This window comes from Streptomyces sp. NPDC023723 (assembly GCF_040639815.1).
Lineage (GTDB): Bacteria > Actinomycetota > Actinomycetes > Streptomycetales > Streptomycetaceae > Streptomyces.
In genome coordinates, this window is sequence record NZ_JBFAAP010000025.1 from 1 (window position 1) to 56748 (window position 56748).

Genomic DNA, 56748 nt, shown 5'->3' on the forward strand with positions numbered 1-56748 from the left:
TTTTGGCACGCTGTTGAGTTCTCAAGGAACGGACGCTTCCTTTGTACTCACCCGAGAGACTCTCTCAGGCTTTCCTCCGGGCGCTTCCCTTCGGTGTTTCCAACACTATCAGGATTTTCCAGCCCCTCTGACCACCCGCCTGCGGGCATGCAGAAGCAGATCTGGAGTTACGATCTGATGAGTTGAGACCTGCCGCTCGGACAGGACTATCGACTCTACATCGGCCCGCGGAACGGGTGCAAATCGATGGGGACTGTGGTCTAGACCTCTTACCGGTAGCATCATGCGGAACCGGTACTTCCTATGACATAGCCTGCTGCACAACATTCGCACCCTTGGGAGGCTCCCCATGACCACCGTGACGTCGCCGATGGCAGGACGCGCCATCGGACTGGCCGCCGTGCCGGATCCGGTCTTCTCCGGGGCCATGGTCGGCCCGGGCACCGCGATCGACCCCGTACGAGAGCCGTCGGAGGCGGTCGCGCCCGTGGACGGGGTGATCGTGTCCCTGCACCCGCACGCCTTCGTCGTGGTCGACGAGAGCGGGCACGGCGTGCTGACCCACCTCGGTATCGACACCGTGCAGCTCAACGGGGAGGGTTTTGAACTGCTGGTGAACAAGGGAGACACCGTCACCCGCGGGCAGGCGGTCGTGCGCTGGAGCCCGGCCGCCGTCGAAGCGGCCGGCAAGTCCCCGGTGTGCCCGGTCGTGGCGCTGGAGGCCACGGCCGAGTCCCTCTCCCAGCTTCGCGAGGACGGCGACGTCGGGGTCGGGGAGGACCTCTTCCACTGGCAGTGATCCTCCTCGTGGAGACATGGGTGCCGTCGGACGACGGCCGGCCGGACACACACCGCGGCGGCGGGGCTCGCCGCGCTATCGGAGACGGGTGAGATGGAGACAACGCTGCGAGGCGTCGGGGTCAGCCACGGGGTGGCGATCGGCGAGGTCCGGCACATGGGCACGGCGGTGCTGGAGCCGCCGGCCAAGCAGATCCCGGCCGAGGACGCCGAGCGGGAGCAGGGGCGTGCCCGCAAGGCCGTGGAGGCGGTGGCGGCGGATCTGATGGCCCGCGGCAATCTGGCCGGCGGCGAGGCCCAGGCCGTCCTCGAGGCGCAGGCCATGATGGCCCAGGACCCCGAGCTGATGGCGGACGTGGAGCGGCGGATCGCCGTCGGGAGCACGGCCGAGCGCGCGGTGTACGACGCCTTCGCGGCGTACCGGGCGCTGCTGGCCGGTGCCGGGGAGTATCTCGCCGGGCGCGTGGCCGACCTCGATGACGTGCGGAACCGTATCGTCGCCCGGCTGCTCGGGGTGCCGATGCCGGGTGTGCCGGACAGCGAGGAGCCGTACGTGCTCATCGCGCGGGATCTGGCGCCCGCCGACACGGCGCTGCTCGACCCCGCTCTGGTGCTCGGGTTCGTCACCGAGGAAGGCGGGCCGACCAGCCACAGCGCGATTCTGGCGCGGGCGCTCGGGGTGCCGGCCGTGGTGGCGCTGCCGGGCGCCGGTGAGCTGGCCGAGGGCACGGTGGTCGCCGTGGACGGCAGCAGCGGCGAGGTCTTCGTCGAGCCGAGCGCGCAGGAGCGGTCGCGGCTGGCGGCGCAGGCGGCCGAGCGCAAGGCCGCGCTGGCCGCCGCGACCGGCCCCGGGGCCACCTCCGACGGGCACAAGGTGCCGCTGCTGGCCAACATCGGCGGGCCGGCGGACGTGGCCGCCGCGGTCGAGGCGGGAGCGGAGGGTGTCGGTCTGTTCCGCACCGAGTTCCTGTTCCTGGACGACAGTGAGCGCGCGCCGGGCGAGGAACAGCAGGTCTCGGCGTACCGGCAGGTGCTGGAGGCGTTTCCCGAGGGCCGGGTCGTCGTGCGGGTGCTGGACGCGGGCGCGGACAAGCCGCTGGCCTTCCTCACGCCGGGCGACGAGCCGAACCCGGCGCTGGGTGTGCGGGGGCTGCGGACGCTGCTGGACCATCCGGAGGTGCTGCGTACGCAGCTGACGGCGCTGGCGAAGGCGGCCGAGGGGCTGCCCGTGCACCTGGAGGTCATGGCGCCGATGGTGGCGGACCGGGCCGACGCCCGGGCGTTCGCCGACGCCTGCCGGGCGGCCGGGCTGCGGGCGAAGTTCGGCGCGATGGTGGAGATCCCGTCCGCCGCGCTGCGGGCCCGGTCGGTGTTGCAGGAGGTCGAGTTCCTGTCGCTGGGCACCAACGACCTCGCGCAGTACACCTTCGCCGCCGACCGGCAGGTCGGTGCGGTCTCCCGGCTCCAGGACCCCTGGCAGCCCGCGCTGCTCGATCTGGTGGCGCTGTCCGCCGAGGCGGCGAAGGCCGAGAGCAAGAGCTGTGGTGTCTGCGGTGAGGCGGCGTCCGATCCGCTGCTGGCGTGTGTGCTGACCGGGCTGGGCGTCACCTCTCTCTCCATGGGGGCGGCCTCGATTCCGTATGTGCGGGCGATGCTGGCGAAGTTCACGCTCGCCCAGTGCGAGCGGGCCGCTGCCGCGGCCCGGGCCACGGACAGTGCCGAGGAGGCACGGGCGGCGGCGCAGGCGGTGCTGTCCGGCGAGTAGGACCGGCACCGGCCGGCTGTCCGGATGCTTCGCGGGGCGCTCCACCGGTGGTGGGGCGCCCCGCTCGCGTTCAGTGGCGGTGTCCCGGGGCCGGGTCGTCGTCCCCGAGGTCCGGTGGCTCGCAGTAGTCGACGTTGGACTCCGGGGAGATCAGGTCGCCGGATTCGGCGTCGGTGCAGTAGGCGTCGAAGACCTCTGCCGCGGTGAGCGGGGCGAGGCCGTAGCCGCGCAGGCGCCAGCCGTAGACGCGGTCCGGGACGGCGGGGGCGCTGGTGCGGATGACCAGGCCGCCGGGGCGGTGGGTGGCCAGGCCCAGGGCGAGGACGCCGGTGAACTCCAGGAGTTCGGCCTCGTCGAGGTGCGGGGTGCCGTTCTCGTCGTCGTCCGCGTGCAGGACGGACAGGAGGGTCTCCGGTGCCGTCGCGACGCTGCAGACGAGGTGGCGCCGGCCCGCGGGGGCGGTGTCGAGGACGCGGGTGACGAGGGCACTCGCGCGGTCGTAGGCGGCTCGGCCCAGGTCCTGACCGCAGGAGGCGCAGGAGCCGAGGCGGGCCAGGAGCGTGGCCGCGTATTCCCAGGTGGCCTGGCGGACGGCTTCGTCGATCAGGGTGGGGACGACGTCGGCCAGGGGCTGGCCGTCGTAGGGCACGGTGGGGCCGGTGGCGGCGAGCGCGGCGGTGAAGCGGGTGCGGCTGGAGGGGGCGTCGGGGTCGAGGCCCGCCTCCTGGCAGTACGCGGCGTACTCCTCCGGGTCGAAGAGGGCGATCGTGGTGTGGGCGCCCTGTGCGGCGCGGGTCCGCAGGACGGCCTCCACGTGCCGTAGGTAGGCGGGATGGTCGTCGAAGGTGAAGGTGCGGTAGCGCCGCATGACGCGGAAGTCGTGCTCGTCGGTGAGCAGGCCGATGGTGCCGGCGATCTCGCGGCGCAGGACGCGGCGGGCGGTGTGGCCGGCGGTCCGGTCGGTGTACGTCATGTCTCCCCCAGATGCGCGGTCGGTCAGTGCGCTGTCGATCACGAGCGATCGATCAATGCTCACTCACCGTAACCGCGACCACTGACAGTGGGGTCATGAGCGCTTGCGGGCGAGCTCCTCGTAGAAGGCCAGGAGGACGAGGTCGTCGACGGAGCCGGGGTTGACCGCCTTCTCCAGGGGGGTGCCTTGCAGGAGGCGTTTGACCGGGACCTCGATGCGCTTGCCGGTGAGGGTGTGCGGGATGCCGGGGACCTCGATGACCTCGTCGGGGACGTGGCGGGGTGAGAGGTCGGCGCGGATGGCCTGCTTGATGCGGGTCAGCAGCGCTTCGTCGAGGGCGGTGTCCGGGGCCAGATGGACGAAGAGCGGCATCCAGTAGCCGCCGTCGGGCTGTTCGACGCCGATGACCAGGGATTCCCTGATCTCGGGGAGGCGTTCGACGACTTCGTAGATGTCGGCCGAGCCCATCCGGACGCCCTGCCGGTTGAGGGTGGAGTCGGAGCGGCCGTGGATGATCACGGAGCCCCGGGAGGTGACGGTGATCCAGTCGCCGTGCCGCCAGACGCCGGGGTAGGTGTCGAAGTAGCTGTCGTGGTAGCGGCTGCCGTCCGGGTCGTTCCAGAAGCGGATCGGCATCGACGGCATGGGGGCGGTGACGACGAGTTCGCCGACCTCGTCGGTCAGCGGGTGGCCGGCGGGGTCCCAGGCCTGGAGGTCGGTGCCGAGGGCGGGGGCCTGGAGCTCGCCGATGTACACGGGCAGGGTGGGGACGGCTCCGGCGAAGCAGGAGCAGACGTCGGTGCCGCCGCTGACGGAGGCGACCCAGAGATCCGCGCCGGCCTCGGCGAACTCGTCGTGCAGCCAGCGGAAGCCGTCGGGCGGGAGCGGCGAGCCGGTGGTGGCGACACACTGGATCCGGGAGAGGTCGTGGTCGCGGGCCGGGTGCACGCCGGCCTTGCGGCAGGCCATGACGTAGGCGGCGGAGGTGCCGAAGAGGGTGGTGCCGGTGCGTTCGGCCACGCCCCACTGGGCGCCGGCGTCCGGGTATCCGGGGCTGCCGTCGTAGAGGACGATCGTGGTGCCGGTGAGCAGGCCGGAGACGAGGAAGTTCCACATCATCCAGCCGGTGGACGTGTACCAGAAGAAGCGGTCCCGGGGGCCGAGGTCGCAGTGCAGGCCGAGCTGTTTGAGGTGCTCGACGAGGATGCCGCCCTGGGACTGGACGATGGCCTTGGGCAGGCCGGTGGTGCCGGAGGAGTACAGGACCCACAGGGGGTGGTCGAAGGGGACCTGTTCGAACACCGGGTCGGTGTCGGCGGAGGTGACCGCCGTCCAGTCGAGGGCGCCTTCGGGGGTGTCCGTGCCGAGCAGCGGGATGTGCACCACCGCGCGGAGGGCGGGCAGTTCGCGGCGGAGTTCGGCGACGACCTCGCGGCGGTCGTGTTCCTTGCCGCCGTAGCGGTAGCCGTCGACGGTGAACAGGACGACGGGTTCGACCTGCTGGAAGCGGTCCAGGACGCTGCGGGCGCCGAAGTCGGGGGCGCAGGAGGTCCAGACGGCGCCGACGGCGGCGGTGGCCAGGAGGGCGACGACGGCCTGCGGGATGTTGGGGAGGTAGCCGCTGACGCGGTCGCCGGGGCGGACGCCGAGGGCGCGTAGTTCGGCGGCCAGGGAGCCGACCTGGCGGCGCAGTTCGGCCCAGCTGACGGGGCGGGTCTCGTGGGTCTCGTCGACGTGCAGGAGGGCGGGTTCGTCCGCGCGGGTGGCCGCCGCGCGCAGGGCGTGCTCGGCGTAGTTCAGCGTGGCGCCGGGGAACCACTGGGCGCCGGGCATGGCGCGGTCGCCCAGTACGCGCGCGTACGGCGTCGAGAACCGTACGTCGAACCAGTCGGTGACGGCTTTCCAGAACGTCTCCAGCTGGTCGACGGACCAGCGGTGCAGGGCCGGGTAGCCGCCGGCGGCCGGGGCGCCGTGGTGGTCGGCCGCCCAGCTCTGGAAGGCGGTGATCCGGGCCCGCGCGACGCGCTGCGGGTCGGGCTGCCAGAGGGGCTGCGGCTGCGCGTTCTCGGTCGTCATGGGTCGGCTCCTGAGCGGTGCGGCGGCTGACAGGGACGATGCCATGTGATCGACTTCCGCACCAGGGCGCGCCCCGCCACCTGGTGGCTCGTGAAGATCTGGGACCGGCGCGGGTGAACGGAAGTTGAACGGTGCCTGTGGGCAGTGCGGTCAGTGGCAGGGTGAGCAGCATGGACGGTCGTGACCTGGTGCGTTCGGTGAAGGCGGTCGGTTCGGTGGGGACGGGTCAGGGGTTGCGGACCGTGCGGGCGGCGTGGCGCAGGCGGCGGTCCGACGCCGTGGGGCTGGAGCCGCGGGGGGCGGAGCGGGCGCGGGTGCCCGGGCTGCTGCGCGAGGTGGAGCCGGGGCCCGGGGGCGGTGTCATCCGGTTCGACCGCTCGGAGCTGCGGATTCTGGTGGCGGTGAACGGGGCGGTGTTCTGGGGCTGGGACGGGGCCGGTCCGGAGCCGTCGTACGCGTTGGCCGGGCGGTGTCCGGAGCCGGATCCGCGGGCGGCGCTGGAGCCCGACAAGGACGGTGGCTGGCGGGTGGTGGCCGAGCGGGCCACGATCGCCGTGTCGCGGCACGGCGCGGTCGAGGTGCGGACGCCGGGCGGGGTCACGCTGCGGCGGGATCTGCCGCCCCGCTGGTGGGAGCCGGCCGGGGGTGGCCGGGCGCGGTGGATGCAGCGGGCGGAGGTGAGCGCCGACGCGCGGTTCTTCGGTCTCGGGGGGCGGGCTTCGGGGCCGCGGCTGCGGGACGGGCGGTACCGGCTGTGGAACACCGATCCGGGGCGTTCCTTCGGTCCGGGGGACGATCCGCTGCATCTGACGATGCCGGTGCAGATGGTGGTGGCCGACGCGGGGACGCACCTGGTGTTCTACGACAGTTCGTGGGACGGCACGGTGGTGCTGCGGGAGGGCGCGGAGGGTGCCGGGTCGGGGCACGACCGGCCGGGGACGAGTGTGCTGCGGATGGACGGCGGGCCGCTGCGCTGCTGGGTGTCGGTGGGGACGCCGGCGCGGGCGCTGCTGGCCTGGGCGGCGCTGACCGGGGCGCCCGCGCTGCCGCCCGGGTGGGCGCTCGGTCACCAGCACGCGCGGCGGGGGTTCGGGGACGAGCGGGAGGTGCGGCGGATCGTCGCCGGGTACCGGGAGCGCGGTCTGCCGCTGGACGCGGTGCACCTGGACATCGATCACCATGACGGTCACCGGGTGTTCAGTGTCGACGAGGAGCGGTTCGCGAAGTTGCCGCAGCTCGCCGAGGAGTTGCGGCGGGACGGGATCCGGCTGGTGTCGGTCGTCGGCCCGGCGGTGGCGGCGGAGCCCGGTGACCCGGTGTACGACGGCGGGGTGGCCGAGGACGCGTTCGTGCGGGATGCCGGGGGCCGGGTGGTGCGGGGGGTCGCGTGGCCGGGGGACGCGGTCTTCCCGGATTTCACGCACGCGCGTGTGCGGGCGTGGTGGGGCGGGCTGTACGAGGAGCGGCTGGAGCAGGGGTTCGCGGGGTTCTGGCACGACCGGAACGAGCCGACGTCGTTCGCCGCGTTCGGTGAGGCGACGCTGCCGCGTTCGGCCCGGCACTGGCTGGAGGGGCGGGGCGGTGACCATCGGGAGGCGCACAACGTGTACGCGCTGTGCATGGCCCGGGCCGGTTACGAGGGGCTGCGCGAGCTGGCGCCCGGGCAGCGGCCGTTCGTCTTCTCGCGCTCGGGGTGGGCCGGCGTGCAGCGCTACGGCGGCGCCTGGTCCGGGGAGGTGGCCACGGGCTGGCCGGGGCTGCGGGCGTCGCTGGCGCTGGTGCTGGGGCTGGGGCTGTGCGGGGTGCCGTACTCGGGGCCGGACGTGGGCGGCGTCGACGGGAGTGCGTCGCCGGAGCTGTATCTGCGGTGGTTGCAGCTGGGCGCGTACCTGCCGCTGTTGCGGACGCACGCGGGGGCGCGGGCGGGGCGCGGCGAGCCCTGGGAGTTCGGGGACGAGGTGCTGGAGCACGCGCGCGTGGCGCTCGTCGAACGGCGGCGGCTGTTGCCGTACTTCATGACGCTGGCGCATCTGGCGCGGCGTACCGGGGCGCCTTACGCGCGGCCGCTGTGGTGGTCGGCGCCGGAGGACCGGGCGCTGCGGGACTGCGAGGACGCGTTTCTGCTCGGGGACTGTCTGCTGGTGGCGCCGGTGCTCGACCCGGGGGCGGACCGGCGCGCGGTGCGGCTGCCGCGGGGCCGGTGGTACGACACGGTGACGGAGCGGGCGTACGAGGGGCCCGGGCAGGTGCTGGTCGACGCGTCCCTGGCGCGGATTCCGGTGTTCGCCCGCGCGGGTGCGGTTTTCCCGGTGCGCGGTGCCGACGGCGGGCTGGAGCTGGAAGTGTGGGCACCGGCCCGGGGGCGGACCGGGGGCGGGCTGGTGGTGCCGGACGCGGGTGACGGCTGGGCGGAACCGGAGCTCGAGCGGTACACCGCGCGGTGGCAGGGCCGGCGGGTGGTCGTGGAGCGGGAGGGCGAGGGCGGCTCCGGGGAGGCGCCGTATCCGGTGCGGGTGCGCGGCCTCGGGTGAGGCGGCGGCGAGGGCGGGCGGCGGCTGCCGGGCCGGAGCGGGGTCGGGCCCGGTCCGGGTGAGCCGCCGGTGCCCCCGGGCGCAGCGGTCCCGGAGATCAGATGTAGCGGCCCTCGAACCAGGCTCGCGCGGCGATCGTGTGCAGCGGGAAGGCGAGGTCCTCGGGGCGGCGCAGCAGGTGCCGGCCGGCTGTTTCGGCGTTGGGGGCAAAGGGCGGCAGGCCCTCCGCCGGGCGCTCGGGGAGCAGGCCGAACAGCAGCAGGTGGCCGTCGGGCGCGCTCAGGGCGTCCATCAGGCGGACGTCGCGGCTCGCGGCGTCGATGGCCGTCTCCTCCCTGAGTTCGCGGACGACGGCCTGCCGCCAGTCCTCGCCGTCGTCGACGTAGCCGCCGGGCAGCGCCGTGCCCCCGCGCGCGGGGGCCACGGTCCGGGTGATGACGACCAGGCCGGTGCCCTTGGTGTCGTAGACGGGCTGGAGGGCGACCGCGACCGGCAGGGGGTTGCGGTAGGCCGTGGTGCCGCAGGCCGGGCAGGTGCGGGGCCAGCCGGAGACGCCCGCTCCGTAGGGCGTGCCGCAGCTGGAGCAGTGGGAGCCCGGTGCGGGATGGGGAACGGAGGTCGGAGTGTCGGACACGCGGCGGACTGTAGCCGATGGCGGAGCGGTGCTCTCCGGTGGGCGGCCCGGTCAGGAGCGGCCGGTCAGCGATTTCGCGGACACCGGGAAGTCGAAGTAGGTGTCCGGGTAGGTCTCCGGCTTGAAGGTGTAGTGCCACCACTCCTCGGCGAGGTTGACGAAACCGAGGTCCTCCAGGGTGCTCTTGAGCAGCAGCCGGTTGGCGCGCTGTGTGCCCTGGACGCGGGGGTCGGCGGTGTGGGAGAGGGTGTCGAAGCAGTCGTAACCGGTGCCCATGTCGACGGAGTTGTCGGGGAAGCGTTCTGCCTGGGGCGCGGTGCAGGGCACCAGGGGCTGTCCCGGCTGGTAAGGCCGGGTCGGTGGCGCGGGAAGTTCGACGAGGGTGAGGTCGACCGTGGAGCCGCGGCTGTGGCCGGACTTCTCCGCGATGTAACCGTCCGCGAACAGCCGGGTCTTGTCGACGTCCGGATAGAACTCCGCCTTCATCGCCTGGTCGTCGAGGTCCTGGGCCCAGCGGACGAAGTGGTCGACGGCGCGTTGCGGCCGGTAGCAGTCGTAGACCTTGAGGGAGTAGCCCTGGCGCAGCAGGCTGGTCTGGGCTTCGGCGAGGGCCTGGGCCGCGGGGCGGGTGAGGATGCACAGGGGCTGCTGGTAGCCGTCGACGGGCTCGCCGACGAAGTTGTGCGGGGTGGCGTAGCGGATCTCCTCCAGGATCGTCGGGGCGAAGCTGCGCAGGGCGACGAAGTCGGCGGGCGCCTTCGGGTCGGTCCCGGCGTGCGCGGTGGCGGGGACGGTGGTCACGGCGAGCAGGGCGGCGAAGGTGGTGACGAGGCGGCGGGCCCAGATGGTCGGTCGTGTCATGTCTCTTACATATCGGGAGGGCGTTCGTTCCCGAAAGCGGTTGTATGCGGTCGGAGTGTCGGCCGGGATGCCGTTCGGGGTGTTCGACCGGTGGCGTCGCCGACCTTGACGGCCTCTGAGCGCCGATGAACACTTCCGGCACCGCACATGGGCCTGGGAGCCGCCATGAGCAACGGAGACATCTTCGTCGGCGAGGTCATCGGCACCGCGATCCTGATCCTCTTCGGCGCCGGTGTGTGCGCCGCCGTCACCCTGAGACACAGCAAGGCGCGGAACTCGGGGTGGGCGGTCATCGCGTTCGGCTGGGGGTTCGGCGTGCTGGCCGGCGCGTACACCGCCGCGCCGCTGTCCGGCGGCCACCTGAACCCGGCCGTCACCCTGGGGATCGCCGTCGACACCGGGGAGTGGGGCAAGGTCTGGGTGTACGTGCTGGGGCAGTTGGTGGGCGCCATGACGGGTGCCGTGCTCTGTTACCTCGCGTACTTCGCGCAGTTCCGGGCCAATGTGCGGGCGCCCGGGAGCACCGAGGGGACGGCGGACGGGCCGGTCGGCACGCTGGGCGTCTTCGCCACCGTCCCGGAGATCCGGCACCCGGTCGCCAATCTGGTCACGGAGATCATCGCGACCGTCGGGCTGGTGCTGCCGGTCCTCGCCTTCGGACTGACCGAGGGGCTCGGCGAGTCCGGGACGCTGGTGCTGATCGTCTCCCTGCTCGTCGTCGGCATCGGTCTGTCCCTGGGCGGGCCGACCGGTTACGCCGTCAATCCGGCGCGCGACCTCGGTCCCCGGATCGTGCACACCTTCCTGCCGATCCCGAACAAGGGCGGCTCCGACTGGGGTTACGCGTGGATCCCGGTGGCCGGCCCGCTGATCGGCGGGGCGCTCGCGGGTCTGCTCCGCAACGCCGCCTTCTGAGCCGTACCACTTTGAGCCGTACCACTTTGAGCCGTACCGCTCCTCAAACCTCCAGCCCTAGGGACAGCCATGACGGACCACTCCGAGCCGTACGTCGCCGCGATCGACCAGGGCACCACCTCGAGCCGCTGCATCATCTTCGACCACGACGGCGCGATCGTCGCCGTGGACCAGCGCGAGCACCGCCAGATCTTCCCGAAGCCGGGCTGGGTGGAGCACGACGCCACCGAGATCTGGTCCAAGGTGCAGGCGGTGGTCGCCGGGGCGCTCGCCAAGGCCGGGCTGCGGGCCGGGCAGCTCAGCGCGCTCGGCATCACCAACCAGCGCGAGACGACCGTGCTCTGGGACCGGGCGACCGGCAAGCCGGTGCACAACGCCATCGTGTGGCAGGACACCCGTACCTCGGCGCTGTGCCGGCGGCTGGGCGGCCCGGACGGCCCGGACCGTTTCCGGGAGCGGACCGGGTTGCCGCTGGCCAGCTACTTCGCCGGGCCCAAGGCGGCCTGGCTGCTGGCCAACGTGCCGGGGCTGCGGGACCGCGCCGAGCGTGGCGAGATCGCCTTCGGCACCATCGACTCCTGGCTGATCTGGAACCTCACCGGCGGCACGGACGGTGGCCGGCACGTCACCGATGTGACCAACGCCGGACGCACCCTGCTGATGGACCTGGAGTCGCTCCAGTGGGATCCCGCCATTCTCGCCGCGATGGACCTCCCGGCGGCGATGCTGCCCGAGATCCGGTCCTCCGCCGAGGTCTACGGCACCGCCGTCGGCCAGCTCTCGGGGGTCCCCGTGGCCTCGGCGCTGGGCGACCAGCAGGCGGCCTTGTTCGGGCAGGCCTGCTACGACGTCGGCACGGCGAAGAACACGTACGGCACCGGGAGCTTCCTGCTGCTGAACACCGGGAACCGGCCGGTGGCGTCGAAGCACGGGCTGCTGACGACGATGGGCTACCGGATCGGCGACGCGCCGCCCGTCTACTGCCTGGAGGGGTCGATCGCGGTCACCGGCGCCCTGGTGCAGTGGTTCCGCGACCAGCTCGGCATCATCCGCGGCGCCGACGAGATCGAGTCGCTGGCGGCGAGCGTGCCGGACAACGGCGGGGCGTACGTGGTGCCCGCGTTCTCCGGTCTCTTCGCGCCCTACTGGCGTTCCGACGCACGCGGCGTCATCACCGGGCTGACCCGGTACGTCACCAGGGCGCACCTGGCGCGGGCGGTGCTGGAGGCGACCAGCTGGCAGACGCGCGAGGTGGTGGACGCCATGTACCAGGACTCCGGGGTGCGGATCAGCACCCTGAAGGTCGACGGCGGCATGACCCGCAACGAGCTGCTGATGCAGCACCAGGCGGACGTCCTGGGCGTCCCGGTGATCCGGCCGAGGGTCTCCGAGACGACCTGCCTGGGCGCGGCGTACGCGGCGGGGCTGGCCACCGGGGTGTGGCACGACCTCGACGAGCTCAAGGCGCACTGGCACGAGGACGCCCAATGGGTGCCCGCCATGGCGGCGTCGGTGCGGGACCGCGAGTACCGCAACTGGCGCCGGGCGGTGGAGAAGAGCTTCGGCTGGCAGGAGGAGGACCAGCCGGGCGGGTGAGTCAGGTGGTGACCGTCCGGCGGTGGCCGGCCGGGTAGGCCACCGCGTGCTGGACGACACCGATCAGGACGTCCTTCACCGACTCCCGGTCCCGGGCGTCGCACAACACCATCGGTACGCTCTCGTCCAGGTCGAGGGCCCGGCGGACGGCGTCCACCGGGTAACGGGCGGCGCCCTCGAAGCAGTTCACGCCGACCACGAAGGGGATCGAGCGCCGCTCGAAGTAGTCGACGGCGGCGAAGCAGTCCTCCAGGCGGCGGGTGTCGGCGAGCACCACGGCACCGAGGGCGCCCTCCGACAGTTCGTCCCACATGAACCAGAACCGCTCCTGGCCGGGTGTGCCGAAGAGGTAGAGCACCAGGCCCTCGCGGAGCGTGATGCGGCCGAAGTCCATGGCGACGGTGGTGGTGTGCTTGCCCTCCACGCCGCTGAGGTCGTCGACCGGGCGGCCCGCCTCGGTGAGCAGTTCCTCGGTGCGCAGCGGCCGGATCTCGCTGACCGCGCCGACCAGGGTGGTCTTGCCCACGCCGAAGCCGCCGGCCACCAGGATCTTGAGCGTGACGGGTTCGACCGGGGGCCTGCCACGCTCGGGACGCCCGAAGATCATCGGTCTGCTCTCTCCTGCTGGGTACGTGCGCTGCTGGACTGGGGGTGTGCGGCGGTTCGACGGCGCGGCGGTACGGCGGTCACAGCGCCCGGAGACCGTCGATGACGTCGCGCAGAATGCTTTCGTCGGGGAGCTCGGCCGGCGGCACCGGCCGATTGACGTGCACGAAGTCGGCGTCCACCAGGTCGCCGACGAGGACCCGTACGACGCCGATCGGCAGATCGAGACCCGCGGCGAGTTCGGCGACCGACTGGGGTTCGTCCCGGCACAGTCCGACGATGTCGACGTGTTCCGGAGACAGACTGCGGTCCGCCTCCGGGTCGTCCGCGCGGTCCTCGGCGACCACCAGCGCGATCAGGTCGAGACGGTGCTGGGCCGGGCTGGTGGTACGGCCCCGGGTCATGGCGTACGGACGGACGACCGGGCCGGCCTCGTCGTCGAACCAGTGGTGTCTTCCCGGTGTTCCCTGCGTTCCCTGTCTTCCCTGACCGTCTGCGCTCATGTCACTCCACTACCCGCCCGAGGGCACATCGGTACGGGGCGCGGCGCCCAGGTGCGCGCCGACCCGCTTGACGAGGAGGGTCATCTCGTAGGCGACCTGGCCGACGTCGGAGTCCGCGTCGGACAGGACGGCGAGGCAGCTGCCGTCTCCGGCGGCCGTGACGAAGAGGAACGCGTCGTCGAGTTCGACGATCGTCTGCCGGACACTGCCCGCCTCGAAGTGGCGGCCCACGCCCTTGGCGAGGCTGTGGAAGCCCGAGGCGACGGCGGCGAGGTGCTCGCCGTCCTCCCGGGTCAGGTCCTTGGAAGCGCCCGTGGCCAGGCCGTCGCCGGACAGGACGAGGGCCTTGCGGATGCTCGCGACCCGGTCCACCAGGTCGTCGAGGAGCCAGTTCAGCTCCCTGCCGCCCGCCGTGCTGTGGCCGGTCGCCTTCGGTGCGGTCATCGACCGTCCCCCTCTGTCGTTCGTTGTGCTTGTGGTGCTTGTTCTTCTCGTGCCGGGTCGTCGGTGGCGCTCTCCCGGCGGCCACGCTGCCAGCCACGCTGGAGCGAGGCCATGCGGTTGCGTACTTCCTCGGCGTCCCGGTCGGTGGGATCGGACCCGTCCTCGGCGGGCCGCTCACGTTCCCGCTTCAACTGCGGGGCGAGGCTGGCCTGGCGGACCCGCCGGGGCAGGGGACTGTCAGAAGGCCCGGGTGTGTCGGGGGCGTCGGGCGCCGCGCCCGTCGCCCCGGTGTCCGCCGGGGACGTGCCACGGCGGCGGGACGGGAGGGCGGGCAACGGGTCATGGTCCGCGGCCGGCGCGGAGGCCCCGTCCGGCCCGCCCGCGCGGGGCCGTTCGGCAACCGGGCGCCCGTGCGAGCTGACCAGCTTGGGGGTCCGGCGGCGGGGCAGCGGGACGGGGGCGTCGGGCGCCCGGCCGGACTCGTAGCGGTCCTGGCGGTCGTGCCGGGCGGCCGGTTCGTCCGGTGCCCCGGCCGGGTCCGGGCGGCGTGGACGGAACAGGCCGTCGCCCTCCCGCCCGGTCGGCTCCGGGTGGCCCAGGGCGTCGGAGCCGGCCAGCGCCTCCAGTTCGACCGGACCGTCGAGCAGCGCCGGGGAGCCGCCGGGCAGCCGTACGGGCACCTCGGCCAGGGCGGCGCGGCGGTCCTGGTCGCGGCCGGCGGCGTGGGCGGGGCGGTCCGGGCGGTCGAGGCGGAAGCCGACGCCGTTGGTCTCCGGGGCGTCCTCCGTCAGCAACGCGTCCGGGATGAAGACGACCGCAGTGGTGCCGCCGTACGGGGAGGGCTGGAGCGAGACGCGGACGTTCTGGCGCTGGGCGAGGCGGCTGACCACGAACAGGCCGAGCCGGTCGGTGTCGGACAGCTCGAACTCGGGCGTCTCGGCAAGGCGGAGGTTGGCGTCCAGGAGCGCGTCGGCCGTCATGCCGAGGCCGCGGTCGTGGATCTCCAGGGTGAAGCCGTTGGCGACCCGTTCGCCCAGTACCTGCACCGCGGTGTGCGGGGGCGAGAACACCGTGGCGTTCTCCAGGAACTCGGCGACCAGGTGGGTGAGGTCGGCCACCGCGGCGCCGGTGACGGCGATCCGGGGCAGCCGGCGGACCTCGACGCGCTCGTAGTCCTCGACCTCGGCGACGGCCGCGCGGACGACGTCCATGAGCTGGACGGGCTTGCGCCACTGCCGGGAGGGAGCGGCGCCGGAGAGGATGACCAGGCCCTCCGCGTGCCGGCGCATCCGGGTGGTCAGGTGGTCGAGGCGGAACAGGTCGGCGAGTTCCTCGGTGTCGTCGGTGCGGCGCTCCATGGTGTCGAGCAGGGTGAGCTGCTTGTGCAGCAGGACCTGGCTGCGGCGGGCCAGGTTGACGAAGACCTCGGAGACCCCGGAGCGGAGTTCGGCCTGCTTGACGGCGGCCTCGACGGCGGCGCGCTGGAGGGTGTTGAGGGCGTGGCCGACCTCGCCGATCTCGTTCTTGTCGTACTCCAGGCGCGGGACCTCGGTCTCCACGTCGACCTGTTCGCCGGCCGAGAGGCGGCGCATCACGCTGGGCAGGCGTACGTCGGATGCCTCGTGGGCCTCCGCGCGGAGCTGCTTGAGGTCGCGGATGAGGCCGCGGCCGATGCGGACGGACAGGAAGACGGACAGCAGCACGGCGACCACGCCGAGGGTGCCGGCCACGACGGCCTTGGTGATGACGGCCATCGCGACCGGTTCGGCCCGGTTCTCGTACCGGTCGGCGGCCCCGTCGTCGAGGGTGCCGAGGTCGTCCAGCGCGGCTCCCGCGACGGTGTCCCAGCTCTTGGCGTCGAGGCCGCCGGGCATGCCGGCGCCGGAGGCGACGACCGTCCCCTCGGCCGCGCGCAGCGGGGCGGAGGAGGCGTCCTGCCAGTACCGCTCGTAGCGCTTGCGCTCCGCGGCCGGCAGCAGCGGCAGCGTCACGTCGTACAGCAGGGTGCGCTGGGCCACCAGGTCGGAGATGTCGTCGATCTCGTCGCCGCCGAGTCCGCCGGTGACCAGGGCGGAGCCGAGCAGGGCGTCCTCGCGGGAGAGCAGTTCGCGGGCCCGGGAGAGGTTGACGAGGGCGCGGTACTGCTTGTCCAGCGTGACGTTGTCGATGACGTTGAGGTCGGCGAGCAGCAGGTGGCAGGGATCGACCAGGCGGTTGTAGAAGCCGAGGGCCTGGGACCGGTTCACGATGCCGCCCTCGACGCTGCGCCGGAGCGAGCCGAGGCCGGCCAGGGCGTCCAGGGCGGCGGTCAGCCGCTCGTCCTCGCCCTGGCTCAGCGCGTCGCGGACGTCGGGGTCGGCGGCGTGCCGGCGGACGTCGGCGACCGCCTCGTCGGTGACGGCGCGGGTGCGGCGCAGGGCGGAGAGGGCGTTGGAGGCGCGCGGGTCGGCCAGGTAGACGAGGGTCTGGCGGCGTTCCTGCTGGAGCGTGCGGACGGTGTCCTCGACGGGGTAACCGACCTTCTCCACCAGGATCGACACGCTGAACAGCCGGCCGGCCTCCCGGCCGGTCAGCACGGCGGCGAACGCCCAGATCGCCGTCAGCGCGACCAGCGGCACGAGCAGCAGAGCCACGATCTTCCGGCGGATGGACTTTCCGCGAAAGCGCATGGCCTCCCCCAGCTCGACCCCCATCGGTGCCGATTCACGTCAATAAACGGCGCGAGCCTACTACTGACGGGCCGATGGTTCGAAGACCGGTCCGGAAGCTGAACTTCCGTACCCACGCCGCGAGATCGTGAGTTGTCCGGTCATTGCGGGAGATTGCCGCCCCGGCCGGATGCCGGCGGCGGGCCGCGGCGTGGCGGGCGCGGTGGAAGGGCTGGCCGGATTTCTGTGCCCGGCGGGAATCTTGCGGGGGCGTCGATCGTCATTGTCTACGGGATATGGGAGCGGAATCGGCCACAGGAGCCGCGTGCCGCATCCGTGCGGCGTAAAACAGCGCAAGCCGGGCAGCCACAGGGGAACCGGGCCTTCGGAGACGGGCGAGCGGTCTGCTGGCGGTGGGGAGTGACACGTTGATGGGCACGGCGGAGCTGAACGGGACGCCCGGGAACGACGGGGCGGCCCGGTCGAGAACACGGACCGGATCCGCGGGAGTGGGTCCGGGGTCCGGGACACCGGAGCACGGTGTCCCGGCGGCGCGGCACGGTGGCGGCACACGGGCGGCCGTCGGCGGCGGGCGGCCGGCTTCCGGCGATGCGGGGCGGCCGGCAGTCGGCGGTGCTGGGCGGTCGGCAGTCGGCGGTGGTGAGCGGTCGGCAGTCGGGGCCGGTGCGGTGCGGGAGCAGCCGGGTTACCGGCCGTTGTGGGTGGAGGAACCGGCGCGGCGGCGCCGGCTGCCGGACCCGGTGCGGACGGCGGCCGTCCGCGCGGTGATCATCGTCGCCGTGACGCTGATCCAGGCGATGGTGGCCTTCCTGTGCACGATGGCCGGCTCGTGGCTGGCCTTCCCCATGCTGCTCAGCAGCGTGGTCAGCACGGTGGCGGCCACCTGGGGCGTGCTCGACGTGTGGGTCACGCGCCAGGTCTGGAACCAGCGGCACGGCGTGGTCTCGATGCCGAACAGCACCGCGCGGGCGCTGCGCCGCGAACGCCGCCGGGCCCGGCGGCAGGCCCGGTCCGCCGAGCGCGCCCAGGAGCGGATACGGCGCCGGGGGCGCGGGGGGCAACAGCTCTCGCACCCCTGAGGAGGCACGGGAGTGCACGCCGGGACCGTCTCGGCCCCCCGGCGTGCCCGGGTGAAAGGGTGTCCGTCACGATCGCCGACAAGACCCGCACCCGCCGCCAGGAGGCCCCCGCATGTCCCCCACCTATGACGTCATCGTGATCGGACTCGGCGGCATGGGCAGTGCCGCCGCCCACCACCTGTCCGCGCGCGGCGCCCGGGTGCTGGGGCTGGAGAAGTTCGGGCCGGTGCACGACCGCGGCTCCAGCCACGGCGGCTCCCGGATCACCCGGCAGTCCTACTTCGAGGACCCGGCGTACGTGCCGCTGCTGCTGCGCGCCTACGAGCTGTACGAGGACCTGGAGCGGGCCACCGGCCAGGAGATCGCCGTGCTGTGCGGCGGGCTGATGGTCGGCCGTCCGGACTCGCGTCCCGTGGCCGGCTCGCTGCGCTCGGCCCGCGCGTGGGACCTGCCGCACGAGGTGCTGGACGCCGCCGCGATCCGCCGCCGCTTCCCGACGCTGACGCCCGGCGACGACGAGATCGGCCTGTTCGAGGCGAAGGCGGGACTGCTGCGCCCGGAGAACACCGTCGCCGCCCATCTCCAACTCGCCGGCCGGCAGGGCGCCGACCTGCGCTTCGACGAGCCGATGACCCACTGGGAGCCGTACCGGGACGGCGTGCGGGTGCACACCGCCGCGAACACCTACACCGCGGGCCGGCTGGTGATCTGCCCGGGTGCGTGGGCGCCGCGGCTGCTCGCCGACGTGGGGGTGGACATCACCGTCGAACGGCAGGTCATGTACTGGTTCCGGCCGGCCGGCGGCATCGAGCCCTTCCGGCCCGAACGGCACCCGGTCTACATCTGGGAGGACGCGGCCGGGGTCCAGGTCTACGGATTCCCGGCGATCGACGGTCCCGACGGGGGCGCGAAGGTCGCCTTCTTCCGCAGGGAGTCGGCGCCGACCACGCCCGAGACCATCGACCGGACCGTGCGTGAGGAGGAGATCCGGGCGATGGCGGAGCAGGTCTCCGGTCTGCTCCCGGATCTGCCGGGCACCTTCCTCAAGGCGGCGACCTGCATGTACTCCACCACTCCCGACGAGCACTTCGTGATCGCCCCGCACCCGGCGCACCCCGAGTCGGTGACCGTGGCGTGCGGGTTCTCCGGGCACGGCTTCAAGTTCGTGCCCGTGGTCGGGGAGATCCTCGCCGACCTGGCGCTGACCGGCACCACGGCCCACCCCGTCGGACTGTTCGACCCGGCCCGGTTCGCCGCCCGCTAGAGGGGCCGCTTGAACATCCGGGTGGCCGTGATCTCGCTGTGCACCGCCTCGCCCTCGGTCTGCTGGGGCAGACCGGGCCGCAGGTGCTCCTCCACGCTGATGTACTTCAGTCCGGCCCGGAGGTCGGCGTCGTTGCGCAGCCGGATGACCAGCGGGAACTCGGCGAGCGCGGTGGTGTCGAACAGGCCGGTGGTGTAGAGGAGCTGGACGCCGAGCGCGTCGGAGACGGCCCGCTGGAGTTCCAGCAGATAGGTGGCGTTGGCGCGGCCGATGGGGTTGTCGAGGAAGAGCGTGCCGGCGTGCCGGTGCTTGTCCCGGCCCCGGTCGTTGCTGCGCAGCGCGGCCATCGTGCAGTACAGGGCGATGGCCGCGGTGAGCAGCTGGCCGCCGGAGAAGACGTCGCCCATCTGTCCGACCGGGACGCGCTCGGCGCGCAGGACCGCGTCCGGCTTGAGGATCTCGACGGCGACACCGCTGGGCCGCAGGGCGGCGGCGACCCCGCGCAGCAGCAGGGACATGCCGTCCCGGCGCAGGTCGGAGTTCTTCTTCACGGCGGCCCGGGTCGCCTCGTCGATCACCTCGCCGAGCCGCTCGGTGAGGGTGGCCTGGTCGGGTTCCTCGAAGCGGATGCGCAGGAACTCCTGCCCGGACCACTCCCCCAGTCCCTCCGGCAGCCGGGACAGCCGCTGGGCGGAGCGGAGGGTGGCGAGCGCGGATTCGACCAGGCCGCGCAGCCGGTCCACGATCGAGTCGCGGTTGCGTTCCAGCTGGGCCAGTTCGTCGGTGAGGACGCGCAGCCGCGGGGCGAAGGCGTCGGCCCACTTCTGGGCGTGTTCGGGCAGGGCGGCGGCCGGCAGTTCGCGGATCTGCTGCCGGGCGGGGGTGCGGACCTGCTCGTAGCGGGTGGAGTTGGCGTGCCGGACCAGGATGTCGCTCGCCTCGCGCACCGCGCCCTCGGCGGCGGACAGGTCTCCGGCGCAGCCGCGCAGCGAACGGCGGGTCTCGGCGGCGGACTGCCGGGCCTCCTCCAAGGTGCCCGGATACGGCTCGGGTTCCTCCTGTTCCTCCTCGGCCGGCTGTTCGCGCAGCAGGTCGCGCAGCAGGGCGGCGATCTCGTCGAAGCCGCCGGCCGCGTCCTCGGCGGCGCGGTGCCCGGCGAGGAGTTCGGCGTGCGCCTCGCGGGACTGGTTCAACGCCTCGGTGCGGGCGGCCAGTTCGGTCGTGGCCGTGCGCAGCAGTGCCTGGGCGTGCTCGGCGTCCCGGGGGACCAGTTCCTCGGGCAGGGCGGTGTGCGTCGCCCCGTCGTCCTGCGGGGCCAGCCGCTCCGCCTCGCCGCGCAGCCGGCCGAGCTGCTCGCTGGCGGTGGACATCCGGGTCTCCAGAAGCTGCACCAGTTCCTCCGCGCGGGCGGCGGCGGCCTGCCGGGAGGGTCCGTCCGAGCCGTCGGGCGACTGGAGCAGCTGTTCGGCGCGGGTGCGGACCTTGTTGCTGAGCCGGTCCAGTTCGGCGCGGGCCGCGCTCTCGTCGCTCTCCGCGCGGGCCTGTTCGGCGCGCAGGTCGGCGCCGACCCCGACCTTCTCGTAGAGCTGGGAGGCGGCCCGGTACGCCTCGCGCAGCGCGGGCAGTGACGTGCTGGACGCCTCGGTGCCGTCCTCCGGTACGTCGTCGGGGGCGCCGGCGATCTCGGCGCGCTCGGCGCGCAGCGCGCGGGCGGTGCGGCGGGCGTCGTCGGCGGCGCGCTGGGCGGCCCGCCGGTCCTCGTCGGCGGCGCGGGCCCGCTCCAGACAGACCTGGGCGCGGGCCTCGGCCTCGGCCGCCTCGTCGGCCAGTTCGCGCAGCCGGGCCTGCCAGCCGGCGCGTTCGCGCAGCCGGAAGGCGAGGCCGGCGAGGGCGTCGGCGGCGCGTCGGGCCTTCTGGGCGGCCTCCTGCCGTTCGTCGCGTACGTGGACGGCCTCGGCGGCGGCCTCGTCGGCCTCCGCGCGCACGGTGCGGGCCTCGGCCAGTTCGGCCTCGCACTCGGCGGCGAAGGCGTCCGCCTCCTCGGCGGTCCGTACCAGTTCGGTGAGTCGGCCGGCCGGGCAGCCGGTGCGCCAGGAGGCGAGCCGCGCGGCCAGTTCACGGTCCTTGCCGAGCCGGGCGGCCAGTGCCCGGATCTCCTCGTCCCGCTCGGTCGCCCGGGCGCGCAGCGCCTGCCGCTCCTCGTCGGCGGCGTGCTCGTCGTGCATGGCGGGGTTCGGCGGTACGAGGAAGACGCCCTCGTCGCCGGGGCCCTCGGCCGGGGTGGGGGCGAGCAGGGCCGCGGCGGTGCCGACGGCGACGGCGGAGCGCGGCAGCAGGGCGGCGTCGCCGAGGGCGGCGCGGGCCCGGGCGTGCGAGGCGGGGTCGGTGATGATGACGCCGTCGACCAGCTCGGGCCGGGCGGCGAGCACCCGGGCGTGGTCGGCGGGGTCGACGGCCTGGGCGAGGTAGCGCCAGCCGGGCAGGGCGGGGATGCCGTGCTCGCCGAGGAACTCGACGGTGGCCAGGACGTCCGGGCCGGGCGGCAGCAGTCCGCCGTCGCCGAGCGCGCCGAGGATGCGGGCGTCGTCGGCGGCGGCGGTGCGCAGGTCGAAGAGCTGGCGTTCGGCGGAGGAGACGGAGGCGTCGAGCAGCTCGCCCAACTCGTCGGCGAAACGGTCGAGCTGCTCGGGGGTGAGGGGGGTGTCGCCCGGGGCGGGCAGGCCGGACGGTGCGTCGGCGCCGTCGCTGTCGGGGCCGGTGCCCGGCCGGTCCCGGCGGGGCCCCGGGATACCGGGGCGGGCGGTGGCGCCGCCGGACGCGGAAGCCAGGCCGAGCAGTTCGGCGAGGCGTTCCTCGGCCGCCAGGGCGCCGGCCGTGCGGTGTTCGGCGTCGCGGGCCGACCGGGCGGCAGTCCCGGCGTCGGCCGCGCGGGCCGCGGTCAGTTCGGCGCGGCTCTCGGCGGCGGCGGCCTCGCGGGCGTGCTCGGTGGCCCGGCGGGCCGCTTCCCGGGCGGTGTCCCAGGCGGCCACGGTGGTCTTCTCGGCGTCGCTGGCGGCGAGGGCGGCGCGGGCCGGGTCGGCGTCGGGCGCGCTGTCGTCGAGCCAGCCGGCCCGGACCGCCTCGGCGGTCTCCTGCTCGACCTCGGTCAGCCGCTGGCGCAGATGACCGGCCTCGCTGCGGGCGCGCTGGGCCTCGGTGGCGGCGGCGGTGGCGTCCCGGTGGGCGGCGTCGCCGGTGTCCTGGAGGGCGGCGGAGCGTTCCTCCTCCTCGTTGGCCCGATCCTCGGCCTTGCCGGCCGCCGCGTGCAGGGCGCGGACCAGGTCGACGGCGGCCTTGGCGCGGGCGGCGAGTGCGGGCGCGGCGTCCCGTTCGGCCTCCTGGATGGCGGCGGAGACGCGGGTGACGCGGTCGGTGGCCGCGCGATGCCGCAGTACCGCCTCGGCGGCCTGCCAGGCGGAGTGCAGGGTGCGGGCGTCGGCCAGTTCCCGCTTCTGCGCGGCGGCGGACTTCTCGGCGGCGGCCAGGGCCAGCGAGGCGTGCCGGTAGGCGAGTTCGGCGGCGACCAGGGCGCTGCGCTCGCGGGCCGACTCGGCGTGGGTGACGGCGTGGGCGGCGGCGGTGACCCGCTGGGTGAGGTCCCCGGCGCGGGCCCGCTCGCGGGTGCCGCGGGCGGCGAGCCGGCGGGCCAGGGTGCGGGTGCGGCGCTCGGCGGCGGTGTGGATCTCGCGGGCCCGGGCGCGGGCCCCGGTGGCTTCGACGATCCGGCCGAGCAGGTCGACGGAGCCGGCCGTGAAGTCCCGTTCGGCGATCAGTTCGGCGCGCCGGCCCAGCTTGTTGCCGAAGCCGCTGACCAGGTCGGCGAGTCCGTCGGTGTCCCGGGTGTCGGTGACGGCGCGCAGCAGCAGGTCGGTGAAGTCGGCGTCCTTCTTGACCGCGAAGAGGCCGGCCGCCTCGCCCTCGTCGGCGTTCATCTCCCGCTGGTAGCGGAAGAGTTCGGGGTCCAGGCCGAGGTCGCCGAGGTGTTCGATCCAGCGGTCGTGGATCTCCTCCCAGTGCACCTCCAGGTGCGGGTACGCCTTGCCGGCCTCGGTCAGGGCGTCCCGGAAGCCCTTCATGGTGCGCCGCCGGCCCTGCGCGCCGGAGGCGCCCTCGACGGGCGGGCGGACGGCGGTGGACTCGGCGACCGGGAGGTTGTCCAGGGCCAGTCCGGGGCCGGGCCGGAAGGAGTACCAGGCCTCGGCGAACTTCCGCGGGTCGTTGGAGACCTGGCGGCCCCGCCACTCGCTGGCCTTGCCGACCACGACGCACTCGCCGGTCAGGACGTGCTGCCACTCCAGGGCCACGTGTCCGCAGTCGTCGGCGAGCAGGAACTTGCGCAGCACGCCGGAGCTGGCGCCGCCCAGGGTGTTGCGGTGGCCCGGCAGCATCACCGAGAAGATGAGCTTGAGGAGGACCGACTTACCGCCGCCGTTCTCCAGGAAGAGCACGCCGGCGGGGGCCGGGCGGCGCGGCGGGCCGACCGGTTCCGCCTCGAAGAACTCCGCCTGGGTGGGCGCAGGGTCGGGCACGGTCTCGCCCACCCCGCGCAGGTCAAGCACGGTGTCGGCGTAGCGCGCACCGGCGGGGCCGATGGAGTAGAGGCGGACCCGGGACAGCTCGTACATGGCGGACTCTCGGCAGTCTTCGTGAGGTCGGTCGGTGGGGGCTCAGGCGGAGTGGAACGGCAGGCCGGCGTCGGCGACCAGGTCCAGGTCGTCGGTGTCCTCGGCGGGCAGCAGGGTCGGGGTGCCGTCGGTGACGGGGACGACGCCCAGCTCCAGCAGTTCGGTCAGGGCGGCGCTGCCGGCCAGGTCGCGGACCTGGAGCTGGTAGCGGGCGGTGGTGCGGTAGGTGCCGCCGTGGTCGTCGCCGGTGCGCTGGAGGAAGCCGGAGTCGGTGAGGAAGGCGACGGCCTTGGCGACGATGCCGGTGGTCGAGCCGGGCAGCCGGCGGGCGTCCTTGGTGGCGCCGGTGGCGCTGCGCCGGACCCAGATCCGCCAGGCGGACTCCAGGCCGGGGGCGTCGCTGACCGGGTCGGTGTTCTCGCCCTGCTCCGCGGCGCGTTCCTCCAGGCGGCGGCAGGCCTGGCGGACGAAGCCGTCCACGCCGTTGACCGTGACGCGGCCGATGTAGCCGTCGTCGGCGAGGTCCTCGGGGCGCGGGAAGGCCAGCGCGGCGACGGCGAGGTGGGCCAGGCCGTGCAGGAAGCGGTCGGCGGAGTCGGTGGCGGCGCGGCGCGCGTAGTCGCCCATGCGGACGGCGAACACCGAGTCCTCGGCGGCGGTCACGGCCATGCCCGCGCGGGGGGACACCTCCAGGACGATCAGGCCGAGGCCGGTCGCCACGGCGTCGGCGAGCCGGGCGAACGGCGGGTCCTCGCGGTAGCGGCGCAGCAGGTCGGCGTACTCCTGGTCGCGGGCGGGCAGCAGCTTGGGCTGGAGACCGAAGGCGACCAGCCGGGCCGCGTCGGCGGCGTCGGCGGGGGTGACGGCGGGCGCCTTCTCGGCGGCGGCCGGCTCGGCTTCGCTCCAGTCGACGGGCTCGGTCACGGTCGGTACTCCTCACTGCGCCTGCGGTTGTCCGTGGTCATGCGGCTTGCGGCCGCGTCGCCGCCCGGCCGGGCACGGCCGGCATCCCCGTGCCGCCCGTCTCCCCGGCGCCCGTCCGCATCGCCGCCCGGCCGGGCACGGCCGGCATCCCCGTGCCGCCCGTCTCCCCGGCGCGCGTCCGCGTCGGCGCCGTCCGGTCCGGTGCCGTGCCCGTCACCACCGGCGTCCCGCGCCGCCCGGCCGCCGGCCCGGCCCCCCGCGCCCACGCCGCGGTGCGCGGTCCCGGCCGGGCCGGAGGTCCAGCGGGCTGATGCCCTCGGCCGCGGACCCGGCGCGCTCCGGACGAATCGCGGACCGGACGCCGCGTGGGACACGCCGCCACCGACCAGCGCGCCGCCATGCCCCCCGCAGTCGGCATCCGACCCCGTCCAGCCACCGGCACACCCACCCGGCCGAAGACCGCGCCGGGCACGCCGGGCACGGCGGGCACCCGCGCACCCCCCGTTCACGCCGCCTCCGTCCGGGCCGCCGCCATGCCGGCCGCGTCCAGCAGGGCGGTGCCGACGATGAGATCGGCGCCGCCGAACTCGGGGTCGTCCAGCTCCGTGCCGTCGTCCACGGCGAACAGCAGCTTCCGCTCGCCCTGCCGGTAGGCGGTGCCGACCGGCGGACTGGCGGCGTGCACCGCGAGCAGGGCGACCAGGTAGGGCAGTTCGGGTTCGCGGCGGCGGGCCTCGGCGAGCAGCCCGGAGAGCCGGCGCGGCGCGTCGTGCGGCAGGTCGAGCAGTTCCCTGGCCGCGGCCAGCTGCGCCTCGCTGAAGCGGCTGTCGTCCGGGGTCGCGATCAGGTCGGGCTCGGGCATCTCGACGCCCAGGTGCTCCCGCTCGACGGGCGGGGTCAGCAGCAGGTCGACGAGGTCGCCGACCCGGACCGAGACGGGCGTGCGCAGCCCGGTGCCGTGGGCGAAGAAGGCGTCGGTGACGCGCAGCGCCCGGGCCACGGGCAGCGGCAGGAGGGGGGCGAGCAGGTGGCCGTAGAGGTCGGTGCCGGAGGAGGTGAGTGGGGTGGCGAAGGCCTGCCGGTCCTGTTCGGCGCGGAACAGCGGGCCCGCTTCGAGGAGCCGGGACTGGAGCTGGGTGTGGCGGCGGATGCAGTCCTTGACGATGTCGACCAGCTCGGCGGCGCGCCGCTTGTGCTCGGGCTCCTCGGACTCGTCGCGGGCCTTGCGGATGTTGGTGAGGATCGCGTTCTCGTGGCGGTACCGGTCCGCCACGTGGTCCAGGGCCTCGGCGATCATGTCGGGGACGGCTTCCAGCCAGTCCACCGCCCGCACATTGCGCCGGGTGGCGTCCAGGGCGCGGCGCAGCGTCTCCGAGTACTGCACGGTGCGGTAGCGGGCCTGTTCGGCGGCGAGCTGGGCGTCGGCCAGCCGGCCGCGGCTGATCAGCACCTCCAGTTTCACCTCGGCGGCGATCTGGGCGCTGGTCACGTCGGTGTCCAGGGCGCCGACCAGGACGTTGACCGCCTCGTCGGTGGTGCGCAGGTACACCGTGCCGCCGGGGCCCGGGACCTCCTCGATCAGCTTGAAGTCGTAGTCGCGGCGCACATAGCTGCCGTCCGGCTCGAACGTGCCGTAGACGGCGCGGAAACCGCGGTCGACGCTGCCGACGTTGATCAGGTTCTCCAGGACCCAGCGGGCCACCCGCTCGTGCTCGGCGGCGGGCCGGCCGGGGGCCTGGGCGGCGACCCGCGGGAGCAGCCGGGCCACTATCTGGTCGTGGTCGGCGCCCGTGTCGAAGTCCATGTTCAGGGTGACCAGGTCGATGGCGGCGAGGGCCACCTCCGCCATGCCGTAGACCGAGTACTCGCCGGCCAGGTTGGCCTTGCGGGCGTCCAGGTCGTGCAGCGGGGCGGTGCAGGCCAGGGCGCGCAGCCGCCGCGCCAGCCCCTCGTCGGCGGCCGGGCCCGTCGCGGGGCGCGGCCCCGCGCTGAGCTGGGGCGGAGCGCTGTCCGTCGATGCAGGCGAAGTCACGGTGCACAGACTAGGTCCTAGGTCTGACATCGGCCCAAACGACCGCAGACGTCCCCTGCCGCGGACCGGCCGGGGCGGGCCCCGGCGGTGCCTTCGGCGCGGTCAGCCGTCCTCGCCGACCCGCCGCCGGTACACCTCGAGCACCCGCTCCAGCGAGGTCGAGAGGTATGCGGCCAGGAGCCGCTCGGCGCCCGCCCGGTCGCCGGCTTCGAGGGCTTGGAGGACCTCGCGGTTGCGGGCGATGTACGGCTCGTGCAGACGGCGTGGATCGTCCACGACGTGGAAGGCGAGCCGCAGTTCGGCGAAGACGCTGCGCATCACCTCGTCGGTGCGTTCGCTGCCCGCGAGGGAGACCAGCGCCTGGTGGAAGTGGATGTTGGCGGTGCCCACCCGTTTCCAGTCGCTTTCCTCGGCCGCCCGCCGCCCGTCCTCGACGGCCGCGGCGAGGTCCGCCAGCTCGTAGGGCGGCGCGCCGAGACCGCGGACCACCGCGCACTCGACCAGGGACCGGGTGCGGTAGATGTCCTCGACGTCGTCGACGGTCAGCACCCGCACGAAGACGCCCCGGTTCAGCTCGTGCACCAGCAGCCGCTCATGGGTGAGCAGCCGGAACGCCTCCCGCAGGGTGTTGCGGGAGATCCCGAGCGCGCCGCCGATGCTGTCCTCGGACAGTCGGGTGCCGGGTGGGAAGAAGCCGTCGGCGATCCGGCTCCGGAGGATGTCCGAGACCCGCTCGGCGGTACTGGTGCGCCCCAGGAGGGCGCGGTCGTCGGCGAGTTGCGCCAGCTGCTCTGCCATGCCCGGAATTCAACCTCAGACACAAGAACGAAACAACAGGGGTATTGAGGGATCGTTGAACGATCCCCTACGGTACGAGTCCGGTACCCGCCATCGGTCCCGGACTCGGCTCATCAGCACGCACCCTCCGTCCTCCTTCTGCGAGGTGCCCCATGAGCACAACCCCTCCACCGCAGGCCCCGCTCACCGTCGTCCCGCGCCCCGCCGGCGGCCCGGACGGCTCCGACGACGGCGCCCTGGCCTGGCTGCGCGCCCTCGGCCCGCGCGGCCGCCGCGCCTTCGCCGGCGCGTTCGGCGGCTACGCCCTCGACTCCTACGACTACTTCACGCTGCCGCTGAGCATGGTCGCGCTGGCCGCGTACTTCGGCCTGGACAGCGGCCAGACCGGACTGTTCACCACCGTCACGCTGGTCGTCTCGGCGGTCGGCGGCGCGCTCGCCGGCGTGCTGGCGGACCGGATCGGCCGGGTCAAGGCGCTGCTGCTCACGGTGATCACGTACGCCGTGTTCACGGTGGCCTGCGGCTTCGCGCCCAACTACGAGACGCTGCTGGTCTTCCGGGCTCTCCAGGGGCTCGGTTTCGGCGGCGAGTGGGCGGTCGGCGCGATCCTGGTCGCCGAGTACGCGAGCGCGAAGCACCGGGGCCGCACGCTGGGCGCGGTCCAGAGTTCCTGGGCGGCGGGCTGGGCGCTGGCCGCGATCGTGTACACGGTGGTGTTCTCGGTGGCCGACGACGCGCTGGCCTGGCGGATCATGTTCTGGACCGGCGCGCTGCCCGCGCTGCTCGTCCTGTGGGTGCGGCGCAGTGTGCACGACGCCCCCGAGGCCACCGCCGCGCGCGAACAGAGCGCCCGGAAGGGCTCGTTCCGGGCGATCTTCGCGCCGGGCACGGCCGACTCCCCCGGGCTGCTGCGGACCACGGTCTTCGCCGGGCTGCTGTCCACCGGCGTCCAGGGCGGCTACTACACGCTGGCCACCTGGGTGCCGACGTACCTGAAGGACGAGCGCGGTCTGTCGGTGGTCGGCACCGGCGGCTATCTGACGTTCCTGATCACCGGCGCCTTCATCGGCTACCTGACCGGCGGTTACCTCACCGACCGGCTGGGGCGCCGGCGCAACATCTGGCTGTTCGCCCTGCTGTCGGCCGTCTGCATCCTGGCGTACGCCAACATCCCGGCCGGCGCCGACACCCTCCTGCTGGTGCTGGGCTTCCCGCTCGGGTTCTGCATGTCGGCGATCTTCAGCGGCTTCGGCTCCTACCTGGCCGAGCTGTACCCGACGGCGGTGCGCGGCACCGGCCAGGGATTCACGTACAACACCGGACGGGCCGTGGGCGCCGTCTTCCCCACCACGGTCGGCTTCCTGGCCGACAGCTGGGGCGTGGGCGGCGCGCTGGTCTTCGGCGCGATCGGCTACGGCATCGCGGCGGCGGCGCTGCTCGGACTGCCCGAGACGCGCGGGACGGAGCTGGCATGAACGACACGCACCAGGTGACGGAGGACCGGGCGGTCACGCTCGTCGACGACCGCGCGGGCGAGTGGCGGCCGGAAGCGGCCCGGGCCCGGTTCCGGGCCGGGCTGGCCGGCCCCACCGCCGGGGTCGCGGCCGGTCGCACCCAGGCCAACCTGATCTCCGTACCGGCCGACTGGGCCTACGACATGCTGCTGTTCTGCACCCGCAACCCGAAGCCGTGCCCGGTGCTGGACGTGACGGACGCCGGAGCGTGGACGACCGGGCTGGCCGAGGGCGCCGATCTCCGTACCGACCTGCCGCGCTACCGGGTGTGGCGGGACGGGGAGCTGGTGGCGGAGCCGGCGGAGGTGCGGGCGCACTGGCGGGACGACCTGGTGTCGTTCCTCATCGGGTGCAGCTTCACCTTCGAGTCGGCGCTGTCCCGGGCCGGCGTCCCGATCCGCCACGTCGAGCAGGGCCGCAACGTGCCGATGTACGTCACCGGGCGGCAGTGCCGTCCGGCCGGGCGGCTGCACGGGCCGATGGTGGTGTCCATGCGCCCGGTGCCGCCGCGGTACCTGTCGGCGGCGATCCGGGAGACCGGGCTGCTCCCGGCGGTGCACGGCGCCCCGGTGCACTGCGGCGACCCGTCGGCGCTCGGCATCGAGGATCTGGACCGGCCCGACTTCGGTGACGCGGTGGACCGGGAGCCGGACGACATCCCGGTGTTCTGGGCGTGCGGGGTGACCCCGCAGGCGGCGGTGACGGCCTCGCGGCCGCCGTTCGCGATCACGCACGCGCCGGGGCAGATGCTCGTCACGGACGCCCGTGACGAGCAGTACCGCGTGGTGTGACCGCCGGGCGGCCGCCGCGTCGGCCTCAGGCGGCCTCCCTGCGGTCGGAGACCGACAGTGCCGCCAGGGCCGCCGACACCGCGGCCGACGCGCGCAGGTCGAGCCGGGCGCTCGTGCCGCGCGCGCGGTGGCGCAGTTCGTCGGCGGCCAGGGTCAGCAGTTGCGGCAGCAGGTCGGTGGAGCGCCGGGCCACCCAGCCGGTGCCGGCGGTGGCCAGCCACCACAGGCTCGCCGACCGGGTGGGGGCCGGGGAATCGGGCTCGGGCGAGGGTGCGGGCCCGCGCGCGAGTCCGTGCCCGGCGAGCAGCGCGTGGGCGCGTACGGCCAGTTGCCGGTGCCCCCGCTCGCCGGGGTGCAGCCGGTCCGCGCTCCACATCGCGCGGTCGGTGGTCCAGTCGCCCTCGCCGGCGTGCAGGTGCAGGGCGCCGTACCGCTCGGACAGCGCGTGCACCACGGCGTTGACGGCCCGTTGCCGCCGGGCCAGCGGTCGGGCCAGCGCGCCCGGCAGCCCGAGCATGGTGCCGGGGTCGGGCAGACAGGCGGTGAGGAGGGCGGCGCCCTGGGCGCTGAACGCGCCGTACACCTCGTCCAGCCGGGCGGCCACCGCGCGGATGTCGAAGGTGCAGCGCAGGGTGTCGTTGACGCCGACCACGACGGAGACCAGGTCCGGCCGCAGCGCCAGCCCGGCGGGCAGCTGTGCCTCCAGCACGTCCCGGGACTGCGCCCCGCTGACCGCGAGGTTGCGGAACTCCACCGGCCGCTCGGACTCCCCGGCGAGGGAGCCGGCCAGCAGCGCCGCCCAGCCGCGCCGGCCGCCGTCGACGGGGTCGCCCACCCCCTCGGTCAGCGAGTCGCCGAGCGCCACGTACCGCGGCGCCCTCACACCGCGCCCCGTTGAACGGGCGCCGCCACCGGCACCTCATGCGCGGCGAGGAACGCGGCCACCGCCGTGTCCCAGCCGAAACACTCCGCACGCGCGCGTGCCGCCACCCGCCGCCCCGGCTCCGGACGCGCCGTCAGCAGCTCCACGGCATCGGCGAACGCCGCCCCGTGATCGGCGGCGACCGCCCCGGCGGCGCCGATCACCTCGGGCAGCGCGGACGAGGCGCTGGCCACCACCGGGGTGCCGCACGCCATCGCCTCCAGCGCGGCCAGCCCGAACGTCTCCGCCGGTCCGGGCGCCAGGCACACGTCGGCGGACGCCTGGAGCGCGCCGAGCAGCCCGCGGTCGCCCACGTGGCCGAGGAAGTCGACGGGCAGCCGCCGCTCGCGGGCCCGCTGTTCGAGCCGGCCGCGCAGCGGGCCGTCCCCGGCCACCACGAGCACCGCCCGCCGGCCGCGCCGGCCCAGCGCCTCCAGGGCGTCCAGGGCGGTTCCGGGCCGCTTCTCCACGGACAGCCGGGAGCACATCACGAGCAGCGTCTCGGCCCCGCCCGCGTACCGCGCCCGCACCCGCGCGTCCCGCAGCCCCGGGTGCCGGGCGACGAGATCGACGCCCAGCGGGGCGCGTACGACGTTGCGGGCGCCGATCCGCAGGAACTCCCGTTCGGCGAACTCGGTGGTGCACACCACGCGCGCGTACGTGTGTGCCGTACGGGTGTTGAGCGCGTCGGCGGTGCGGCGGGCCGCGGCCTCGGACAGGCCCCAGGTGCGCAGCACGCCGTCGGCGGTCTCGTGGGAGACCATCACGGCCGGAATCCGGGCCCGCCGGGCCCACTTGCCGGTCCAGCGCAGGGTGGTGCGGTCGGACACCTCCAGGCGGTCGGGGGCGAGGTCGGCGAGGAGCGCGGCGACGCGTCGCCGGTCGGTGAGGACGCGGTAGCCGCCGGTGCCGGGCAGCAGTGGTCCGGGCACGGTGATCACCCGGCCCTGCTCGGTCCGCCGGTCGCTCGCGCGCTCGCCGGGGACGACCAGGACGGGCTCGTGCCCGGCGGCGAGGTACCCCTTGCCCAGTTCCCGCAGGGCGGTGCGCAGGCCCCCGGAGGCGGGGGCGACGAAGTTGGCGAGCCGGACGATCCGGTGGGCGCTCATGCGGTGGGCACCGCCTTCCGTCCGGCGCGGCGGCCGGCCGGCCGGCCGCCGTCGGCCGCCCGTCCGGCGGCGCGCGCCGCGGCGCGGTCCTGATCCATGACGAAGCCGAAGCCGCTCACGCCGCCAGCACCGCCTTCCGTCCGGCGAGGACATCCGCGTAGTGCCCGATCAGCCGGTCACCGACAGCCGCCCAGGTACGCCCCTCGACGGCGGCCCGTCCGGCGGTCCCGAAGGCCGAGCGCAGCGCGGGGCCGGCCGCCAGGGCGGCCACCGCGTCGCGTACGGCGTCGGCGTCCCGGGGCGGCACCAGCAGTCCGGTGCGGCCGTGCTCCACCAGGTCCAGCGGGCCGCCCGCGGCGGGTGCGACGACCGGGACCCCGCTGGCCATGGCCTCCTGCACGGTCTGGCAGAAGGTCTCGAAGGGGCCGGTGTGGGCGAAGACGTCCAGGGAGGCGAAGAGCCGGGCCAGGTCGTCGCCGGTGCGGCGGCCGAGGAAGACGGCGCCGGGCAGGGCCTGTTCCAGTCCGGCCCGGCTGGGTCCGTCGCCGACGATGACGACGCGGACGCCGTCCAGGGCGCAGGCCCCGGCCAGCAGCTCGACCTGCTTCTCGGGGGCGAGCCGGCCGACGTAGCCGACGATCAGCTCGCCGTTCGGGGCGAGTGCGCGGCGCAGCGCCGCGTCGCGCAGCTCGGGGCGGAAGCGGGCGGTGTCCACGCCGCGCGGCCACAGCCGCACCCGGGGCACGCCGTGCGTCTCCAGGTCGTTGAGGGCGGCGCTGGAGGGGGCGAGGGTGAGGTCGGCGGCGGAGTGCACGGAGCGGATGCGCCGCCAGGCCGCCGCCTCGCCGGCGCCCATGTACGTACGGGCGTAGCCGGCGAGGTCGGTCTGGTAGACGGCCACGGCGGGGACGCCGAGCCGGGCGGCGGCGGCCATGCCGCGGACGCCGAGGACGAAGGGGCTGGCCAGGTGGACGACGTCCGCGCGGTGGGCGGCGATGGCGGCGGCGACGCGGCGGCTGGGGAGGGCGACGCGGACCTGGGGGTAGCCGGGCAGCGGGAGGGAGGGGACGTGGACGACGGGGCACGGGGCGCAGGGGTCGGGCCGGGTGCCGGGAGCGGGCGCGGGGGCGACGACGAGGGGAGCGTGACCGCTGTCGACGAGGTGCCGGGCGGTCTGGAGCGCGCAGTGGGCCACGCCGTTCACATCGGGGGGAAAGGACTCGGTCACGATGACGACACGCATACCCGTGTTGTCGCCGGGCTGGACGTGGTCGCGTCAACGTCGATCTTTCCGTCCGAGGAACGGCCCATGAGCGTTGGACTGCCCACCCGGGCAGGTCAGGCCACGTCCACGCGCGCCTGACCCGCGGGTCATCCCTCGTTCATCCGGCGCGCGCGAGTCCGCCCCGGCCGGCCCACGCGCCCCCCTGGGCGCCCGCGCGCTCCCCGCTCACCCGACGGGCGGGGCATCCCTCACACCGCGGACGCGTCCGGTCCGATCCGGCTGCGTACGGCGGTCTGCACCTCGGCCTCCTCGGCCGGGTCGGCGGCGAGCCGGCGCAGCCGTTCGACCACCCGGTTGTCGCCGGTCTCCGCGTGCCGGGCGGCGAGTTCCCGGGTGGTCTCCTCGCAGTCCCACAGGCACTCCACGGCGAACCCGGCCGGGAAGGACGGGTCGGTGGCGGCCAGTGCCCGGGCGGCCCGGCCGCGCAGGTGGGAGGAGGCGGTCTCGCGGTAGATGTGCCGCAGCACCGGGGCGGCGCAGGCGATGCCGAGCCGGCCGGCGCCGTCGACGAGGGTCCACAGGGTCGGCGCGTCGGGGCCCTCGCCCCGTACCGCCTCGCGCAGCGCGGCCAGCACCAGGTCCCGGTCGGCCGCGCCGCCCCGGCAGGCCAGTACCCGGCCGGCGGCGGCGCCGAGCTCGTCGGGACGGTGGACCCAGCCGCGGGCCCGGTCCACCACGTCGTTGCCCCGCATGCGTTCGAACGCGTCGACGGCGGCCTCGGCGACCCCCGTCGTACCGGTGGCCACGGCGTTCTCGATCAGGTCGAGGGCGCCGGGGTCGTCGGTGTCGGCGAGATAGCGCAGCGCGGTGCAGCGGGCGCCCTCGGTGCCGGACCGGGCGGCCGCGACGATCTCGGGCCGGTCCTCGGGGCCGGCCACGGCGGTGAGGCACCGGGCGGCCGGCACATGGCGGGCGGCGCCGCGCTCCAGCCCCTGCTGGGCCCAGTCGAAGACGGCGGCCACGCTCCAGCCGGGGCGGGGTCCGGCGGGCCGCAGCTGCCGCTGCCAGCGGTCGAAGCAGCCGGCCTCCTGGGCGGCCCGCACCCGCGCGGCGATCGGTTCGCGGGCGTCCTCGGCCCACAGCCGCCAGGGCCTGGGTTCGAAGGCGTCCCGCACGGCGGCGGCCAGCTCGGCCTCGCCCTCGGGGCCGGCGGGAAAGCGCGCCAGCACGGGTTCGGCCAGGGCGCGCAGCCCCGCGTCGTCGTCCCGCAGCGCCAGTTCGTCCAGCGCCCAGGCCCAGTTGGCGCCCCGGGCGGCGTACCTGCGCAGCAGGTCGAGGGCGTCGGGCCGGCCGTAGGAGGCGAGGTGCCCGAGGAACGCCAGGGCGAGGCCGGTGCGCGACTCCTCGGTGTCCAGGACGTCCTCGGCGTCGAAGAGATGGGCCTCGACCGCGGCCAGCTCGCCGTCGAGGTCGAGGAAGAGGCGGGCGTAGTAGAGGGAGCGGTTCTCCACCTGCCAGTCGTGGCGCGGGTCCCGCAGCACGCAGTGGTGCAGGGCCGCGAGTGCCTCCGCGCGCGGCGCGGTGAGCGCGTGCAGCGTGCCGTCGCCGCGACCCCGCTGGAGCAGGCCGAGCAGCGTACCGCTGGGCGCTATGACCGGATCGAACATGGGAAACAGCCTCACATCAAGACATCAAGCGTCGACGCAACCGGGTGAGCACGCGTTTACCTCGCCGCGCGACAACACGTCGGAGCGCCCGCCGTCTCTTGCTTGCCGAAGACCATTTTCCTCTGCCTCTCGTCGGTGGCCCTTGCGGACCGGGTCACGGTCCGCGCGGTGCGGCAACACCTGCCCAGCCGTCACGTCCGTGAACCACGTCGTCATGATGACCCGGCGCTTCGTCCCGCCGCGACCGAAATATCGGCGGTGGCTGTGCGTCACCGCGCGCCGAAGAGTTCCAGCAGTTCCCCGCGGTCGAACATGCGGGCCGTGTCGACGGCCGAGGGGGTGCCCGCGGCGGGGTCGGCGCCGGCCTCCAGGAGGGCCTTGATGACGTCGGTCTCGCCCTTGAAGACGGCTCCGGCCAGCGGGGTCTGGCCCCGGTCGTTGATCCGGTCGGCCTCGGCGCCGCGGGCCAGCAGGGCGCGGACCGCGCCGGCGTGGCCGTGGTAGGCGGCGAGCATCACCAGGGAGTCGCCGCGGTCGTTGGTGAGGTTGACCGGGACGCCCGCGTCGACGTAGGCCACGAGGGGCTCGGTCTGCCCCTGCCGGGCCAGGTCGAAGATCTTGGTCGCCAGCTCGACGACCTCCGGGTCGGGGGTTTCGCTCATGGCGGGACCACCTCTCTCAGACGTTCGTGGGTCCGTACGCGCGCGGCCGCGAGCGGGGCGGCCCGTACGAGTGAATCGCCAGGGTACTGGCTCGTAGGGCACATGGCCCGGGGCACCCGAGGTAAAGATCAGCACGGCCCGGCCGACCCGGGAGACGGTCCGCCACCCGAGGTAAAACGCCGGATTTTCACCCAGTTGCACCTTTAATCGTATAGATACATGCTGTGATCCTGGAAGTACTCATGGTGACTGTCCCCGCGAACCAGGAGAACTCACATGATCCTCTCGATCTCAGGCGTGGTCCTGCTCGGCGTCGTCGTCTTCATCTACTTCCGCAAGGACGGCCTGAAGGGGTCGCACGCCGTGGTGGCCATGCTGTTCGGCTTCTACCTGTCGAGCACCGCCATCGCCCCGAGCATCAAGGCGGGCGGCGAGAGCCTCGCCGGTCTCCTCGGCGGCTTCAAGTTCTGACCGTCCCCGTCCCCGTCCCTGTCCGCACTTCCAGGAGGCAGCAGTGGCCCGGCGCCCCCTCCCCCGCATTCTGAGCAACGGCGGCGCGCAGCTCGCCCGGAGCCGGGAGCTGGCCCGGACGGCGGCCGGCAGCGCCACCGACGTGCTCCAGCCGCTGATCATGATCGCCCGCGGCATCGGCCGGCTGACCTCGGCCGCGCGGCACCGATGGACCGAGACCCCCAAGGACCGGCGCGGCGCGCTGCTCTTCCTGGTGGCCTCGGTCGTCCTGGTCGTGGCCCTGATGCCGTACGGCCCGCTGCTCGCCGCCGTCGCGCTGATGGCGGCGGCGGCCTGGCAGGGCCGCGACCGCGTCCCGCCCGGGCCCGACGGGCCCGACGACACCCAGAGCCGGCGGCTGACCTCGCTCTACGAGGCCCTGGTCCCCTACTTCTCGCTCGCCGAGGATCCCGACCCGCTGTACACCCACGGCGGCTCGTGGGAGAAGGCGTTCCCGGTCTACGAGTTCGACGCCGACGGCCGCCTCGGGCACCTGGTGGTGCACTACCCGGCGCACTTCACCGACGGCGAGGCCGCCGCCCGGACCCGGATCGAGCACCTGCTCACCGCGAAGGCGGGCCGCGGCCGCGAGTACCGCTTCGGCTGGGACGAGGAGGCCAACCACCTCACCCTCACCGTCCTGCCGCCGCTGCCCACCGACATCGCCGCCCAGCGCTTCGTCACCGCGCCCGGCGAGACGGTGCTCGGCTTCACCGATCCCACCCGGGTGCAGCGCACCCTCCCGCTCACCCACGGCGCGGAGCGGCGCGACGTGCCCCCGGTCGTCTGGCGCACCGGCGTGCGCTCCACCGAGCCGCACCTGCTGGTCCTCGGCCGGCCGGGCACCGGCACCTCCACACTGCTGCGTTCGGTCGCCCTCCAGGCCCTGCACCACGGCGCCGACCTGGTGATCGTCGACGGCGGCGGCACCGGCGAATACGCCTGTCTGACCGGGCGGGACGGCGTGCTGGCCGTCGAGTGCGGCCTCACCGGGGTGCTGACCAGCCTGGAGTGGGCCGCGCAGGAGACGGAACGCCGGCTGATCGCCGTCAACCGGGCCCGGCAGGAGGGGCAGCCGCCGCCCGCGGACACCCGGCGGCCGCTGTGGCTGCTGCTGGACCGGCCGAGCGCCTTCACCCACCTGGCCGGCGCGGACGGCCGGGGAGACCCGCAGACCCTGCTCCAGGTGCCGCTGCGGCACGGCCGGGCCGCGCACGTGACGGTGGTGGTGGCCGACCAGCTGGACGCCCTCGACGCGCTCGGCGACGCGGTACGGCAGCACACCCGCGCCCGGGTGGTGCTCGGCGCGGCCGGCCCGGACGAACTGGCGGCCGGGCTCGGCGCTCCCCCGGGGACCACGCCGGTCGACCAGGTCCCGCCCGGCCGCGGTTACGCCCGGCTGGGCACCGGCCCGGTACTGCGCCTCCAGGTGCCGGCCACCCCGGACCCGTACGACGACGCCGCCGACGACGCCCACCGGCAGGCCGTGCTGGAACTGCTCCCGGCGCGCACCACCCCGGCCGACGGGGAGCACGTGCCCGACGTCCCGGGCGGCGAGCCGGAGACCGCCCCGGAACCGGTCCCGACGCTCCCGGGCCCCGACGAGGAGCGGGAGGAGAAGGAGACGGCGACGGAGAAGGGGTCGGAGAAGGGGTCCGAGACGCTGGTGGAACAGCAGCCCGAGAAGAAGTCGGTGCCCACGCTCAGCCAGCCGTAGCCGCCGGCCGCGGGCACGTCCGGGGGCGTCACGCCACGAAGGTGCGCGGCGCCTCCGCCCCGCCCACGCCCCCGCTCTCCACCAGCCGGGCCGCCGCGGCCAGCCGCAGGGCCGCCTCCTCGGCCACCGCGCCGCCGACCGTGAACGGCAGCCGCACATAGCCCTCGAAGGCCCCGTCGACCCCGAACCGCGGCCCGGACGGCACCCGGACCCCGACCCGCTCGCCCGCCTCGGCGAGCCGCGACCCGGACAGACCGCCGGTGCGCACCCACAGGGTGAGCCCGCCCCTCGGCACCTCGAACTCCCACTCGGGCAGCTCCCGCCGCACCGCCGTGACCAGCGCGTCCCGGTTCTCCCGGGCCTGCGCGCGGCGCAGGGCGACGGCCCGTTCCCAGCCGCCGGTCCCGAACAGCCAGTTCACCGCCAGCTGTTCGAGGACGGGGGTGCCCATGTCGGCGTAGGCGCGGGCGGCGACCAGGCTGCGGATCACGTCGGGGGCCGCCCGCACCCAGCCGATCCGCATTCCGGCCCAGAACGCCTTGCTGGCCGAGCCGACGGTGACGACGGTCGAGCCGCCCGGGTCGAAGGCGCACATCGCGGGCGGCATCGCCAGGTCCTCGTCGAGCAGCAGCTCGCTCATGGTCTCGTCCGCCACCAGCACCGTCCCCGCCGACCGGGCCGCCTCGACCAGGCGCCGCCGCTGGTCCTCGCCGGCGAGGGCGCCGGTCGGGTTGTGGAAGTCGGCGACGACGTAGGCGAGCCGGGGCGCGGCCTCGCGCAGCACCTGGCGCCACCGCTCCGGCTCCCAGCCGCCGAGGCCGCCGGCCATGGCGACCGGCACCAGGCGGGCCCCCGCCTCGCGCATCAGCTGGAGGATGTTGGCGTACGAGGGCGACTCGACGGCGATCCGTTCGCCGCGCCCTCCGAAGAGGTGGCAGATGGCGTCGATCGCGCCCATCGCGCCGGTGGTGACCATGATCTGCTCGGGCATGGTCGGGATGCCCCGCGCGGTGTAGCGGTCGGCGATGGTGGCGCGCAGCGCGGGCAGCCCGGCCGGGTAGTCGCCGTGCGTGTGCGCGTAGGGCGGCAGTTCCTCCAGGGCGCCCTGGACGGCGCGGGTGAGCCAGGGCTCGGGCGCCGGGAGCGCCGCGCAGCCCAGGTCGATCACCGAGCCGAGCGCCTCGGGCGGCAGCGGCTCCAGGCCCCGCGCGGGCACCGGGTTGCCGGGCGGCACCGCGGTCCAGCTGCCCGCGCCGCGCCGGGACTCCAGGAAGCCCTCGGCGCGCAGCGCCTCGTAGGCGGCGGCGACCGTGGTGCGGCTGACGGAGAGGGCGAGGGCGAGTTCCCGCTCGGCGGGCAGCCGAGCGGCGACCGGGACCCGTCCTTCGAGCACCAGCAGCCGGACGCCGTCGGCCAGCGCCCGGTAGGCGGGCGGGCGGCGGGTGCCGGGCCCGGCCGGCCGCTCCGCCTGCGACCCGAGCAGCCGGGCGAGCTGCGCGGCTCCCACGGCCGAAGTCCACTGCGCCATGTGAATCAGTCCACCTTCCGCAAATTGGCCATAGGAGGCTGTCGCTTCCAGGCCACAGGGTGGCACAAGTCAAGCCACGTCCACCACAGGGGGCACCCCATGCGTCTCACCCGACGGCTCAGCCAGCTCTACGGCGGTCTGCTGCTCTACGGGGCCAGCTCGGCGCTGCTGGTCCGCTCGGGCCTCGGCCTGGAACCGTGGAACGTGCTGCACCAGGGCCTGGCCGGGCGGACCGGCCTGTCGATGGGCATGATCCTCACCCTGGTCGGCGCGGCCGTCCTCCTGCTCTGGATACCGCTGCGCCAGCGGCCGGGCCTCGGCACGGTCTCCAACGTCCTGGTGATCGGCGCGGCGATGGACGGGACGCTGGCGCTGCTGCCGGACGCCCGGGGCTGGGCGGCCCGCGCCGCCTTCCTGGTCGCGGGCATCGTCCTGAACGGCGCGGCGACCGGCCTGTACATCGCGGCCCGGTTCGGCCCGGGACCGCGCGACGGCCTGATGACGGGGCTGAACCTGCGCACCGGGCTGTCGGTGCGCCTGGTGCGTACGGCGGTGGAGATCACGGTCGTGGTGACCGGCTTCGCCCTCGGCGGCACCGTCGGGATCGGCACCCTGCTGTACGCGGTGACGATCGGCCCGCTGGCCCAGCTGTTCCTGCGGATGTTCGCCGTCCCGCCGGCATCCGGCGGCAGCACGGTGGTTGCCACCGGTCAACCCCGGGCGGCGATACTGCGTCGGTGACCACCCCGATACGCCACCCCTACCTCGACCATCCCGGCCCGCTCGCCTTCGCCCACCGGGGCGGCGCGGCCGACGGCCTGGAGAACACGCTGCGCCAGTTCCGGCGGGCGGTCGAGGCGGGCTACCGGTACCTCGAGACCGACGTGCACGCCACCCGCGACGGCAAGCTGGTCGCCTTCCACGACGCGACGCTGGACCGGATGACGGACGGCAGGGGCCGGATCGCCGACCTGCCGTGGGCGGAGGTGAGCGGCGCGCGCGTGGCGGGCGCCGAACCGCTCCCCCTCTTCGAGGAACTCCTGGAGACCTTTCCCGAGGTCCGCTGGAACGTGGACGTCAAGGCCGAGGCGGCGCTGCTGCCCTTTCTGAACCTGGTCGGGCGGGCGAACGCCTGGGACCGGATCTGCCTCGGCTCGTTCTCCGAGGCCCGGGTGGCCCGCGCCCAGCGCCTCGCGGGTCCCCGGCTGGCCACCTCGTACGGCACCCGGGGCGTGCTCGGGCTGCGGCTGCGCTCCTGGGGGCTGCCCGCCGCGGCGCGCCGCTCGGCGGTGGCCGCCCAGGTCCCCGAGGCCCAGTCGGGCATCCCGGTGACCGACCACCGCTTCGTCCGCGCCGCGCACGCGCGCGGACTCCAGGTGCACGTGTGGACGGTCAACGACGCCGAGCGCATGCACCGGCTCCTGGACCTCGGTGTGGATGGCATCATGACCGATCACATCGACACACTGCGCAAGGTCATGGAGGACCGCGGCGTCTGGGTCTGAGACCCGCGCCCGGCCGGGGACGGCGCGCGTTCACGGGGAAGGCGGGGGCACGGGTGGGCACCGACACCGTGCGGACACCGGCGGCCGACGACGCCGCCGGACGCCGGCGCGAGCAGCGCGGCTGGTACTTCTACGACTGGGCCTGCTCGGTCTATTCGACGAGCGTGCTCACCGTGTTCCTGGGCCCCTATCTCACCTCGGTCGCCGAGTCGGCGGCGGACCCGGACGGGTACGTCCATCCGCTGGGCATACCGGTGCGAGCCGGGTCGTTCTTCGCGTACTCGGTGTCCCTGTCGGTGATCGTGGCGGTGCTGGTGATGCCCCTGGTGGGCGCCGCCGCCGACCGCGGCGGCCGCAAGAAGCCGCTGCTGGGGGCCGCGGCGTACACCGGGGCGGCGGCCACGGCCGGCATGTTCTTCCTGGCCGGCGACCGCTATCTGCTCGGCGGTCTGCTGCTGGTGATCGCCAACGCGGCCCAGTCGGTGGCGATGATGCTGTACAACTCCTACCTGCCACAGATCGCCCCGCCCGAGGAGCGCGACGCCGTCTCCTCCCGGGGCTGGGCCTTCGGCTACGCGGCCGGGGCGCTGGTGCTGGTCGTCAACCTGGTGCTCTACACCGGCCACGACTCCTTCGGGCTCACCGAGAGCGCGGCGGTCCGGGTCTGCCTGGCGTCGGCGGGCCTGTGGTGGGGCGCCTTCGCGCTGATCCCGCTGCGCCGGCTGCGGGACCGCCGGGCGCCCGCGCGGGAGGCGGCCCTGCCGGGCTTCCGCCAATTGGCGGCGACCGTGCGCGGCATGCGGCGGCACCCGCTGACGCTGGCCTTCCTGCTGGCGTACCTGGTCTACAACGACGGCATCCAGACGGTGATCTCCCAGGCGTCGGTCTACGGCTCCGAGGAACTGGACCTGGGCCAGTCCACACTGATCGTGGCCGTGCTGCTGGTGCAGGTGCTGGCGGTGGCGGGGGCACTGCTGCTGGGCCGGCTGGCCCGCAGGTACGGCGCCAAGCGCACCATCCTCGGCTCGCTGGTCGCCTGGACGGTCACCCTCGCGGCCGGGTACTTCCTGCCCGCCGGGGCGCCCGGGTGGTTCTTCGTGCTGGCCGCCGGGATCGGCCTGGTGCTCGGCGGCAGCCAGGCGCTGTCCCGCTCCCTCTTCTCCCACCTGGTCCCGCCCGGCAAGGAGGCCGAGTACTTCTCCGCGTACGAGATCAGCGACCGCGGGATGAGCTGGCTGGGGCCGCTGCTGTTCGGGCTCACCTACCAGCTCACCGGCAGCTACCGGGACGCGATCATCTCCCTGGTGGCGTTCTTCGTGATCGGCTTCGCGCTGCTCGCGCGGGTGCCGGTCCGGCGGGCGATCGGCGACGCGGGCAATCCCGTTCCCGAAAGGATTTAGCACTTGGCGCGAAAGGGCGGTAGTGTACGCCTTTGGCCTGCCAGGCGTACCGTTACTGCGCGTCAAAGGTGCCGAAACGCCGGGTGACATCTCTCAGCAGGTGTGACACACCGGGCGCCGGTGGGTACTGCACTGGTTGACAAAGGCTGCGGCTACGACGGCGACACATGGCCCCGGAACGGGACTCGGGACGGGAATCTTTACCGCCGACCGGACGTTGACCGGATGACGACGACAGCGACACCTGTCCTGTGGGCGACAAGCCCGGGAGGCACGATTCATGAGTGAGCGAGCTCTTCGCGGCACGCGCCTCGTGGTGACCAGCTACGAGACGGACCGCGGCATCGACCTGGCCCCGCGCCAGGCCGTGGAGTACGCATGCGAGAAGGGGCACCGCTTTGAGATGCCCTTCTCGGTCGAGGCGGAGATTCCGCCGGAGTGGGAGTGCAAGGTCTGCGGGGCCCAGGCACTCCTGGTGGACGGCGACGGCCCTGAGGAGAAAAAGGCCAAGCCCGCGCGTACGCACTGGGACATGCTGATGGAACGACGCACCCGCGAGGAGCTCGAAGAGGTCCTTGAGGAGCGGCTGGCGGTTCTGCGCTCCGGCGCGATGAACATCGCGGTGCATCCGCGCGACAGCCGCAAGAGTGCGTAGTCCCCGCGGGGACTGAGTGCCGGATTCAGCGCACGTGAGTGACCGCGGGCGCCGTACGATCTCGTACGGCGCCCGCGGTCTTTGCTGTGTGGATACCGCTGCGTGGAGACCGGAGAAGGCCCCCGGGGGCCAGCGGGTCAGCGGGTCAAGGGCGGGCGCGGGTCCTGGTCCCGGTCGGCTCGCTCCTCCTCGCGGATGACCTCGCCGGGGACCACCTTGCCGTCCGGGCGGTGCATGCGGGCCTGGCGGAAGGCGTCGCCCAGGGTGCCGGGGTCGGCCGCGCGCAGGCGGCGCTCGAAGGTGCGCTCCGCGTACCGGCTCACGGCCTTCTGGACCGGGGGCAGCAGCAGGAGCAGGCCGGCCGCGTCGGTGAGCAGGCCGGGGATCATCACCAGCAGGCCGCCCAGCATCATCAGGCCGTTGCCCTCGCTGTTCGGCCGGGCCGCGGGCGGCGCGCCGCCCTGCTGCTGCCGCACCGTCTCCTGGAGGCTGCGGAAGGCGCGGCGGCCCGCCCGCTTGATGATCACGGAGCCCAGGACGACACCGGCCAGCAGGATCAGGAAGACCACGAAACCACTGGCGGCGCCCGCGACCAGCGTCAGCAGCCAGATCTCCAGGACCAGCCAGGCGGCGACGCCCAGCGGCAGGAACGTACGCAGCCGGGAGCGCTGGGGCCGGACGGGCTGGCTGGGGGTGTGAGCGCCGGTCGTCATACCTCCAGTGTGCCTGGCCCCGGCTCAGCGCGGGATAAGGGGCCCGGTCAGGAGGGCTCGGACCGCCGCTGCGCCGGACCGCCCGGCTTGCCCCGGCCGGTGATCCTGCCGACCCGCTCCCCGACGCCCCAGGCGGTGACCCGCCACAGTGCCTCGACGAGGATGTCCTTGCTCATCTTGGAGTCGCCCAGCTCGCGCTCGACGAAGGTGATCGGCACCTCGACCACGTGGTAGCCGGCCTTGACCGCGCGGCGGGCCAGGTCGACCTGGAAGCAGTAGCCCTGCGAGGCCACCTCGGTCAGTCCGAGGCCCTCCAGGGTCTGTCGCCGAAAGGCCCGGTAGCCGCCCGTGATGTCGCGCAGCGGCAGGTCGAGGGCGAGGCGCGAGTAGAGGCTGCCGCCGCGGGAGATGACCTCCCGGGACTTGGGCCAGTTCACCACCCGGCCGCCCGGCATCCAGCGGGAGCCGAGCACCAGGTCGGCGCCCTTGAGGGCGGTCAGCAGCCGCGGCAGTTCCTCGGGCTGGTGGGAGCCGTCGGCGTCCATCTCGACCAGGACGCCGTAGTCCCGCTCCAGGCCCCAGCGGAAGCCGGCCAGGTAGGCGGCGCCGAGGCCCTCCTTGCCCTTGCGGTGCAGGACGTGGACCTGGTCGTCGACGACGGCGACCTCGTCGGCGAGCTTGCCGGTGCCGTCGGGGCTGTTGTCGTCGGCCACCAGGACGTGCGCCTCGGGGACCGACTCGCGCACCCGGGCGACGATCGCCTTGATGTTCTCCGACTCGTTGTAGGTCGGGATGATCACCAGGGGCGTGCCGAGCGGGCCGAACTCTCTCTCCTGGCCCGATGCCGCTCGCGTCCCGTCACCGTCGTTCACTGCTGCCCCTTCAAGTCCGTCCGGAGAGCACCACCATAGTGGCCGCGGCCTGCGGTGACGTGACAGGAGGTTCGTATGGTGGTGTCGGTTGCACAAAACCTGGGTAGCAATGGGTCTTTTGGGGCGGCACTCGGCCGCGCCCGGCCGTGGCCGGCTACGGATGGGGGCCCGGCGCCCTTCGGGCCGACCCGGGACCCGCTGGCTGCGGATCGACCTAGAGCCGTTGTCTACTGAGCGCCCGGGCCCCACCCGGGTCACACCTCCCGAGGCCGGAACGTTCCCTCGGCGCGGCGCGAGTGCTGGGCCTGGCTCACAGTGGCGGTGCGCCGGTGCGGCACACCGTCGCTGACCCAGCGGCGCCGCGACGTGTGCGCGGTAGTTCCCCGGTCGGGCGTCCGGTGGTGGACTCCGCCGAACCTACCGGCCCGGCTCCGTCGCCTGTCAACAGCCGTTTGACCTGCGGTGATCTCATCAATGCCCTGGTCAGCGGCGAGACGGGCCGGGCGGTGCGACACAGGGACGGAGGAAAGATCGTCGCCCCGTCGGACCTGGGGATCACTCGCCCGGGCGTACGAAGACCGGCCGCCCGCCGACCACGGTACGCAGGCAGACCGGCAGGTCACGGCCCGGGGTGAGGTCGGGCAGGCCGGGGGTGCCGGAGCGCGGGTCGGTCGACCAGCGGGCGACCCGGTCGTCGGGGGCCTGGACCACAAGGTCGCCGGTGCGCCAGACGGCGTAGTCGGCGGGCGCGCCCGGCACCAGGACGCCCGCGTCGTCCCGGCCGACGGCCCGCCAGCCGCCGCGGGTGTGGGCGGTGAACGCGGCGCGGACCGAGACCCGGTGCTCCGGGGTGCGGTGGAAGGCGGCGGCCCGGACGGTGCCCCAGGGGTCGAGGGGGGTGACCGGGCTGTCGGAGCCGAAGGCGAGCGGGACACCGGCGCGCAGCAGGGCCGCGAAGGGGTTCAGGGTGCGGGCCCGGCCGGCGCCGAGGCGGCGGGCGTACATGCCGTCCGCACCGCCCCAGAGCGCGTCGAAGGCGGGCTGCACGGAGGCGGTCAGGCCGAGTTCGGCGAAGGCGGCGACGGTCTCGGCGGTGAGCATCTCGGCGTGTTCGACGCGGTGCCGGGCGGCCCGGACCCGGGCGAGGCCGACCTTCTCGGCGGCGGCCCGGACACCCTCGACGACGGTGCTGACGGCGGCGTCGCCGATGGCGTGGAAGCCCGCCTGGAGACCGGCCTCGGTGCAGGCGACGACGTGCGAGGCGACCGCGACCGCGTCGAGGTGGGCGAGGCCGGTGTGCCGCGCGTCGGCGTACGGCTGGTGCAGGCAGGCGGTGTGGGAGCCCAGGGAGCCGTCGACGAAGAGGTCTCCCGCGGCGCCGGCCGCGCCCAGTTCCCGCGCTTTGTCGACATCCTGTTCGGCCCAGTAGCCGACCACGCGGGGGCCGTCCGCCCCGGCCGCCAGCCGCAGCAGGGCGGTCAGGTCGTCCTCGGAGGAGATCTCCGGGCCTGCGCATTCGTGAACGGTTCCGATGCCGAGCGAGGCGGCGTGGGCGAGCGCGGCGCGCTGCGCCTCGGCGCGCTGGGCGGGGGTGACGGCACCGAGCGCGGTGCCGCGTACCGCGTGGTGGGCGTCGGCGGTGAGGGGGGCGTCCGGGTGGCCGGCCGCGGCCGGGACCAGGTCGAGCAGGGCGGTGCTGGCGACGGCCGAGTGGACGTCGATCCTGCTGAGGTAGAGGGGGCGGCCGCCGGTGGCCGCGTCGAGTTCGGCGCGGGTCGGCGGGCGGCCCTCCGGCCAGGCGGCGGAGTCCCAGCCGTGGCCGAGCAGCACCCGGTCGGCGGGGCGGGCGGCGGCGAACTCCCGCACCCGGGCGAGCGCCGCGGGCAGGGAGGGGGCGTCGGACAGGTCGAGGCCGGTGAGCGCCAGGCCGGTGGCGGTCGTGTGCACATGTGCGTCGGTGAACGCCGGGGTGACCAGCGCGCCGTCCAGGTCGAGCACCCGGTCCACGCCGTCCGCGAAGGCGTCCGCGGCCCCCTCGGAGCCGACCCAGGCGACCTGGCCGCGTTCGACGACCATGGCCGTGGCGAAGGGATCGGCGGGACTGTGGACCTCGCCGCGGCGCAGCAGGACGGTCTCGGTCGGGGCACTGGACTCACTCATGGGCACCAGTCTCACCCCTCGCCCGGGCCACCTGGCACACAGGTCCGTCAGACGCGCGGCGGCCGCGCCTCGTACGGGGTGGAGAGCACGACGGTGGTGCGGGTGGAGACGCCGGCCAACGAGCGCAGCCGGGCGAGGAGTTCCTCCAGTTCGTGCGGGGTGGCGACGCGCACCTTGAGGATGTAGTTCTCGTCGCCGGCCACGCTGTGGCACGCCTCGATCTCGGGGACGCCGGCCAGCCGGTCCGCGATGTCGTCGGGGGCGCTCGGGTCGAACGGCTTCACCGAGATGAAGGCGGTCATCGGCAGCCCGACGGCCTCCGGGTCGACGACCGCGGCGTACCCGCGGATGACGCCACGCTGCTCCAGCCGCCGCACCCGCTGGTGCACGGCCGACGTGGACAGGCCCGTGGCCTTGCCCAGGTCGGTGTAGCTCATCCGCCCGTCCTTGACGAGCAGCTGCACGATCTGTCGGTCCAGCTCCTCCATGGCGCAAGAACCTACAGTGCGCCTGACCTCCCCGGACACCCGAGCACCCCGGATCACTCCCGGCCGGTGAGGGTCGCAGGGCACCCGCGAGCGGCATGTGACGAACGCCACAGGCTTCGAACAGCCTCCGTGATGTTCTCGTGATTACCGCCGACGGGCGGCGGGAAGTGCTTGCTGTGGTCGAGGCCGCAGTGCCGTCCCGGCCCAGCCCGAGGGGGAGAATCCCATGCAGAGTCTTCAGCGCCCTGGTCGTACCACGCCCAAGCGGCAGCAGCCGGTGGTCGAGCCCACGCCGGAGGGTGTCGAACCCGACGCCTTCGACGAGGACGAGCTCGACACCTATGACACGTTCGAGATGTACCGGGTGATCTGCCCGGACTGCGCCCAGCCCATCGCGCTGCTGGCGGACGAGGAGGTGCTCCCGGAGCACGCGCTGTGCGCCTCGCCGTGGAACCCGTTCGGGCTCACGGTCTGCGCCGGCACCGGCCGCCGGGCGACCGACGCCCGTCCCGCGGACGAGTCCTTCCAGCCGCAGGAGCAGCACACCGCCCTGCTGTTGACGCTCCCGCAGGGACTGGACTGGCGGATGCAGCCCTTCTCGCACGTCGGCGGCCCGGGTTCGCGCCCGATGCGGGTGCCGACGATGCGGCGCCAGGCCGCCTGAGGCACGGGAGGCGGCCGGCCGGGCCCTCCCGGCCGGCGCCGTCGGCGCTCGGTGTCACCGGGGGCGCGCGGCCGGACCCCGGTGAACTCGTGCACGATTCCGTGCGCCGGTGACCTGTCCGCGGTTTCACGCGTTGCCCTGGTATGACCCCCACGTTCACGGCGAGCGGGCGTCGGCGGCGCGTGTTCGTCCCGGTTCCCGCCGGAGTGCTGCCGCCGGCGCCCCAGCCGCCGGATCCGCCGATCTACCGCGAGCTGATGCGGGCCTGGGCCGACCGCGGCCGCACCCTGCCGGGGCGCCACGACCCGGAGTGGGCCGAACTCACGGCGCCCCCGCGCGGACTCGGCGACTTCAGCGTTCCTCCGGCCCCGCGAGGTGCCGGGCGATGACCATCCGCTGGATCTGATTGGTGCCCTCGACGATCTGGAGCACCTTCGCCTCGCGCATGTACCGCTCGGCCGGGAAGTCCGCGGTGTAGCCGTAGCCGCCGAGGATCTGCACGGCGTCGGTGGTCACCCGCATCGCCGTGTCGGTGCAGTGCAGCTTGGCCATCGCCGCCTGCCGGGCGAACGGCCGCCCGGCGTCCCGCAGCCGGGCCGCCGCCAGGTAGAGGGCGCGGCCCGCCTCGATCTGGGTCGCCATGTCGGCGAGCATGAAGCGCAGCCCCTGGAAGTCGGCGATCGGCCGGCCGAACTGCCGCCGCTCGGTGGCGTAGCGCACCGCCTCGTCGAGCGCCGCCTGCGCCACCCCGATCGCGCAGGCGGCGATGCCGAGCCGCCCCGAGTCGAGCGCGGACAGGGCGATCGCGAAGCCCTGGCCCGGCTCGCCGATCCGCCGCGCGTCCGGCACCCGTACGCCGTCGAAGTGGACCTGCGCGGTGGGCGAGCCCTTGAGCCCCATCTTCTTCTCCGGCGGCGCCGCGCTCAGCCCCTCGGCGTCACCCGGGACCAGGAAGGCGGTGATGCCGCGCGGGCCGTCCTCCCCCGTGCGGGCCAGGACCGTGCAGAAGTCGGCGATGCCGCCGTGCGTGATCCACGCCTTGGTGCCGGTGATCACCCAGTCGTCGCCGTCCCGGACGGCTCTGGTGCGCAGTGCGGCCGCGTCCGAGCCCGCGGACGGCTCGGAGAGGCAGTAGGCGCCGAGCAGGCCGCCGCCGAGCATCGCGGGCAGGTGCTCGACGCGCTGCTGCTTGGTGCCGTGGGCGGCGAGCGCGTAGCAGGCGAGGGTGTGGACGCTGACGCCGAGGCCGACGGTGAGCCGGACGGCGGCGAGTTCCTCCAGGACCTGGAGGTAGACCTCGTACGGCTGGTCGCCGCCGCCGTGTTCGGCGTCGTAGGGCAGGCCGAGCAGGCCGGAGTCGGAGAGCAGGGTGAAGAGCTCGCGCGGGAAGCGTCCGGCGTCCTCCTCCTCGGCCGCCGTCGGCGCGATGTCGCGCTGGGCGATGTTCCGGACGAGCGAGATCAGGTCCCGGGCCTCGTCCGTGGGCAGGTGACGTTCCACCGGCTGCGGGGCGGGGTCGTGCATGGCGACGCTCTCCTCCCTGTGGGGGCGCACCGGCGGGCGGGCGCCGTGGGTGGGCGGCTCGCCGGGTCGATCGGCCGTGGCCGGGCGCGTACTCCCGGGTCTCGGAAGCTGCTGACCAGCGGCTGTGCGGTGATTATGCCCCGTGGAGCAGCGCTCGTCACCAGTTAACGACCGCTCACTTCGAAGAAATGCTGCGGGCGCGCTCCGGGGCCCGCAAGCGGAACGCGTCCGTTCGGAAAATGGTCCGAACCATTGACCGCACTGGTCTAGTCCTCCTACTGTGACCGCCCACCGCACTATCGCGTTCATGCCAATCGGCGCGTTCTCTCTTCCCCCACGAGGAGCCACCCCGATGCACTTCCCGAACCACCCCCGGCTGCGCGGAGCCGTCTCCGCGCTCTGCACCGCCGTCCTCGGTGCCGGTCTGCTGGCCGGCGCGGGCACCGCGAGCGCCGCCCCCACGGCCGAGCGGGCCGCCGCCGGCGCCAAGACCGTCGGCTACTTCACCGAATGGGGCACCTACGACCGGAAGTACTACGTCAAGAACATCGAGACCTCCGGCTCGGCCGAGAAGCTCACCCACATCAACTACGCCTTCGGCAACGTCACCGGCGGCAAGTGCGCCCTGGGCGACTCCTACGCGGCGACCGACCGGGCGTACACCGCGGACGAGTCGGTCGACGGGGTCGCGGACACCTGGGACCAGCCGCTGAAGGGCAACTTCAACCAGTTGCTGAAGCTGAAGCAGCAGCACCCGGACCTCAAGGTGCTGTGGTCCTTCGGCGGCTGGACCTGGTCCGGCGGCTTCGCCGAGGCGGCCAAGGACCCGGCCGCCTTCGCCCAGTCCTGCTACGACCTGGTCGAGAACAGCAAGTGGGCCGATGTCTTCGACGGCATCGACATCGACTGGGAGTACCCGAACGCCTGCGGTCTGACCTGCGACACCAGCGGCCGGGAGGCGTTCGGGGCGGTGCTGGCCGCGCTGCGCGCCAAGTTCGGCGGCGAGAACCTGGTCACCGCGGCGATCACCGCCGACGCGAGCTCCGGCGGCCGGATCGACGCGACCGACTACGCGGGCGCGGCGCAGTACGTCGACTGGTACAACCCGATGACGTACGACTACTTCGGCGCCTGGGACAGCACCGGGCCGACCGCCCCGCACTCGCCGCTGACCTCCTACGACGGCATCCCGAAGGCGGACTTCCACAGCTCGGCGACGATCGCGAAGCTCAAGGGCCTCGGCATCCCGGCCGAGAAGCTGCTGCTCGGCATCGGCTTCTACGGACGCGGCTGGACCGGCGTCACCCAGGAGGCGCCCGGCGGCACCGCGACCGGCCCGGCGGCGGGGACGTACGAGCAGGGCATCGAGGACTACAAGGTGCTCAGGGACAAGTGCCCGGCCACCGGCACCGTGGCCGGCACGGCGTACGCCAAGTGCGGTTCCGACTGGTGGAGTTACGACACTCCGGAGACCGTCGCGGGCAAGATGGCGTACAAGGACCAGGAAGGGCTGGGCGGTACGTTCTTCTGGGAGCTGAGCGGGGACACGGCGGACGGGGAGCTGATCAAGGCGATCAGCTGACCCGCTCGCCTCAGGGAGCCCGCCCGTCCCGACGGGCGGGCTCGGGCGCGGGGTGGGCGGGGTCCAGTTCCTCTACGGCCCGCAGGGCGCCGCCGAGCATCTTCACCAGCAGGGCGCACATGGTCTCGCGGGAGAGTTCGGGGCGGCCGATCCAGTCCAGGGTGGCGCCCTCCACGCCGCACACCCAGGCCAGCAGTCCGGTGCGGGCCAGTGGCGAGATGCCGGCCCGGCCGTAGGCGCCCTCGGCGAGGGTGCTGACGATCGCCTCGCGCACCTGGTCGCGGATGGCGTGCACCTCGGTGTCGAAGCCGACGCCGCCGCAGACGATGGTGCGGTACGCGGCCTGGTTGTGCTCGGCGTAGCGCAGATAGCCGTCGACGGTGCGGTGCACCCGGTCCACCGGCGGCAGGTCGAGACCGCCGGCCGCGAAGGTGACCAGGTCGGTCACCGCGTCCTGGACGATCGCCAGGTAGTAGCCGCGCTTGGACTGGAAGTAGTAGTAGATCAGCCCCTTGGCGACCTGGGCCTCGTGGGCGATGTCGTCCATCGAGAGCGCGTCGTAGGGGGTGTCGGCGAACAGCCGCCGGCCGATGGCGATGAGTTCGCCGCGGCGGGCCAGCGAGCGGCCGGTGGCACGGGGCCGGGGCGGGGCGTGTCCGGCTGGTGGGGCCGGGGCGGGCGGTTCGGCGCTCTGCTGGCTGGTGTTCACGATCGACCCCGGACTGCGGCGGGCTGTGGACCCCCGCAGTATGGCAGCCGGGACGTGGGTCAGGTCACAGCAGTCCGAGCTGGACCACCAGCATGGCGACGACCACCACGAGGGTCCAGCCGAGAACGTGCTCCAGGATCTGGGGGCCGTCTTCCTGGGGGCCGCCGGTACGGACGCGGGCGGCGGTGGCGCTGTGTGCGGTCATGGCTTCTCGCAGAGGTCGGACTTGCCGGGTGGTTCCCCCCCACCGATCCGTCCACCTTGCCACCGAAAAGCACCGTTGCGACAGAGATGTCCGTCACAGGGCCCGGTCCCCGGCCCGCGCGGCCGGGGACCGTCGTACGGCGGGCTCAGCGCACGCCCACCGCCGCGAGCGCCGCGCGCTGGCGCGGGGTCGGGTGGGCCGGGAAGAAGAGGTAGCAGACGCCGCCGGTGCCGGAGGCGACATTGCCGGCGGCGTTGTAGCGCTTGGTGCGCAGCCAGATGTTCTCCCACTCGCGCCGCCGGTAGACCCGCCGCACCGCCTCGTTGCTGTCGGAGGCCGGATCGCCCGCGATCACATCGCCGTCGGCGGTGAAGCCGATCACCGTCATCAGGTGTCCGGAGGTGCCGTAGCCGGCCCCGGTCAGCTCCTCGGCCAGGAACGACTGGGACGTTATGGCCGGGATGCCCGCCGCGATCAGCGTCTCCAGGTCGGTGAGCGAGCCGAGCCGGGTGACCACGCTCTGGATGCCGTCGAAGGTGGCCGCGTAGGCGGCGTTGAACGGCCAGTTGCCGCAGCCGTCGTACTGGTAGTCGAACGTGTACCGGGCCGCGTGGCAGATCTGCGGGTCGGCGTAGGCGGGGTCGACCCAGGCCAGTTGCTCGGCCGTGAGCCGGCCGCCCCAGTACTCGATGATCATCTGGGACGAGGTGGGGCTGCACCAGGCCTCGCCGCCGTTGTCGTACTCGGGGTACTGGCCCTTGTGCATCTCCTGCGAGTAGCGCGGGACGGCCAGTTCCTGGGCCAGGCCGGGCGCGGCGGCGGGAACGGTGAAGCGGTCCGGGATGTCGGAGCCCATCGCGCCGAGCCGCCACACGGTCGGGGTGGCGCGGGTCCCGGGCCGCCGGTACAGCGTCAGCCGCAGCCGGTAGGAGACCAGCCGCAGCCCCGTCGAGGCGTCGTCGATCGCGAAGGTGTCCGTCCAGACACTGCTCTTCCCGTCGCTCTGGTCGTCGACGGAGGTGCGCCGGATGTCCTGGTCGCCCGCGGCCCAGCGGCCCATCACGTACCAGGGGGTGTCGGTGCCGTCGGAGTAGGTGCCCTTCAGTTCGACCTGGAGCCAGGTGCCGCCCGGGGTGCGGGCGTTCCAGGAGACGATCGCCTCGGTCGACGGCACGGCCGGCCGGTGCACCGGCGAGGTCCAGGTCGCGTACTCCCAGTCGGCCGTGCGGCCGGTGTGCGGGTCGGTGTACGAGGTGGTCCCGGCGGGACTGCCGAGCACGACGCCGGGACGGTCGCCGGCGACGGCCCGGGTGCCGCGCGCGGTACCGCCGCGCCAGTCGCGGTACGTGGTCCAGGCACGGTTGTCGACGCGGCGGGCGGTGTCGGGGTCGGCGCCGTGGCCCGGTGCGTCGTGGGCGGCGTCGGCGGCGGCCGGGGCGGCGGTGCCCGCCACGGCGGCGGCGACCGCGACGGCCAGGACGGTTCTGCGGGACGGCTGTTCGGCTCTGCTCATGGGCGGAAGACCCCCAGGTGTCCGAGTCGGGGCAGGTCCTTGCACGGTTGTGCGCCAACTATGGCCGCAGCCGACCGCCGCGGCCAGCACTTTCCGCCATGCCACGCCCATGAATACCGCTCTTCAGCCCGGCCGCCCGAGAGGTGCCCGCCGGTCGCGGTTAGAGTGCTGCGCGACCGACCGCCGCCCGCCGCACCCCTCAGGACCCGCCATCCACGAGCTAGCCTCCCGCCTTCGCCGGCTGCCCCCGTCCTGCGGCCCGGTCCGGCTGATCGGTGTGGACGGACACGCGGGCTCCGGGAAGTCCACGTTCGCCGGGCGGCTGGCGCGGGCCCTGGACGGCGCGCCCGTACTGCACCTGGACGACCTCGCCAGCCACGCGGAACTGTTCGACTGGACCGGCCGGCTACGCGACCAGGTGATCGAACCGCTCGGCTGCGGCGAGACCGCCCGCTACCGCCCCTACGACTGGCGGGCCCGGCGCTTCGGCCCGCCCCGCGCGCTGCCGCCGGGCCCGGTGGTCCTGGTGGAAGGGGTGGGCGCGGGCCGCCGGGCGCTGCGCCCCTTTCTGGCCGCGCTGCTGTGGCTCGAGCTGCCGCCCGAGCAGGCGTGGGCGCGCGGGCGGACGCGGGACGGCGAGGAACAGCGGGAGTTCTGGGACGGGTGGATCCCGGCCGAACGCCGGCACTTCCGCCATGATCCTTCGCGCCCCCATGCCGACCTCCTGGTGCGACCGGGACAGACGGGACAAGAGGTGTACGAGATGCTCCCGGGACCTGCCGGGACGGGACCCCAGGGCCTCGATTCTCACCCCGAGTGACCGGCCGCCGCCATTGTGTCGAACTTGTGAAAGTGCCTCCCTGGCAAGTTCCTGTGAAGCCCCAACTCGGCTTGACCCAAGGACCGGACAGGTCTTACGTTCTCAATGTGCGGCCTTTCGGGGCCGCCGGCAGACGCGAAGCCCCCGGTTGTTCCCCCGTGATCGGGGGCTTCGTTCTGTCCACATCACCCTTTTTCGGGGTCCTCGACGCCGCCGACCGCTTACCCTCGGTAACCGCGCCCCCTGCGCCCCGTCTGCTTCCGCCCCGCGCAACAGCACGTCACCGCACCCTTCGGAGGGAAGACCCCCGCGGGTACGATGCCCTGGGGTGCGGCCCGCGGACGACCGCTCCGGGCAACTCCGCCCCGGGGCACGGCGGTTCAGCGGTCGGAGCAAGGCGGGCGACGGCCCGGTGGCATACCGACGGGGGCACGGTTCGTGGGGGACGTGATGGACTTCGGCACGCAGGGCCCGCCGGCCCCGGCCGACCTCGCCTGGCTGCGAGGCGTGGACGCCTACACGATGGGCGCCTATCCGCAGGCCGAGGAGGAGTTCCGGACCGCGGTGCGGATCGACCCGGGGATGGCCGACGGCTGGCTCGGACTGCACGCGCTGCGCGTCGACACGACGGCCGCGCTGCTCAGGATGTTCCGGCACCGGGACCGCTTCGGCGAACAGCGCACCCGGCACGGCCGTACCCTCAACTCCTGGTACTGGCTGGGCTGGTGGGTGCAGCCGGTGCTGGAGAGCCCGCGTGACCTGCTGCTCGCACACGCCTCGCACTGGCTGGACGGCCGCCATGTGCCGGAGCTGGACCGGGCGCTGGCCGGGCTGCCACCGGTCGACACCGACCCTCATGTCCGCTTCCTGCACGCCTGCCGGGCCTACCTGGTCAAGGACTGGGAGCAGCTCGTCCGGCACACCGATCCGCTGCTCGGCGACCCGCTGCTCGGCATCGAGGCGGGCCTGTTCGGCGGCATGGCCCGGGTCCGCCTGGAGATGTACGGGCAGGCCGAGCCACTGCTGGCCGGGGCGCTGATGCGGTGCCGCAGCGAGCAGCCGCAGCGCAAGGAGCTGCGCTACTGGCTGGCCCGCTCCCGCGAGGGCACCGGCCGCAGCGCCGCCGCCCTGCCGCTGTACCGGGCCGTGCACCGGGTCGATCCCGGGTTCATGGACACCTCGGCGCGGCTGGCGGCGATCGCCGAGGGCGACGAGTACGAGGACGCGGCGGACCTGGCGGCGCTGACCCTGTCCGGGGTCGGGCAGGACGCCGCGGACGGCGCCGAGGGCCCCGACGTCCTGGACCCGCTGTTCGGCATGGAGGACCGGGACCTGCGGCTGTCCGCCTTCGGGCCGCCCGCCGCTCCCCCGCCCGCGGCGGCCGACCCCTCGGTGCGGCACCGGACCGCGGCGCCCGACCCGTCGCTGCCCACCGGCCCCACCGATCCCCGTTTACTGGCCGAAGCGCTCGCCGAGCTGGAGCGGATGGTCGGCCTGGAACCGGTGAAACGGCAGGTCAAGGCGTTGTCGGCGCAGCTGAACATGGCCCGGCTGCGGGCCGGGCAGGGGCTGCCGGTGCAGCCGCCGAAACGGCACTTCGTCTTCTCCGGCCCCTCCGGCACCGGCAAGACCACCGTGGCCCGCATCCTGGGCCGGGTGTTCTACGCCCTCGGACTGCTCGGCGGCGACCACCTGGTGGAGGCGCAGCGGGCCGACCTGGTCGGCGAGTACCTCGGGCAGACCGCCGTGAAGGCCAACGAGCTGATCGACTCCGCGCTCGGCGGCGTCCTCTTCGTCGACGAGGCGTACGCGCTGTCCAACTCCGGCTACGGCAAGGGCGACGCGTACGGCGACGAGGCCCTCCAGGTGCTGCTGAAGCGGGCCGAGGACAACCGGGACCACCTGGTGGTGATCCTGGCCGGCTACCCGGAGGGCATGGACCGGCTGCTCGCCGCCAACCCCGGGCTGTCCTCCCGCTTCACCAGCCGCGTGGACTTCCCCTCGTACCGCCCCACCGAACTGACCGCGATCGGCGAGGTGCTGGCCGCCGAGAACGGCGACCAGTGGGACGAGGAGGCCCTGGAGGAACTGCGCTCGATCGCCGGGCACGTGGTCGAGCAGGGCTGGATCGACGAGCTGGGCAACGGGCGGTTCCTGCGCACGCTGTACGAGAAGAGCTGCGCCTACCGGGATCTGCGGCTGTCCGCCTACCCCGGCGCGCTCACCCGGGACGACCTGGCGACGCTCAGGCTGCCGGATCTGATGCAGGCGTACGGGGAGGTGCTCTCCGGGCGCGGGCCGCAGGATCCGCCGGCCATGTGAGCACGGATCCGCGCCCGGAGCCTTACGCGCTCAGGAGGCGAGCACCTCCTCGGCGGACCCGCTGGTGCGCGGCTCGGCCACGGTCACCTCGGCCACCTCCCGGTGCGCCGGGTCCCGCACCTCACCGACCAGCAGCTCCAGTACGTCCTCCAGGGCGACCAGGCCGAGCACCCGGCCGCCGGTGTCGACCACCTGGGCGAGGTGGGTGGCCGCCCGGCGCATCACGGTGAGCGCGTCGTCGAGCGGCAGTTCGGGCCGCAGCGTCGTCATGGGGCGCCAGACCTGCTGAGGCACGGCCCGGTCGGAGTCCTCCAGGTCCAGCACGTCCTTGACGTGCAGATAGCCCATGAAGGCGCCGGTCTCGGCGGCCACCGGGAAGCGCGAGTAACCGGTCGCCGCGGTCAGCTCGACGATCCGGCCCGGGGTCACCGACGGGCTGACCGTCACCCAGGACTCGCCCTTGAGGAGTACGTCCGTCACCGGGCGCGAACCCAGCTCCAGGGCATCCTCCAGGCGCTCCTGCTCCTCGGGGTCGAGCAGACCGGCCTGGCCCGCGTCCTCCACCAGCCGGTTGAGCTGCTCGCTGGTGAAGACGGCCTCCACCTCGTCCTTGGGCTCCACCCGGAACAGCCGCAGGATGCCCTGGGCGCAGGCGCCGAGGGCGACCGTGATCGGCCGGCACAGCCGGGCGAAGGCGACCAGGCCGGGGCTGAGCCACAGCGCGGCCTTCTCCGGGGCGGCCATCGCCAGGTTCTTCGGCACCATCTCGCCGATGACCAGGTGGCAGAAGACGACGGCGGCCAGCGCGATGACATAGCCGAGCGGGTGGATCACGCCGT

47 protein-coding genes (1 of these 47 only partly in view) are annotated in these 56748 nt (G+C 74.1%); 19 read left to right on the forward strand and 28 right to left on the reverse strand.

Translation table 11 applies throughout. The features are described from left to right. Positions 1-349: 349 nt before the first annotated feature. Together AB0G32_RS24030 and ptsP are read left to right on the forward strand one after the other, a co-directional pair. A complete protein-coding gene (locus AB0G32_RS24030) occupies positions 350-799 on the forward strand; it encodes a PTS glucose transporter subunit IIA (RefSeq protein WP_361166778.1) in 450 nt (149 codons plus the stop codon). 93 nt (positions 800-892) lie between these two features. Continuing rightward, positions 893-2563 (forward strand): phosphoenolpyruvate--protein phosphotransferase, encoded by a 1671-nt coding sequence (gene ptsP, locus AB0G32_RS24035; protein WP_361166781.1) that lies wholly within the window; start codon positions 893-895, stop codon positions 2561-2563. 70 nt (positions 2564-2633) lie between these two features. Here ptsP and AB0G32_RS24040 read toward each other — a convergent pair whose 3' ends face one another. Both AB0G32_RS24040 and AB0G32_RS24045 read right to left on the reverse strand, forming a co-directional pair. Further along, complete coding sequence (locus AB0G32_RS24040; protein ID WP_361166784.1) at positions 2634-3536, reverse strand: hypothetical protein; 903 nt, start codon at positions 3534-3536, stop codon at positions 2634-2636. Positions 3537-3629: 93 nt separating this feature from the next. Next, on the reverse strand, positions 3630-5612 hold the full coding sequence (locus AB0G32_RS24045) for an acetoacetate--CoA ligase (RefSeq protein ID WP_361166787.1): 1983 nt from the start codon (positions 5610-5612) through the stop codon (positions 3630-3632). 170 nt (positions 5613-5782) lie between these two features. On the opposite strand from AB0G32_RS24045, the gene AB0G32_RS24050 reads away from it, so the two are divergent. Then, positions 5783-8143 carry a TIM-barrel domain-containing protein gene (locus tag AB0G32_RS24050; protein ID WP_361166790.1) on the forward strand — a complete coding sequence of 787 codons (2361 nt, stop codon included), beginning with the start codon at positions 5783-5785 and terminating at the stop codon, positions 8141-8143. 97 nt (positions 8144-8240) lie between these two features. Here AB0G32_RS24050 and AB0G32_RS24055 read toward each other — a convergent pair whose 3' ends face one another. Next, positions 8241-8777: an NUDIX domain-containing protein gene (locus AB0G32_RS24055; protein WP_361166793.1), complete on the reverse strand. Its 537-nt coding sequence runs from the start codon at positions 8775-8777 to the stop codon at positions 8241-8243. 51 nt (positions 8778-8828) lie between these two features. After that, on the reverse strand, positions 8829-9638 hold the full coding sequence (locus tag AB0G32_RS24060) for a M15 family metallopeptidase (RefSeq protein ID WP_361166796.1): 810 nt from the start codon (positions 9636-9638) through the stop codon (positions 8829-8831). A 165-nt stretch (positions 9639-9803) separates the two neighbouring features. On the opposite strand from AB0G32_RS24060, the gene AB0G32_RS24065 reads away from it, so the two are divergent. Together AB0G32_RS24065 and glpK are read left to right on the forward strand one after the other, a co-directional pair. Beyond that, positions 9804-10553: an MIP/aquaporin family protein gene (locus AB0G32_RS24065; RefSeq protein WP_361166799.1), complete on the forward strand. Its 750-nt coding sequence runs from the start codon at positions 9804-9806 to the stop codon at positions 10551-10553. Positions 10554-10622: 69 nt separating this feature from the next. Further along, complete coding sequence (gene glpK / locus AB0G32_RS24070) at positions 10623-12149, forward strand: glycerol kinase GlpK (RefSeq protein WP_361166802.1); 1527 nt, start codon at positions 10623-10625, stop codon at positions 12147-12149. Between the two features lies 1 nt (position 12150). Here glpK and AB0G32_RS24075 read toward each other — a convergent pair whose 3' ends face one another. The 4 genes from AB0G32_RS24075 to AB0G32_RS24090 form a co-directional block, all read right to left on the reverse strand. Next, positions 12151-12756, reverse strand: a complete 606-nt coding sequence (locus AB0G32_RS24075; RefSeq protein ID WP_361166805.1) for an ATP/GTP-binding protein — start codon at positions 12754-12756, stop codon at positions 12151-12153. A gap of 79 nt (positions 12757-12835) precedes the next feature. Next, the gene (locus AB0G32_RS24080) at positions 12836-13258 is read right to left on the reverse strand and encodes a DUF742 domain-containing protein (RefSeq protein ID WP_361166808.1); all 423 of its coding nucleotides are present in this window, start codon (positions 13256-13258) and stop codon (positions 12836-12838) included. A gap of 9 nt (positions 13259-13267) precedes the next feature. Next, positions 13268-13702, reverse strand: a complete 435-nt coding sequence (locus AB0G32_RS24085; protein ID WP_361166811.1) for a roadblock/LC7 domain-containing protein — start codon at positions 13700-13702, stop codon at positions 13268-13270. Next, positions 13699-16371, reverse strand: a complete 2673-nt coding sequence (locus AB0G32_RS24090; RefSeq protein ID WP_361166814.1) for a nitrate- and nitrite sensing domain-containing protein — start codon at positions 16369-16371, stop codon at positions 13699-13701. Before AB0G32_RS24090 ends, AB0G32_RS24085 begins: the two co-directional genes overlap by 4 nt. 410 nt (positions 16372-16781) lie before the next feature. Between AB0G32_RS24090 and AB0G32_RS24095 the strand changes: the two genes are divergently transcribed. Next, positions 16782-17450 (forward strand): hypothetical protein, encoded by a 669-nt coding sequence (locus tag AB0G32_RS24095; protein WP_361166817.1) that lies wholly within the window; start codon positions 16782-16784, stop codon positions 17448-17450. 112 nt (positions 17451-17562) lie between these two features. After that, positions 17563-18714 (forward strand): N-methyl-L-tryptophan oxidase, encoded by a 1152-nt coding sequence (gene solA, locus AB0G32_RS24100; protein WP_361166820.1) that lies wholly within the window; start codon positions 17563-17565, stop codon positions 18712-18714. On the opposite strand, the gene AB0G32_RS24105 is transcribed toward solA, so the two are convergent. From AB0G32_RS24105 to AB0G32_RS24120, 4 genes are all read right to left on the reverse strand, one after another. Then, positions 18711-23378: a hypothetical protein gene (locus AB0G32_RS24105; protein ID WP_361166823.1), complete on the reverse strand. Its 4668-nt coding sequence runs from the start codon at positions 23376-23378 to the stop codon at positions 18711-18713. The two genes, solA and AB0G32_RS24105, sit on opposite strands and share 4 nt — an antisense overlap. A gap of 42 nt (positions 23379-23420) precedes the next feature. Further along, positions 23421-24302, reverse strand: a complete 882-nt coding sequence (locus tag AB0G32_RS24110; protein ID WP_361166826.1) for a hypothetical protein — start codon at positions 24300-24302, stop codon at positions 23421-23423. Between the two features lie 505 nt (positions 24303-24807). Beyond that, positions 24808-26334 carry a hypothetical protein gene (locus AB0G32_RS24115; protein ID WP_361166829.1) on the reverse strand — a complete coding sequence of 509 codons (1527 nt, stop codon included), beginning with the start codon at positions 26332-26334 and terminating at the stop codon, positions 24808-24810. A 102-nt stretch (positions 26335-26436) separates the two neighbouring features. Further along, a complete protein-coding gene (locus tag AB0G32_RS24120) occupies positions 26437-27132 on the reverse strand; it encodes a GntR family transcriptional regulator (RefSeq protein ID WP_361166832.1) in 696 nt (231 codons plus the stop codon). A 152-nt stretch (positions 27133-27284) separates the two neighbouring features. Between AB0G32_RS24120 and AB0G32_RS24125 the strand changes: the two genes are divergently transcribed. Both AB0G32_RS24125 and AB0G32_RS24130 read left to right on the forward strand, forming a co-directional pair. Beyond that, the gene (locus AB0G32_RS24125; protein WP_361166835.1) at positions 27285-28607 is read left to right on the forward strand and encodes an MFS transporter; all 1323 of its coding nucleotides are present in this window, start codon (positions 27285-27287) and stop codon (positions 28605-28607) included. Beyond that, a complete protein-coding gene (locus AB0G32_RS24130) occupies positions 28604-29437 on the forward strand; it encodes a putative hydro-lyase (RefSeq protein WP_361166838.1) in 834 nt (277 codons plus the stop codon). Before AB0G32_RS24125 ends, AB0G32_RS24130 begins: the two co-directional genes overlap by 4 nt. Positions 29438-29462: 25 nt before the next feature. On the opposite strand, the gene AB0G32_RS24135 is transcribed toward AB0G32_RS24130, so the two are convergent. The 6 genes from AB0G32_RS24135 to AB0G32_RS24160 form a co-directional block, all read right to left on the reverse strand. Beyond that, complete coding sequence (locus AB0G32_RS24135; protein ID WP_361166841.1) at positions 29463-30320, reverse strand: SGNH/GDSL hydrolase family protein; 858 nt, start codon at positions 30318-30320, stop codon at positions 29463-29465. Beyond that, positions 30317-31468, reverse strand: a complete 1152-nt coding sequence (locus AB0G32_RS24140) for a glycosyltransferase (RefSeq protein ID WP_361166844.1) — start codon at positions 31466-31468, stop codon at positions 30317-30319. Before AB0G32_RS24140 ends, AB0G32_RS24135 begins: the two co-directional genes overlap by 4 nt. Then, positions 31465-31587 (reverse strand): hypothetical protein, encoded by a 123-nt coding sequence (locus AB0G32_RS24145; protein ID WP_361166847.1) that lies wholly within the window; start codon positions 31585-31587, stop codon positions 31465-31467. The genes AB0G32_RS24140 and AB0G32_RS24145 overlap by 4 nt, the downstream gene beginning before the upstream one ends. Beyond that, entirely contained in the window at positions 31584-32711 is a 1128-nt protein-coding gene (locus AB0G32_RS24150) for a glycosyltransferase family 1 protein (RefSeq protein WP_361166850.1), read from the reverse strand. Before AB0G32_RS24150 ends, AB0G32_RS24145 begins: the two co-directional genes overlap by 4 nt. A gap of 230 nt (positions 32712-32941) precedes the next feature. Next, on the reverse strand, positions 32942-34360 hold the full coding sequence (locus tag AB0G32_RS24155; RefSeq protein WP_361166852.1) for a HEAT repeat domain-containing protein: 1419 nt from the start codon (positions 34358-34360) through the stop codon (positions 32942-32944). Positions 34361-34629: 269 nt separating this feature from the next. Continuing rightward, positions 34630-35022 (reverse strand): ankyrin repeat domain-containing protein, encoded by a 393-nt coding sequence (locus tag AB0G32_RS24160; RefSeq protein WP_361166855.1) that lies wholly within the window; start codon positions 35020-35022, stop codon positions 34630-34632. Between the two features lie 276 nt (positions 35023-35298). Between AB0G32_RS24160 and AB0G32_RS24165 the strand changes: the two genes are divergently transcribed. Next, entirely contained in the window at positions 35299-35493 is a 195-nt protein-coding gene (locus tag AB0G32_RS24165) for a hypothetical protein (protein WP_361166858.1), read from the forward strand. Between the two features lie 43 nt (positions 35494-35536). Beyond that, entirely contained in the window at positions 35537-37249 is a 1713-nt protein-coding gene (locus AB0G32_RS24170; protein ID WP_361166861.1) for a hypothetical protein, read from the forward strand. Positions 37250-37277: 28 nt separating this feature from the next. Here the strand turns inward: AB0G32_RS24170 and AB0G32_RS24175 are convergent, their stop codons facing one another. After that, the gene (locus AB0G32_RS24175; protein ID WP_361166864.1) at positions 37278-38777 is read right to left on the reverse strand and encodes a PLP-dependent aminotransferase family protein; all 1500 of its coding nucleotides are present in this window, start codon (positions 38775-38777) and stop codon (positions 37278-37280) included. 99 nt (positions 38778-38876) lie between these two features. Here AB0G32_RS24175 and AB0G32_RS24180 point away from each other — a divergent pair, with 99 nt between their 5' ends. The 4 genes from AB0G32_RS24180 to AB0G32_RS24195 all read left to right on the forward strand — a co-directional run bounded on the left by AB0G32_RS24180 (position 38877) and on the right by AB0G32_RS24195 (position 42337). Further along, on the forward strand, positions 38877-39518 hold the full coding sequence (locus AB0G32_RS24180; RefSeq protein WP_361166867.1) for a hypothetical protein: 642 nt from the start codon (positions 38877-38879) through the stop codon (positions 39516-39518). Continuing rightward, complete coding sequence (locus AB0G32_RS24185; protein ID WP_361166870.1) at positions 39515-40282, forward strand: glycerophosphodiester phosphodiesterase; 768 nt, start codon at positions 39515-39517, stop codon at positions 40280-40282. Before AB0G32_RS24180 ends, AB0G32_RS24185 begins: the two co-directional genes overlap by 4 nt. Positions 40283-40335: 53 nt before the next feature. Then, entirely contained in the window at positions 40336-41682 is a 1347-nt protein-coding gene (locus AB0G32_RS24190) for an MFS transporter (RefSeq protein WP_361166873.1), read from the forward strand. Between the two features lie 280 nt (positions 41683-41962). Then, on the forward strand, positions 41963-42337 hold the full coding sequence (locus tag AB0G32_RS24195; protein WP_003977404.1) for an RNA polymerase-binding protein RbpA: 375 nt from the start codon (positions 41963-41965) through the stop codon (positions 42335-42337). A 137-nt stretch (positions 42338-42474) separates the two neighbouring features. On the opposite strand, the gene fxsA is transcribed toward AB0G32_RS24195, so the two are convergent. The 4 genes from fxsA to AB0G32_RS24215 all read right to left on the reverse strand — a co-directional run bounded on the left by fxsA (position 42475) and on the right by AB0G32_RS24215 (position 46570). After that, the gene (fxsA, locus tag AB0G32_RS24200) at positions 42475-43050 is read right to left on the reverse strand and encodes an FxsA family membrane protein (RefSeq protein WP_361166876.1); all 576 of its coding nucleotides are present in this window, start codon (positions 43048-43050) and stop codon (positions 42475-42477) included. 47 nt (positions 43051-43097) lie between these two features. Continuing rightward, positions 43098-43922: a polyprenol monophosphomannose synthase gene (locus tag AB0G32_RS24205; RefSeq protein WP_361166879.1), complete on the reverse strand. Its 825-nt coding sequence runs from the start codon at positions 43920-43922 to the stop codon at positions 43098-43100. A gap of 555 nt (positions 43923-44477) precedes the next feature. Then, the gene (locus AB0G32_RS24210) at positions 44478-46082 is read right to left on the reverse strand and encodes an amidohydrolase (RefSeq protein WP_361166882.1); all 1605 of its coding nucleotides are present in this window, start codon (positions 46080-46082) and stop codon (positions 44478-44480) included. A gap of 47 nt (positions 46083-46129) precedes the next feature. Further along, positions 46130-46570 carry an Lrp/AsnC family transcriptional regulator gene (locus tag AB0G32_RS24215; RefSeq protein ID WP_016434164.1) on the reverse strand — a complete coding sequence of 147 codons (441 nt, stop codon included), beginning with the start codon at positions 46568-46570 and terminating at the stop codon, positions 46130-46132. 226 nt (positions 46571-46796) lie between these two features. Here AB0G32_RS24215 and AB0G32_RS24220 point away from each other — a divergent pair, with 226 nt between their 5' ends. After that, entirely contained in the window at positions 46797-47234 is a 438-nt protein-coding gene (locus AB0G32_RS24220) for a hypothetical protein (protein WP_361166886.1), read from the forward strand. A 351-nt stretch (positions 47235-47585) separates the two neighbouring features. Here the strand turns inward: AB0G32_RS24220 and AB0G32_RS24225 are convergent, their stop codons facing one another. Continuing rightward, positions 47586-48758, reverse strand: coding sequence for an acyl-CoA dehydrogenase family protein (locus AB0G32_RS24225; RefSeq protein ID WP_361166889.1), 1173 nt, complete (start codon positions 48756-48758; stop codon positions 47586-47588). A 352-nt stretch (positions 48759-49110) separates the two neighbouring features. Here AB0G32_RS24225 and AB0G32_RS24230 point away from each other — a divergent pair, with 352 nt between their 5' ends. Continuing rightward, positions 49111-50340 carry a glycoside hydrolase family 18 protein gene (locus tag AB0G32_RS24230; protein ID WP_361166892.1) on the forward strand — a complete coding sequence of 410 codons (1230 nt, stop codon included), beginning with the start codon at positions 49111-49113 and terminating at the stop codon, positions 50338-50340. 10 nt (positions 50341-50350) lie between these two features. Here the strand turns inward: AB0G32_RS24230 and AB0G32_RS24235 are convergent, their stop codons facing one another. The 3 genes from AB0G32_RS24235 to AB0G32_RS24245 all read right to left on the reverse strand — a co-directional run bounded on the left by AB0G32_RS24235 (position 50351) and on the right by AB0G32_RS24245 (position 52767). Continuing rightward, the gene (locus AB0G32_RS24235) at positions 50351-50959 is read right to left on the reverse strand and encodes a TetR/AcrR family transcriptional regulator (protein WP_361167050.1); all 609 of its coding nucleotides are present in this window, start codon (positions 50957-50959) and stop codon (positions 50351-50353) included. Between the two features lie 154 nt (positions 50960-51113). Next, the gene (locus tag AB0G32_RS24240; RefSeq protein WP_361166895.1) at positions 51114-51254 is read right to left on the reverse strand and encodes an SCO1431 family membrane protein; all 141 of its coding nucleotides are present in this window, start codon (positions 51252-51254) and stop codon (positions 51114-51116) included. Positions 51255-51399: 145 nt separating this feature from the next. Continuing rightward, positions 51400-52767, reverse strand: a complete 1368-nt coding sequence (locus tag AB0G32_RS24245) for a peptidase C39 family protein (protein ID WP_361166898.1) — start codon at positions 52765-52767, stop codon at positions 51400-51402. Between the two features lie 211 nt (positions 52768-52978). Here AB0G32_RS24245 and AB0G32_RS24250 point away from each other — a divergent pair, with 211 nt between their 5' ends. Continuing rightward, the gene (locus AB0G32_RS24250) at positions 52979-53587 is read left to right on the forward strand and encodes a hypothetical protein (RefSeq protein WP_361167052.1); all 609 of its coding nucleotides are present in this window, start codon (positions 52979-52981) and stop codon (positions 53585-53587) included. Between the two features lie 450 nt (positions 53588-54037). After that, positions 54038-55909 carry an AAA family ATPase gene (locus AB0G32_RS24255; protein ID WP_361166901.1) on the forward strand — a complete coding sequence of 624 codons (1872 nt, stop codon included), beginning with the start codon at positions 54038-54040 and terminating at the stop codon, positions 55907-55909. 30 nt (positions 55910-55939) lie between these two features. Here AB0G32_RS24255 and AB0G32_RS24260 read toward each other — a convergent pair whose 3' ends face one another. Then, positions 55940-56748 carry the 3' portion of a hemolysin family protein gene (locus AB0G32_RS24260; protein ID WP_361166903.1) on the reverse strand. 277 nt of this gene lie beyond the right edge of the window, so 809 of the gene's 1086 nt are visible here — the last part of the coding sequence; the start codon falls outside the window, past its right edge — the gene reads right to left on this strand; its stop codon occupies positions 55940-55942.

Coding starts and splice junctions, on each gene's coding strand:
- AB0G32_RS24095 (WP_361166817.1), top strand. CDS start 16,782: ATGGGCACGGCGGAGCTGAACGGGACGCCCGGGAACGACGGGGCGGCC.
- solA (WP_361166820.1), top strand. CDS start 17,563: ATGTCCCCCACCTATGACGTCATCGTGATCGGACTCGGCGGCATGGGC.
- AB0G32_RS24045 (WP_361166787.1), bottom strand. CDS start 5,612: ATGACGACCGAGAACGCGCAGCCGCAGCCCCTCTGGCAGCCCGACCCG.
- ptsP (WP_361166781.1), top strand. CDS start 893: ATGGAGACAACGCTGCGAGGCGTCGGGGTCAGCCACGGGGTGGCGATC.
- AB0G32_RS24210 (WP_361166882.1), bottom strand. CDS start 46,082: ATGAGTGAGTCCAGTGCCCCGACCGAGACCGTCCTGCTGCGCCGCGGC.
- AB0G32_RS24085 (WP_361166811.1), bottom strand. CDS start 13,702: ATGACCGCACCGAAGGCGACCGGCCACAGCACGGCGGGCGGCAGGGAG.
- AB0G32_RS24130 (WP_361166838.1), top strand. CDS start 28,604: ATGAACGACACGCACCAGGTGACGGAGGACCGGGCGGTCACGCTCGTC.
- AB0G32_RS24180 (WP_361166867.1), top strand. CDS start 38,877: ATGCGTCTCACCCGACGGCTCAGCCAGCTCTACGGCGGTCTGCTGCTC.
- AB0G32_RS24080 (WP_361166808.1), bottom strand. CDS start 13,258: ATGAGCGCAGACGGTCAGGGAAGACAGGGAACGCAGGGAACACCGGGA.
- AB0G32_RS24140 (WP_361166844.1), bottom strand. CDS start 31,468: ATGAGCGCCCACCGGATCGTCCGGCTCGCCAACTTCGTCGCCCCCGCC.
- fxsA (WP_361166876.1), bottom strand. CDS start 43,050: ATGACGACCGGCGCTCACACCCCCAGCCAGCCCGTCCGGCCCCAGCGC.
- AB0G32_RS24050 (WP_361166790.1), top strand. CDS start 5,783: ATGGACGGTCGTGACCTGGTGCGTTCGGTGAAGGCGGTCGGTTCGGTG.
- AB0G32_RS24125 (WP_361166835.1), top strand. CDS start 27,285: ATGAGCACAACCCCTCCACCGCAGGCCCCGCTCACCGTCGTCCCGCGC.
- AB0G32_RS24105 (WP_361166823.1), bottom strand. CDS start 23,378: ATGTACGAGCTGTCCCGGGTCCGCCTCTACTCCATCGGCCCCGCCGGT.
- AB0G32_RS24090 (WP_361166814.1), bottom strand. CDS start 16,371: ATGCGCTTTCGCGGAAAGTCCATCCGCCGGAAGATCGTGGCTCTGCTG.
- glpK (WP_361166802.1), top strand. CDS start 10,623: ATGACGGACCACTCCGAGCCGTACGTCGCCGCGATCGACCAGGGCACC.
- AB0G32_RS24030 (WP_361166778.1), top strand. CDS start 350: ATGACCACCGTGACGTCGCCGATGGCAGGACGCGCCATCGGACTGGCC.
- AB0G32_RS24175 (WP_361166864.1), bottom strand. CDS start 38,777: ATGGCGCAGTGGACTTCGGCCGTGGGAGCCGCGCAGCTCGCCCGGCTG.
- AB0G32_RS24120 (WP_361166832.1), bottom strand. CDS start 27,132: ATGGCAGAGCAGCTGGCGCAACTCGCCGACGACCGCGCCCTCCTGGGG.
- AB0G32_RS24240 (WP_361166895.1), bottom strand. CDS start 51,254: ATGACCGCACACAGCGCCACCGCCGCCCGCGTCCGTACCGGCGGCCCC.
- AB0G32_RS24060 (WP_361166796.1), bottom strand. CDS start 9,638: ATGACACGACCGACCATCTGGGCCCGCCGCCTCGTCACCACCTTCGCC.
- AB0G32_RS24160 (WP_361166855.1), bottom strand. CDS start 35,022: ATGAGCGAAACCCCCGACCCGGAGGTCGTCGAGCTGGCGACCAAGATC.
- AB0G32_RS24065 (WP_361166799.1), top strand. CDS start 9,804: ATGAGCAACGGAGACATCTTCGTCGGCGAGGTCATCGGCACCGCGATC.
- AB0G32_RS24195 (WP_003977404.1), top strand. CDS start 41,963: ATGAGTGAGCGAGCTCTTCGCGGCACGCGCCTCGTGGTGACCAGCTAC.
- AB0G32_RS24230 (WP_361166892.1), top strand. CDS start 49,111: ATGCACTTCCCGAACCACCCCCGGCTGCGCGGAGCCGTCTCCGCGCTC.
- AB0G32_RS24040 (WP_361166784.1), bottom strand. CDS start 3,536: ATGACGTACACCGACCGGACCGCCGGCCACACCGCCCGCCGCGTCCTG.
- AB0G32_RS24165 (WP_361166858.1), top strand. CDS start 35,299: ATGATCCTCTCGATCTCAGGCGTGGTCCTGCTCGGCGTCGTCGTCTTC.
- AB0G32_RS24150 (WP_361166850.1), bottom strand. CDS start 32,711: ATGCGTGTCGTCATCGTGACCGAGTCCTTTCCCCCCGATGTGAACGGC.
- AB0G32_RS24155 (WP_361166852.1), bottom strand. CDS start 34,360: ATGTTCGATCCGGTCATAGCGCCCAGCGGTACGCTGCTCGGCCTGCTC.
- AB0G32_RS24215 (WP_016434164.1), bottom strand. CDS start 46,570: ATGGAGGAGCTGGACCGACAGATCGTGCAGCTGCTCGTCAAGGACGGG.
- AB0G32_RS24245 (WP_361166898.1), bottom strand. CDS start 52,767: ATGAGCAGAGCCGAACAGCCGTCCCGCAGAACCGTCCTGGCCGTCGCG.
- AB0G32_RS24075 (WP_361166805.1), bottom strand. CDS start 12,756: ATGATCTTCGGGCGTCCCGAGCGTGGCAGGCCCCCGGTCGAACCCGTC.
- AB0G32_RS24255 (WP_361166901.1), top strand. CDS start 54,038: ATGGACTTCGGCACGCAGGGCCCGCCGGCCCCGGCCGACCTCGCCTGG.
- AB0G32_RS24220 (WP_361166886.1), top strand. CDS start 46,797: ATGCAGAGTCTTCAGCGCCCTGGTCGTACCACGCCCAAGCGGCAGCAG.
- AB0G32_RS24225 (WP_361166889.1), bottom strand. CDS start 48,758: ATGCACGACCCCGCCCCGCAGCCGGTGGAACGTCACCTGCCCACGGAC.